This is a genomic window from Halomonas sp. BC2, from assembly GCF_002078115.1.
GTDB classification, from domain to species: Bacteria; Pseudomonadota; Gammaproteobacteria; order Pseudomonadales; family Halomonadaceae; genus Vreelandella; species Vreelandella stevensii.
Window position 1 is genome coordinate 49,769 of the sequence record NZ_LFGT01000025.1, and the last position, 44,968, is coordinate 94,736.

Annotated in this window: 39 protein-coding genes and 1 pseudogene; 31 read left to right on the plus strand and 9 right to left on the minus strand. The window is 60.6% G+C overall.

Features of this window, described 5'->3' with window-relative positions:
- The coding region (locus tag B7L71_RS14645; protein ID WP_081138841.1) for a hypothetical protein at positions 1-555 on the plus strand (555 nt) is incomplete at its 5' end.
- Complete coding sequence (gene rimI / locus B7L71_RS14650) at positions 539-985, plus strand: ribosomal protein S18-alanine N-acetyltransferase (RefSeq protein ID WP_081138842.1); 447 nt, start codon at positions 539-541, stop codon at positions 983-985. The genes B7L71_RS14645 and rimI, both read left to right, overlap by 17 nt.
- Here the strand turns inward: rimI and B7L71_RS14655 are convergent.
- Entirely contained in the window at positions 982-1,176 is a 195-nt protein-coding gene (locus B7L71_RS14655) for a cell division protein ZapB (protein WP_016916017.1), read from the minus strand. The genes rimI and B7L71_RS14655 overlap by 4 nt on opposite strands.
- A 105-nt stretch (positions 1,177-1,281) precedes the next feature.
- Positions 1,282-1,902: a 16S rRNA (guanine(966)-N(2))-methyltransferase RsmD gene (gene rsmD, locus B7L71_RS14660; RefSeq protein WP_170919515.1), complete on the minus strand. Its 621-nt coding sequence runs from the start codon at positions 1,900-1,902 to the stop codon at positions 1,282-1,284.
- 90 nt (positions 1,903-1,992) lie between these two features.
- Between rsmD and ftsY the strand changes: the two genes are divergently transcribed.
- The 19 genes and pseudogenes from ftsY (at position 1,993) to B7L71_RS14755 (ending at position 21,376) form a co-directional block, all read left to right on the plus strand.
- A complete protein-coding gene (gene ftsY, locus B7L71_RS14665) occupies positions 1,993-3,324 on the plus strand; it encodes a signal recognition particle-docking protein FtsY (RefSeq protein ID WP_081138878.1) in 1,332 nt (443 codons plus the stop codon).
- The gene (ftsE, locus tag B7L71_RS14670; protein ID WP_016916020.1) at positions 3,321-3,989 is read left to right on the plus strand and encodes a cell division ATP-binding protein FtsE; all 669 of its coding nucleotides are present in this window, start codon (positions 3,321-3,323) and stop codon (positions 3,987-3,989) included. The genes ftsY and ftsE overlap by 4 nt, the downstream gene beginning before the upstream one ends.
- Positions 3,986-5,044: a permease-like cell division protein FtsX gene (ftsX, locus tag B7L71_RS14675; RefSeq protein ID WP_081138844.1), complete on the plus strand. Its 1,059-nt coding sequence runs from the start codon at positions 3,986-3,988 to the stop codon at positions 5,042-5,044. Before ftsE ends, ftsX begins: the two co-directional genes overlap by 4 nt.
- 206 nt (positions 5,045-5,250) lie before the next feature.
- A complete protein-coding gene (gene rpoH, locus B7L71_RS14680; RefSeq protein WP_039182315.1) occupies positions 5,251-6,120 on the plus strand; it encodes an RNA polymerase sigma factor RpoH in 870 nt (289 codons plus the stop codon).
- Positions 6,121-6,325: 205 nt separating this feature from the next.
- The gene (locus tag B7L71_RS14685; protein ID WP_081138845.1) at positions 6,326-7,036 is read left to right on the plus strand and encodes a mobilization protein; all 711 of its coding nucleotides are present in this window, start codon (positions 6,326-6,328) and stop codon (positions 7,034-7,036) included.
- 233 nt (positions 7,037-7,269) lie between these two features.
- Positions 7,270-7,536: a 30S ribosomal protein S20 gene (rpsT, locus tag B7L71_RS14690; RefSeq protein WP_016916025.1), complete on the plus strand. Its 267-nt coding sequence runs from the start codon at positions 7,270-7,272 to the stop codon at positions 7,534-7,536.
- Between the two features lie 99 nt (positions 7,537-7,635).
- Positions 7,636-9,213 (plus strand): murein biosynthesis integral membrane protein MurJ, encoded by a 1,578-nt coding sequence (murJ, locus tag B7L71_RS14695; RefSeq protein WP_081138846.1) that lies wholly within the window; start codon positions 7,636-7,638, stop codon positions 9,211-9,213.
- Between the two features lie 119 nt (positions 9,214-9,332).
- Complete coding sequence (gene ribF, locus B7L71_RS14700; RefSeq protein WP_026001968.1) at positions 9,333-10,370, plus strand: bifunctional riboflavin kinase/FAD synthetase; 1,038 nt, start codon at positions 9,333-9,335, stop codon at positions 10,368-10,370.
- An 8-nt stretch (positions 10,371-10,378) separates the two neighbouring features.
- Positions 10,379-13,211, plus strand: a pseudogene (gene ileS, locus B7L71_RS14705) (isoleucine--tRNA ligase).
- The gene (gene lspA / locus B7L71_RS14710; protein ID WP_016916030.1) at positions 13,204-13,740 is read left to right on the plus strand and encodes a signal peptidase II; all 537 of its coding nucleotides are present in this window, start codon (positions 13,204-13,206) and stop codon (positions 13,738-13,740) included. Before ileS ends, lspA begins: the two are co-directional and overlap by 8 nt.
- Before the next feature lie 28 nt (positions 13,741-13,768).
- Entirely contained in the window at positions 13,769-14,212 is a 444-nt protein-coding gene (gene fkpB / locus B7L71_RS14715) for an FKBP-type peptidyl-prolyl cis-trans isomerase (protein ID WP_081138848.1), read from the plus strand.
- A gap of 36 nt (positions 14,213-14,248) precedes the next feature.
- Positions 14,249-15,229, plus strand: a complete 981-nt coding sequence (ispH, locus tag B7L71_RS14720; protein ID WP_016916032.1) for a 4-hydroxy-3-methylbut-2-enyl diphosphate reductase — start codon at positions 14,249-14,251, stop codon at positions 15,227-15,229.
- A gap of 105 nt (positions 15,230-15,334) precedes the next feature.
- Complete coding sequence (locus B7L71_RS14725; protein WP_269799722.1) at positions 15,335-15,733, plus strand: type IV pilin protein; 399 nt, start codon at positions 15,335-15,337, stop codon at positions 15,731-15,733.
- Positions 15,702-16,139, plus strand: coding sequence for a type IV pilus modification PilV family protein (locus B7L71_RS14730; protein WP_283160416.1), 438 nt, complete (start codon positions 15,702-15,704; stop codon positions 16,137-16,139). The genes B7L71_RS14725 and B7L71_RS14730 overlap by 32 nt, the downstream gene beginning before the upstream one ends.
- A 17-nt stretch (positions 16,140-16,156) precedes the next feature.
- Positions 16,157-16,624, plus strand: coding sequence for a PilW family protein (locus tag B7L71_RS14735; protein ID WP_081138852.1), 468 nt, complete (start codon positions 16,157-16,159; stop codon positions 16,622-16,624).
- Positions 16,625-16,642: 18 nt separating this feature from the next.
- A complete protein-coding gene (locus B7L71_RS14740; RefSeq protein ID WP_081138854.1) occupies positions 16,643-17,098 on the plus strand; it encodes a pilus assembly PilX family protein in 456 nt (151 codons plus the stop codon).
- 49 nt (positions 17,099-17,147) lie between these two features.
- A complete protein-coding gene (locus tag B7L71_RS14745) occupies positions 17,148-18,170 on the plus strand; it encodes a tryptophan--tRNA ligase (protein ID WP_081138856.1) in 1,023 nt (340 codons plus the stop codon).
- A 138-nt stretch (positions 18,171-18,308) separates the two neighbouring features.
- On the plus strand, positions 18,309-19,520 hold the full coding sequence (locus tag B7L71_RS14750; RefSeq protein WP_081138857.1) for a YeeE/YedE family protein: 1,212 nt from the start codon (positions 18,309-18,311) through the stop codon (positions 19,518-19,520).
- A 176-nt stretch (positions 19,521-19,696) separates the two neighbouring features.
- A complete protein-coding gene (locus B7L71_RS14755; protein WP_081138858.1) occupies positions 19,697-21,376 on the plus strand; it encodes an NAD-dependent malic enzyme in 1,680 nt (559 codons plus the stop codon).
- Positions 21,377-21,439: 63 nt separating this feature from the next.
- On the opposite strand, the gene acnA is transcribed toward B7L71_RS14755, so the two are convergent.
- Complete coding sequence (gene acnA / locus B7L71_RS14760) at positions 21,440-24,187, minus strand: aconitate hydratase AcnA (RefSeq protein ID WP_081138860.1); 2,748 nt, start codon at positions 24,185-24,187, stop codon at positions 21,440-21,442.
- A gap of 254 nt (positions 24,188-24,441) precedes the next feature.
- On the opposite strand from acnA, the gene trxB reads away from it, so the two are divergent.
- Positions 24,442-25,392, plus strand: coding sequence for a thioredoxin-disulfide reductase (gene trxB, locus B7L71_RS14765; RefSeq protein WP_039182403.1), 951 nt, complete (start codon positions 24,442-24,444; stop codon positions 25,390-25,392).
- Positions 25,393-25,403: 11 nt separating this feature from the next.
- Here trxB and B7L71_RS14770 read toward each other — a convergent pair whose 3' ends face one another.
- The gene (locus B7L71_RS14770; RefSeq protein ID WP_081138862.1) at positions 25,404-25,937 is read right to left on the minus strand and encodes a GspH/FimT family pseudopilin; all 534 of its coding nucleotides are present in this window, start codon (positions 25,935-25,937) and stop codon (positions 25,404-25,406) included.
- 80 nt (positions 25,938-26,017) lie between these two features.
- On the opposite strand from B7L71_RS14770, the gene thiO reads away from it, so the two are divergent.
- On the plus strand, positions 26,018-27,115 hold the full coding sequence (gene thiO / locus B7L71_RS14775; RefSeq protein ID WP_081138863.1) for a glycine oxidase ThiO: 1,098 nt from the start codon (positions 26,018-26,020) through the stop codon (positions 27,113-27,115).
- Positions 27,116-27,119: 4 nt separating this feature from the next.
- Here the strand turns inward: thiO and B7L71_RS14780 are convergent, their stop codons facing one another.
- Positions 27,120-27,389: a PP0621 family protein gene (locus B7L71_RS14780; RefSeq protein ID WP_081138865.1), complete on the minus strand. Its 270-nt coding sequence runs from the start codon at positions 27,387-27,389 to the stop codon at positions 27,120-27,122.
- 135 nt (positions 27,390-27,524) lie between these two features.
- On the opposite strand from B7L71_RS14780, the gene B7L71_RS14785 reads away from it, so the two are divergent.
- Complete coding sequence (locus tag B7L71_RS14785; RefSeq protein WP_081138866.1) at positions 27,525-29,159, plus strand: NAD+ synthase; 1,635 nt, start codon at positions 27,525-27,527, stop codon at positions 29,157-29,159.
- Between the two features lie 25 nt (positions 29,160-29,184).
- Here the strand turns inward: B7L71_RS14785 and B7L71_RS14790 are convergent, their stop codons facing one another.
- The 3 genes from B7L71_RS14790 to B7L71_RS14800 all read right to left on the minus strand — a co-directional run bounded on the left by B7L71_RS14790 (position 29,185) and on the right by B7L71_RS14800 (position 34,185).
- Positions 29,185-31,341, minus strand: a complete 2,157-nt coding sequence (locus tag B7L71_RS14790) for a putative bifunctional diguanylate cyclase/phosphodiesterase (RefSeq protein ID WP_081138868.1) — start codon at positions 31,339-31,341, stop codon at positions 29,185-29,187.
- A gap of 83 nt (positions 31,342-31,424) precedes the next feature.
- Positions 31,425-33,134 (minus strand): methyl-accepting chemotaxis protein, encoded by a 1,710-nt coding sequence (locus B7L71_RS14795; RefSeq protein ID WP_081138869.1) that lies wholly within the window; start codon positions 33,132-33,134, stop codon positions 31,425-31,427.
- Positions 33,135-33,369: 235 nt separating this feature from the next.
- Positions 33,370-34,185: an outer membrane protein assembly factor BamD gene (locus B7L71_RS14800; protein WP_016916046.1), complete on the minus strand. Its 816-nt coding sequence runs from the start codon at positions 34,183-34,185 to the stop codon at positions 33,370-33,372.
- Between the two features lie 197 nt (positions 34,186-34,382).
- Here B7L71_RS14800 and rluD point away from each other — a divergent pair, with 197 nt between their 5' ends.
- From rluD to ilvN, 5 genes are all read left to right on the plus strand, one after another.
- Entirely contained in the window at positions 34,383-35,342 is a 960-nt protein-coding gene (gene rluD / locus B7L71_RS14805) for a 23S rRNA pseudouridine(1911/1915/1917) synthase RluD (RefSeq protein ID WP_081138870.1), read from the plus strand.
- A complete protein-coding gene (gene pgeF / locus B7L71_RS14810) occupies positions 35,339-36,094 on the plus strand; it encodes a peptidoglycan editing factor PgeF (RefSeq protein WP_081138872.1) in 756 nt (251 codons plus the stop codon). Before rluD ends, pgeF begins: the two co-directional genes overlap by 4 nt.
- Before the next feature lie 159 nt (positions 36,095-36,253).
- Complete coding sequence (gene clpB, locus B7L71_RS14815) at positions 36,254-38,848, plus strand: ATP-dependent chaperone ClpB (RefSeq protein WP_016916049.1); 2,595 nt, start codon at positions 36,254-36,256, stop codon at positions 38,846-38,848.
- Positions 38,849-39,346: 498 nt separating this feature from the next.
- Positions 39,347-41,071, plus strand: a complete 1,725-nt coding sequence (locus B7L71_RS14820; protein ID WP_081138873.1) for an acetolactate synthase 3 large subunit — start codon at positions 39,347-39,349, stop codon at positions 41,069-41,071.
- Entirely contained in the window at positions 41,071-41,562 is a 492-nt protein-coding gene (ilvN, locus tag B7L71_RS14825; RefSeq protein WP_016916051.1) for an acetolactate synthase small subunit, read from the plus strand. Before B7L71_RS14820 ends, ilvN begins: the two co-directional genes overlap by 1 nt.
- Positions 41,563-41,639: 77 nt before the next feature.
- Here the strand turns inward: ilvN and ilvY are convergent, their stop codons facing one another.
- Positions 41,640-42,527 (minus strand): HTH-type transcriptional activator IlvY, encoded by an 888-nt coding sequence (gene ilvY, locus B7L71_RS14830; protein ID WP_016916052.1) that lies wholly within the window; start codon positions 42,525-42,527, stop codon positions 41,640-41,642.
- 193 nt (positions 42,528-42,720) lie between these two features.
- On the opposite strand from ilvY, the gene ilvC reads away from it, so the two are divergent.
- Positions 42,721-43,737 (plus strand): ketol-acid reductoisomerase, encoded by a 1,017-nt coding sequence (gene ilvC / locus B7L71_RS14835; RefSeq protein ID WP_016916053.1) that lies wholly within the window; start codon positions 42,721-42,723, stop codon positions 43,735-43,737.
- Positions 43,738-43,887: 150 nt separating this feature from the next.
- Complete coding sequence (gene pssA, locus B7L71_RS14840) at positions 43,888-44,772, plus strand: CDP-diacylglycerol--serine O-phosphatidyltransferase (protein WP_081138874.1); 885 nt, start codon at positions 43,888-43,890, stop codon at positions 44,770-44,772.
- Positions 44,773-44,968 lie beyond the last annotated feature (196 nt).

Consider the following 44,968-nt stretch of genomic DNA (forward strand, 5'->3'; position numbering starts at 1 on the left):
CAACCTGTCGAAACGCCTGCGCCGCAAGCGTCAGACGATGCCGTACCCGAGACCCCCAAGGCAGTGGCCAAACCGCTGGAGTTCAGCCTGTCCTGCGTCTGTCTCGGTGGCCGCTGGCTCAGCCTGTGCGAAGGCGACATGTCGCCTCCCGAGCAGCAGCTGTTGGCCAATATGCTGCGTGCGGCAGGCCTTTTGAAAGGCGAGCTGCCTACGGTGGTCACTTTCAAATGGCCGCCGATGGCCACCGCATTTACCCCAGAGGACCCGTTGGAAGAAGCCCAGGAAGGTCTGGCTGCCTTCGTCTCCGGCGCGGCCAGCCGTCAGGGCTGGGCGTTGGAAAACGTGCTCTGGTGGGGCGCGAGCGATGCCGTCGAGGCATCGGCCATGGCGCAGGTGATGGCCCTGGCCGATGGGCGTAGCCGCAGCTTGTCCTTGCCGGTATGGGAGGCGCCAGGGTTGTCGGCACTGATGCAGCAGGCCGGAGCCAAACGTGCCCTGTGGCCACGGTTGGTGGCATTGGGGCAGCAGTGGAGCTCGCATGATCACTCGGCTTGACGGCCAGCACGCCGAAGGAGTGTGCTCGCTCGAAGCGCAGGCGCGCAGCGGAGCAAGTCGCGCTCAGTTGCTGGCAGCGCTGCAGGACGAACAAGCCTGGGTGGCAGGGTATTGGCAAGAGAGTGTTCTGCTGGGCTATGCGCTGCTGGTCAGGCTGCCCTTCGATGCCGAGTTGCAGGCCATTGGCGTAAGCCCTGAGGCACAGGGGCAAGGAGTGGGGAGGCAGTTGCTGGACGCCTGCGTGGCCGCGGCCACGCAGTGGTCATCCGAGCGGCTATTGCTGGAAGTGCGCGCTGGCAACCAGCGGGCCATAGCGCTTTATCGTCGGGCGGGGTTCGCACAGGATGGGTGCCGTAAAGGCTACTACCCGGCCGCTGAAGGGACGACCGGGCGAGAAGATGCGCTGCTGATGTCACGGGCGTTGCCTTAAGAGGCGCTGCCCCCTTCGATACCGTCGAACTTGCTCAGGACACCCTGCAGGCGACGCTCCCACTCTTCGCGCTCCTGCTTCAGCTGGCTGTTTTCATTGCGAAGCTCTTCGTTTTCCAACTTCATCATCTCCAACGCCTCGACGGTGTCGGTGACTTTCTGCTCCAACTGATTGAAAAGCTCCAGGCTCATGCCTACCTCCGGTGACGATCGGCAGGCAGCGGCCTGCCGACATGGGAATGAATAACGATGTCGATGCGCCGAGCGTAACGCTGCGGCGAGTCGTCGGCAAGCGCTTTACGCAGGCCCGCGACGATAGAGTCGGGCAACGCTTTCACCCGCTCGGGTTTCTCTATGTAATTGCCAGTTGGCCGGGACTTCCGGGGTCAGCGTGTGCTCGGTTTCGAGATAGATCATGGCATCGTTGGCCAGCCAGCCACCTGCCTCCAGCTGGGCGCAGCAAGGTGCTGCCAGCCCCTGATGGAAGGGGGGGTCGAGAAACACCAGCGCCATGGGGTCGCCGGGCTGGGCGAGAAATGCCTGCGCTTCCTGGGTCACCACGTGCCCCTTGAGTGTGCCCAGGGTGGCCAGATTGTCGCCGATGAGTGACGCCACCGCCGGGGTGCGTTCGACGAAGGTCACGGCAGCCGCCCCCCTGGAGAGCGCTTCGATACCCAGCGCACCGGTGCCTGCGAACAGATCGAGGGCGCGCTGGCCGTAAAGCGCCTGGCCCAGCCAGTTGAACAGGGTTTCACGCACCCGGTCCGGCGTGGGGCGCAGCCCCGGCTGGTCGAGTACCGGCAGCAAACGGCGGCGGTAGTCACCCCCAATGATGCGCAATTTTCCCGGTGGCCGAGTCGGGCCACGGGATGCAGAAGCGCCGCGAGGCGTTGAGCGAGAGGAGCGTTGTCGTTTCATGACGCGGATTGTAGCGGGCAACTTATCCAAAGTCTTGGCCTGCGGTGGTAGGATAATCGCAATGTTCACCTATTCAGTCGGATGACCCTTATGTTCGGTTTTTTCAAACGCAAGAAAAAGCACGACTCCCAGCAGGAGCCGCAGGAAAGTCAGGATCCGTCGCTAGGCGCTGAACCCCCCGTCAGCGAGCGTGACACACCGGCTCCCGCGGCGGAAGAGGCCGCGCCAGAGGCGCCTCGCGAAGACGCGCCCGCCAGCGCCAAGGCGCTGGATGAGCCGCTATCTCCGCCAGCCACCGAGGAAGAGGCGCCGCTACCCCAGGACGAAGAGCCGGTGCACAGTGAGCTTGTGGAACATACGTTGCCAGAGCCAGAGCCAGAGCCAGAGCCAGAGCCAGAGCCAGAGCCAGAGCCAGAGCCAGAGCCAGAGCCAGTCAAGCCCGCGCTGCAAGAGAAGCCGGTGGCCGAGCAGGGCGAGAAGAAGGGCTGGTTTGCACGCATCAAATCGGGGCTGGGCAAGACCCGCGCCAACCTGACCGATGGCTTGGCCGATCTGTTTCTGGGCAAGAAGCATATCGATGACGAGCTGCTGGAAGATCTGGAAACCCAGCTGTTGATGGCCGATGTGGGCATCGAAGCCACCAGCGAGATCATCGAGCGCCTGGAAGCGCGGGTGTCCCGCAAGGAACTGAACAACCCGGAGGCGCTGTATCGCGGCTTGCAGGAAGAGCTGGCCGCGCTGCTGGGACCGGTCTCCACGCCGCTGGATGTCCAGAGCGCCAATGGCGGGCCCTTCGTCATTCTGGTGGTGGGGGTCAATGGGGTGGGGAAAACCACCACCATCGGCAAGCTCACCCAGCGTTTTCAGCGCGAAGGCAAGAGTGTCATGCTGGCGGCGGGGGATACCTTCCGGGCGGCCGCCGTGGAGCAGTTGAAGGTCTGGGGTGAGCGCAACAGCGTTCCGGTGATTGCTCAGCACACCGGCGCGGACAGCGCATCGGTGATTTACGATGCGGTGGCGGCGGCCAAGGCTCGTGGGGTGGACGTGCTGATTGCCGACACGGCCGGGCGGCTGCATAACAAGAGCCACCTGATGGAAGAGCTCAAGAAGGTGCACCGTGTCATGCAGAAGCTGGATGACACCGCACCCCACGAGGTGATGCTGGTGCTGGATGCGGGCACGGGCCAGAACGCCATCTCCCAGGCCAGCACGTTCAATGAAGCGGTGCCGATCAGTGGCATCACGCTGACCAAGCTGGACGGTACCGCCAAGGGCGGCATCATCTTCGCGCTGGCCAAACAGCTGGAGACGCCCATCCGGTTCATTGGCGTGGGTGAAGGTCTGGACGACCTGCGCCCCTTCGATGCCCACGATTTCGTCAACGCACTGTTTGACCGCCAGGGAGACGATGGCCGCGCATGATTGCCTTCGAGCATGTGGGTAAGCGCTATGGAGGGCGCTTTGATGCGCTGGCGCACCTGAACTTCCGCGTGGCCAGAGGCGAAATGGTCTTTTTGACCGGCCACTCGGGGGCAGGCAAAAGTTCGCTGCTGCGGCTCATCATGCGTCTTGAAACTCCTAGCCGGGGCCGGGTGGTGGTGGCGGGGCACGATATTGCCCAGCTGCACCCCAGTCAGGTGCCGTTCTACCGCCGCCAGATTGGCGTGGTGTTTCAGGACCACCAGCTGCTGTTCGACCGCAGCGTGTTCCACAACGTGTCGCTGCCGCTGGAAATCCAGGGCGTCGAGCCACGAGAGGCCGCCCGGCGGGTGCGTGCCGCCCTCGACAAGGTAGGTCTCTTGCATCGCGAGAAAGCGCTGCCCATCGAACTTTCTGGTGGTGAGCAGCAGCGGGTGGGCATTGCGCGGGCAGTGGTCAACAAGCCAGCCTTGCTGCTGGCGGATGAGCCCACCGGTAACCTCGACCCACAGCTATCGGCGGATATCATGGGGCTCTTCGAGGATTTCAATCGGATTGGCACGACCATCATGATCGCCAGCCACGACCTGGCGCTGATTGCCCGGTTGCGTCACCGCATTCTGCGTTTGCAGGATGGTCGTCTGGTGGGTGACGAGGGAGCCTTATGAAGCGTTCGACACCCCGCCACCCTGCCACGCCGCGCCAGGGTGGCGCTGCCCCGCGAGCCAGACGCGCTGCACCCACCCCGTCTTCACCGAGCGAAGCGACAGCACGCAAGGGGGCGCGTTCGCAGCAGACACGTTTCAGCAGTCGCCTGCGTGCCTGGGGCAGGCACCATCGTGCCATGGCCATCGACAGCCTGTACCGGCTGGTGCGCCAGCCGCTGGGCAACCTGCTGACCATGCTGGCCATTGCGATTGCGCTGGTGCTCCCGGCCGCGCTCTGGCTGACACTGGACAGCGCTCGCCTGCTGAATACCGAGCTGGATGAAAGTGCGACGCTGACGGTCTACCTCGACGTTGCCGTGGACGAAGCGCAGGCGGCGCGCATAGAAGAGGCGGTCGTGGCAGATGAAGGCGTGGCGCAGACGCGCATGATCAGCCCGGAAGAGGGCATGGCCGAATTCCAGCAGTCGCTGGGTATCGATGACACTTTGGCGGGGCTGGATGACAACCCGTTGCCCACCAGCATCGTGATCGCACCGCAAAGCGTCGACCCCGATGCCATGGCGGAGCTGGCCCATCGGCTCGAAACCCTCACTGGCGTAGACGAAGTTCGTGTCGATCTGGCCTGGGTGGAGCGGTTGCGCCATTTAGCCGAGCTGGGACGCCGGGTGGCGCTGGCGCTGGGCGTTCTGTTCGGCTTTGGCGTCTTGCTGGTGGTGGGCAACACCATACGCCTGGCGGTGGAAAGTCGTCGCCGAGAGATCGAGGTGGTGATGCTCATGGGGGCCACCCATGCCTTTGTCAGGCGGCCATTTCTCTACAGTGGTGCCTGGTACGGCATTGGGGGAGGCGTGATTGCGCTCGGGTTGCTGGGGTTGGGGAATCACTGGTTATCGCTGCCGGTAGCGGCCCTGGCAGCCAGCTATGGCGCCAGCTTCACTTTGCCGCAGCTGGATGTGACGGGCTCTACAATTCTGCTATCTTGCAGTACACTATTGGGCTGGTTAGGGGCATGGTTGGCAGTGACTCGCCACCTTTCCAGCATCCGCCCGCGCTAGGTGTCACGGCGCTGGCGCAGAGCATTCACGGTCATGTCATCTCAGCTTAATCGGCCAGTGATAGGCTTGAAGAGTTTACTGCCGCTGATGCACTGGCCTTGTGAACCTTGGCGGTTGATCAGGGTCTTATCAGTCAATTCCAGATGCGCTGGCCTCGAATTGCCCGCGCGTCGACCACGAAAGGTTTTAAGGGAGACCGTTTGCACATGAGCACTAGTCTTCTACCGGTGGGACAGCTGTCACCAGGCAACGACCTGGGCGGCTACATTCAGGCGGTCAACGGCATTGCCGTCTTGAGCGTCGAAGAAGAGCGCGAGTTGGCGTTTCGCCTGTATGACGAAGGCGACCTGGAAGCGGCGCGTCGTCTGGTGCTGTCGCATCTGCGCTTCGTTGTCCACATCGCGCGCAGCTATTCGGGGTACGGCCTGCCCCAGGCCGACCTGATCCAGGAAGGAAACGTTGGCCTGATGAAGGCCGTCAAGCGCTTCGACCCTAACCAGGGCGTGCGCCTCGTGTCCTTTGCGGTGCATTGGATCAAGGCAGAAATCCACGAGTTCGTGCTGCGCAACTGGCGTATCGTCAAGATTGCTACCACCAAGGCACAGCGCAAACTGTTCTTCAATCTGCGCAGCGCCAAGAAGCGTCTGGCCTGGTTGAACAACGATGAAGTCAACGCCATCGCCAAGGACCTGGACGTCAAGCCGGAAATCGTGCGTGACATGGAAGGCCGTTTGTCGGCGTTCGACGCTGGCTACGACGCAGCGCCCGGCGATGACGACGAGAGCGCTTATCAGGCACCTGCCTACTTCCTCGACGACGCTTCGGCAGACCCGGCGACGCAGCTGGAAGATAGCGACTTCGAAGAGGATTCGACGCGCCGCCTTCAGCTGGCCTTGCAGGCACTGGATGACCGCTCTCGGGATATCCTCCAGCGCCGCTGGCTGACCGATGACAAAGCCACGTTACATGACTTGGCCGATGTCTACGGGGTGAGCGCCGAGCGTATTCGCCAGCTCGAAAAGAACGCCATGAAAAAGCTTCGTCAGAAAATGGGTGATACCGCTATCGCCGCATGATGAAAGGTGGTCGGGTGACGCTGCTGCCTAATGTCACTGTCCTATGCTGAAAAGCCCGAGCCCGAAAGGGGTCGGGCTTTTTGCCTGGTGCAGGTTGGCTTTACGGCAATGCCCGCGACTATTTCTGCGCCTTGTCTATTTTTCGCTCTGCCTTTCCTGCTAGATTTCCCTTTGGGCATTGGGCCCCGACGGCGGAGAGGCAAGGATGGGCAAGGTTCATTTCATTGGTGGTGAAAAGGGCGGTGTAGGCAAGTCAATGACGGCGCGGGTATTGGCGCAGTACTACATCGATCATCAGTGGCCCTTTCTGGGCTTTGACTGTGATGCCTCCCACGGGACGTTTTCACGCTTTTATCAGGACTACGCCTCTGCCGTCGTGGTGGGTGACGATGACAGCCTGGACGGCATGCTCTCTGCCGTGGAAGAGCACCCCGAGCGTGACCTGATCATCGACCTGGCGGCTCAGTCGGCGCAGCCGATCAATCGCTGGGTCGAGGAGACCGATGTCTTTGGCCTGCTCAATGAGCTGGGCATGCAAGTGGTCTGGTGGCATGTGATGGACGATGGCGCAGACTCGGTGACACTGCTGGAGCAGGTGCTGGACCGCTATCAGGGGCAGCCGGTCAGTCTCGTCGTGGTGCAGAACCTGGGACGCGGCGACAGCTTCGAGCGCTTCCAGCAGTCCAGGGTGTATCAGCAGGCCGTGGCACAAGAAGCCGCGGTGATCGAATTGCCACGGCTGCATACCAAGCTGACCCAAAAGATCGACTTCAACAACAGCAGTTTTTGGGCGGTGGCCAATGACCGCAGCCTGATGAACATCGCCGAACGCCAGCGCATGAAGGTGTGGTTGCGCAAGTCCTACGAGCAGCTCGAGAAGCTGAAGTCGCAGCTTGAAACCATTGACAACGGCTAGCAAGCACGCTTGACGCGTGATAGACTACGCCATCCTCTCAGACAAGACCCGTGAACGGGCAGCGAAATGACTGCTCGTTACACTATTTGGCAGAATTGAAAGTGCTGCCAAATCAATCGGTTGTTGTGGAAAGATCCGTACGGAAATGTCGTGCCAAGGCAATTGCCAGCCGACAGACACATAGTTAATCCGTTGCCGTTGATGGGCAACCTTTATTCTCCAAGGAGATACCTGTGGCGAACAGCAAGCAAGCACGCAAGCGCGCCCGCCAGGCCGAGACTCGTCGCGTCCTGAAATCCAGCCAGCGCAGCATGGTCCGCACTTACATCAAGCGCGTGATCAAGGCGATCAACACTGGCGATCATGGCAAGGCCATGGAAGAGTTCAAGGTCATGCAGCCGGTCGTTGACCGTATTGCTGACAAGGACGTGCTTTCCAAGAAGAAAGCAGCGCGCCTGAAAAGCCGCTTGAACAAGCGCATCAAGGCTCTGGCGGCGTAAGCCGGCAGTCGCCCTAAAAAACCGGCTGCGGCCGGTTTTTTTGTGTCCAAACGTTGCCCGTGCTGCTTGAGTCACCCTTTTTTCAGTATGGAACCAGTGATGAGTGCGAAGACACCGCCGCAAGCCAATATGTCGCCGCCGCGCCGAGGGCTGATGCGCTCTGGACTGGTGGTGAGCGCCATGACCATGATCTCGCGGGTCATGGGGCTGGTGCGCGATGTGGTGGTTGCCACCTTTCTGGGGGCGGGCAACGGGTCCGACGCCTTCTTCGTGGCGTTCAAGATTCCCAATTTCATGCGCCGCCTGTTCGCCGAAGGGGCCTTCAATCAGGCCTTCGTGCCGGTGTTGTCGGAGTACTCGACCCAGCGCAGCAAGCAGGAAATTCGTGAGCTGCTCAATGCGGTGGCGGGCAGCCTGACCGCCATCCTGGCGCTGATCACGGCGTTTGCCATGCTCGGTGCGCCCTGGCTGGTATGGCTGTTTGCGCCAGGCTTTGGGCGTGACCCCGACAAGCTGGCCATGACCGCCGACATGCTGCGCTTGACCTTTCCCTACCTGCTGCTGATTTCCTTGACGGCCTTTTCCGGCAGTGTTCTGAACACCTGGAACCGCTTTGCCGTTCCTGCGTTTACGCCAGTGTTGCTCAATCTGTCGTTGATCGGGGCGGCGCTGTTTTTAATGCCTCTAATGGAAGAGCCTGCCATGGCGCTGGCCTGGGGGGTGCTGATTGCCGGTGCTGCCCAGCTCGCCTTTCAGGTGCCGTTTTTGCTGCGCCTGGGGCTATTGCCAACGCCATGGCCCAACTTCGCCCATGATGGGGTCAAGCGTATTCTCAAGCTGATGGCTCCGGCGCTGTTTGGCGTATCGGTGTCGCAGATCAACCTGTTGCTGGACACGGTGTTGGCGTCGCTGCTGGTGGCCGGTAGCGTCTCCTGGCTCTACTACTCGGACCGTTTGGTGGAGCTGCCGCTGGGCGTGTTTGGTGTGGCGATTGGTACCATTATCCTGCCCGCACTTTCCAAGCGCCACGCAGAGCAGTCCAGCGAGCATTTCGCTGCCATGCTGGACTGGGCCATTCGCGTGGTGCTGTTGCTGGGCGTGCCTGCTGCACTGGCGCTGGCGGTGCTGGCCGAGCCTTTCCTGATCACGCTGTTCCACTATGGAGCGATGACCGAGCTAGACATTCAGATGGCGGCCATGAGTCTGCGCGCCTATGCGTTCGGTCTGGTAGCCTTCATGCTGATCAAGGTGCTGGCCCCGGGCTTCTTTGCCCGCCAGGACACCAAAACCCCCGTGAAGGTCGGGATTGTCGCCATGGTCGCCAATATGCTGCTCAATTTGCTGCTGATCTGGCCGCTGGCGCACGCAGGGCTGGCGCTGGCCACGGCGCTGTCGGCGTTCCTGAACGCGGGGTTGCTGGGCTACCTGTTGTATCGTCAGGGCGTGCTGGTGTTTCAGCCCGGCTGGGGTCGTTACGCGGTGCAGCTGGGAGGAGGCAGCCTGCTGATGGGGGCGGCGCTCTATTTTGTGTCGCCCCACTGGCAGGTGTGGCTGGAGTTCGACATGTGGCAGCGGATTCGCTGGGTGTCCGGACTGGTCGTGCTTGGCGGTGGACTTTACTTCCTGTGGCTGACGGCGCTGGGGCTGCGCCCACGGCATTTCAGGATGAATAGCTAACGGCTGCGGCAGGGCGCTTTTGGCAGGGGCGTTGGGCAAGATGGCCCGATGGCAATCTTGACCTGCACCAGGCCAGCACGTTCGTTATAATCAAACGCTTTCAAGACGGCAGAGGTGCCATGCACGTCATTCGAGGTCTGCACAATCTGACACCCTCTCAGCGTGGCTGCGTGGCGACCATCGGTAATTTTGATGGCGTGCATCGCGGCCATCAGGCGATCCTGCAGCAGTGCCGAGAGCACGCGGCCCGCCTGGGAGTGCCCTTGACCGTGGTGGTCTTCGAGCCGCAGCCACGGGAGTTCTTTGCGGGTGACCAGGCGCCGCCTCGTCTGACGCGGCTGCGGGAAAAAGTGCGCTTGCTGCACGACCACGGTGCGGAACAGGTGCTTTGCCTGCCGTTCAACGACGCCTTGCGCAGCCTGACCGGCCGCCAGTTCATCGACCAGGTGTTGATCCAGGGGTTGAACGTCCGCCATCTGGTGGTAGGGGATGACTTCCGTTTTGGCTGTGATCGCCAGGGCGATTTCGAGCTGCTGGAAGCCGTGGGCAGTCACCATGGGTTTGGCGTCGAAAATACCCACACCTTCACGGTGGCAGGGGAGCGTGTATCGAGCACCCGGGTGCGTACCTTGCTGGCCAGCGGCAATTTCGAGGTGGCGGCGCGCCTGCTGGGCAGGGCCTATTCGCTGCATGGCCGCGTGGTGCGCGATCAGCAGTTGGGGCGCACCATCGGTGTGCCCACGGCCAATTTGCCGCTACTGCCCCAGCCGCTGACGCTGCGCGGCGTGTTTGCCGTGGTGGCCGAGCTGCCGAACGGTGCTCGCCTGCCCGCCGTGGCCAACGTCGGTTTTCGGCCCACCGTGGGGGCCAAACGGCCCACCCTCGAAGTGCATCTGCTGGACTTTTCCGGCGACCTGTATGGTCAGCGGCTGACGGTTTACCCTTGCGCACGGTTGCGCGGGGAAGTGAAGTTCGACGATTTCGACGCGCTGAAGGCGCAGATTCAACACGACCAGGCCAGGGCGCGCCGCTATTTTGCGGCGGCTGAGGCTGGCGTAGCACGTACTCTTCCGCTGGCCTCGGCCCCGCTTGGGCGTGAGACCGCTTCTTCTGATTTCACTTCGGCGGATAACGACGCCGATGCTAACGACGGCTGACCGGAACTATGGATTACAAGCACACGCTAAACCTGCCAGAAACCGACTTTCCCATGCGCGGCATGCTGCCGAAGCAGGAGCCAGGGCGCGTTTCCCAGTGGCAGGACATGAACCTGTACCAGCGCCTGCGCGAAGCCCGTGCGGGGGCACCGCTGTTCGTCCTGCACGATGGCCCTCCCTATGCCAACGGCAGCATCCATATCGGTCACGCCGTCAACAAGATTCTCAAGGACATCATCGTCAAGTCCAAGAACCTGGCGGGCTTCGATGCACCCTACGTGCCGGGTTGGGACTGCCACGGCCTGCCTATCGAGCACAAGGTCGAGACCACCCATGGCAAGCACCTTCCGGCCGATAAAGCCCGTGAGCTGTGCCGTGAGTACGCCGGTGCCCAGATCGAAACCCAGCTGGTGGATTTCGTGCGCCTGGGGATCATCGGGGACTGGGATCACCCCTACCGCTCCATGGATTACGCCAACGAGGCGGGCGAGATCCGCGCCCTGGCCGATATGGTCGAAGCGGGCTACGTCTTCAAAGGGCTTAAACCGGTGAACTGGTGCTTCGACTGTGGTTCGGCGCTGGCCGAGGCGGAAGTCGAGTACGCTGATAAAAAATCTGACGCCATCGACGTGGCCTTCCCCGTGGAAGATGCCGACAAGCTGGCAGCGGCGTTCGGTCTGAGCGAGCTGGCCAAGCCTGCGGCGGTGGTGATCTGGACCACCACGCCCTGGACCATTCCCGCCAACCAGGCGCTGAACGTTCACCCCGACTTCACCTACGCGCTGGTGGATACCGGCGAGCGGTTGCTGCTGCTGGCCGAAGAGCTGGTCGAGAGCTGCCTGGAGCGTTTTGGCTTGCAAGGTGGCGTGGTGGCGACGACTCAGGGCAAACACCTGGATCTGATCAATTTCCGCCATCCGTTCTACGACCGCCTCTCGCCGGTCTATCTGGCGGACTATGTGGAGTCCGAGGTCGGCAGCACCGGTATTGTTCACTCGGCCCCCTCCTACGGGGTAGACGACTTCAACACCTGCCGCGCTTACGGCATGAGCTTTGACGACATGCTTAACCCGGTGCAGGGTAACGGTGTCTATATCGACGACCTGCCTTTCTTTGGCGGTCAGATGATCTGGAAAGCCAACCCGAACATCATCGACAAGCTGCGTGACGTGAACGCGCTGATGGCCCATACGCCGATCACGCACAGCTATATGCACTGCTGGCGCCACAAGACGCCGGTCATCTATCGTGCCACGGCCCAGTGGTTCGTCGGCATGGATATCAAAGGCAAGGATGGCAAGACCCTGCGCGAACGGGCGCTGGCCGGTATCGAAGCCACCGAGTTCACCCCTGCCTGGGGGCAGGCGCGCCTGCACAGCATGATTGCCAACCGCCCGGATTGGTGTATCTCCCGTCAGCGTAACTGGGGCGTGCCGATTCCGTTCTTCCTGCATAAGCAAACCGGTGAGCTGCACCCGAACACCGTGTCGCTGATGGAAGAAGCCGCCAAGCGCGTGGAGCAAGAGGGCATTGAGGCGTGGTTCAAGCTGGAACCCTCCGAGCTGCTGGGCGCGGAAGCCGCCGACTACGAAAAAGTCACCGACACGCTGGACGTGTGGTTCGACTCGGGCACCACCCACCGCCACGTGCTGCGCGGCTCGCACCCCCATGGCCATGAGAGTGGCCCCCCGGGCAGACCTTTACCTGGAAGGCTCGGACCAGCACCGGGGCTGGTTCCACTCCTCGCTGCTGACCGGCGCGGCCATCGATGGGCATGCGCCTTACCGGCAGCTGCTGACCCACGGCTTCACCGTCGATGCCCAGGGGCGCAAGATGTCCAAGTCCATCGGTAACGTGGTGGCCCCGCAAAGCGTGATGGACAAGCTGGGGGCGGACATTCTGCGCTTGTGGGTCGCCTCGACGGACTACTCCGGCGAGATGGCCGTCTCCGACGAAATTCTCAAGCGTACGGCCGACGTCTATCGCCGTATTCGCAACACGGCCCGCTTCCTGTTGTCCAACCTGAGCGGTTTTGACCCTGCTCGGGATCAGGTGGCGTTCGGCGATATGCTGGCGCTGGACCAGTGGGTAGTGGACCGTGCGGCTCAGCTGCAGGGCCGTATCGAAAAAGCGTATGAAGAGTACCGCTTCCTGGATGTCTACCAGCAGGTGCACGGTTTCTGCGCACGGGAGCTGGGTGGTTTCTACCTGGATGTCATCAAGGACCGCCAGTACACCACGCAAACCGACTCGCTGGCCCGTCGCAGTGCGCAAACCGCGCTGTATCACGTGGTGGAAGCGTTGAGCCGCTGGGTGGCCCCGATTCTGTCGTTCACCGCCGAAGAGATTTTCGAGCATATCCCCGGCCAGCGTGGCGACAGCGTGCTGCTGGAGACCTACTACACAGGCCTCTCCACGTTGGACGAGGGCGCCGAGATGGGCCGGGCGTTCTGGGAGCAGGTGCTGGAAGTGAAGCACTCGGTGAACAAGTGCCTGGAAGATGCCCGTAACGCCAAAGTGATCAAGGGCAGCCTGGCGGCGGAAGTCACGCTTTACGTGAACGATGAACTGCACACGGCGCTGGCCAAGCTGGGCGACGAGCTGCGTTTTGTGATGCTCACCAGTGAAGTGCATCTGGCACCGCTGGCCGATGCGGCCGGTGCCGAAAGTACCGAGCTTGAGGGGTTGAAGGTAGCCGTCAACGCCAGTGAGCATGCCAAGTGCGAGCGCTGCTGGCACCACCGCGCCGATGTGGGCAGTTTTGCCGCCCATCCGGACCTGTGTGGCCGCTGTGTGAGCAACTTGCCCGAAGGCAGTGGAGAGGTTCGTTACTATGCCTAACACCGTGAGCGGCACGGAAGCCTCGACCCACCAGCGTCCGCCCATGCGGCGGCCGCTGCGCTGGCTATGGCTGGCGGTGGCGGTGATCGTGCTGGATTTGCTGACCAAATACGCCGCCAGCCATTTTTTGAGTTATGCACAGCCGGTTGAAGTGCTGCCGTTTTTCAACCTGACCCTGCTGCACAATACCGGCGCGGCCTTCAGCTTCCTGGCTGACCATCCTGGCTGGCAGCGCTGGTTCTTTGCCACGGTGGCCATTGGCGCCAGCATCGGGCTGACCGTGTGGCTCTCCAGGGTACGGGCAGACGAAAAGCTGCTGGCCATCGCGCTGCCGTTGATCATCGGTGGTGCGCTGGGCAACCTGTATGATCGGCTGATTCACGGCTATGTCGTGGACTTTCTCTCATTCCACGTGGCGGGCTGGTACTACCCGGCTTTCAACGTGGCCGATATTGGTATTACGCTGGGTGCCGTGGGGCTTATCTGGGAGTCGTTCATGGGCGATCGACGCCGTAAAAAAATGGCCTGAACGCCCCCGCGCCTACCTGTGAGGAACTATGGACTACCTAATTGACGATGGCATGGAAATCACCCTCCACTTCACGTTGAAGCTGGAGGACGGCACGGTGGTGGATTCCACCAAAGAGAAAGCGGCTGCCACGTTTCAATATGGCGATGGCAACTTGCCGCCGGGTTTCGAGCACCCCATCAAGGGCATGGCTGCTGGCCAGAGCGGGTCATTCCAGATTACTCCGGAGCATGCCTTCGGTCAGCATAATCCGCAGAATATCCAGACCTTGAAGCGAGCCGATTTTGGTGACGACGAGCCCGAAGTGGGTATGGTCATGTCGTTTGCCGACAAGGCGGGAACGGAACTGCCGGGCGTGGTCAAAACAGTAGAAGGTGACCGCGTGGAGGTCGATTTCAACCACCCGCTGGCAGGGCGCACGCTGACGTTCGAGGTCGAAGTGCTCAACGTCACGCCGATCACCAAACACTAATTTCCCGAGCGATGCAGGTTGCATCAAGGCGCATTTATGCAGTCATCAGAGTCATCTCAGCCCATTCAGATCAAGTTGGCTAACCCGCGCGGATTCTGCGCCGGGGTCGACCGTGCGATCGATATCGTCAATCGCGCGCTGGATGTCTTCGGCCCGCCGATTTATGTGCGCCATGAAGTTGTGCACAACCGCTTCGTGGTGGAAACGCTGCGCGAGCGCGGGGCCGTCTTCGTCGAAGAACTCCATGAAGTGCCCGACGATGTGATCGTCATCTTCTCGGCCCACGGCGTTTCCCGAGCGGTTCAGCAGGATGCCGAACAGCGTGGTCTGAAAGTCTTCGATGCCACTTGTCCGCTGGTCACCAAGGTGCACATGGAAGTGCTGCGCTATGCCAAACGCGGCCAGGAGTGCATTCTCATCGGGCATGAAGGCCACCCCGAAGTCGAAGGCACCATGGGGCGCTACGACACTTCCCATGGGGGCAAGATCTATCTGGTGGAAGACGAACAGGACGTTGCCAATCTGGTCGTCAACGACCCTGCGGCGCTGGCGTTCGTCACCCAGACCACGCTCTCCATGGACGACACGGCCAAAGTGATCGACGCGCTGCGTGAGAAGTTTCCCGAGATCCAGGGGCCGCGCAAGGACGATATCTGCTACGCCACTCAAAACCGCCAGGATGCCGTGCGCGAGCTGGCAGCGGACAGCGACCTGGTGCTGGTCGTGGGCAGCCCCAACAGCTCGAACTCCAACCGCCTGCGGGAGCTTTCCGAGCGCATGGGGACCCCCGCCTATCTGATCGACAATGCCGAGCAGATCGAGGCTGCCTGGCTCGAAGGCGTCAAGCGCATTGGTGTCACTGCTGGTGCCAGCGCCCCGGAAGTGCTGGTGAAAGGCGTCATCGACCAGTTACAGACACTAGGCGCAGAAGCCCCCGTGGAGCTGCAGGGGCGTGAGGAGAACATCACCTTCTCCATGCCCAAAGAGCTACGCGAGCGTGTGATCGTTAGTGAATAGTCAACAGTGAGACAGCGTTAACACCTGAGCTGTTCATGGAGGTGCAAAGCGTATCGGTTTGGGACATACTCGAAGTATGGTTCAGTTGATACGGGAGCACCGCGCGTGCCAGATCGCTCTATCCCCCCTGTGGGTGGCAACTTTCCCCCACAGGGGTTTACTCTCATCGAGCTACTGATCACCGTCGCGATCATCGGTATCATCGTCGGTATCGCCTACCCCAGCTATAACCGCTATGTCGAGCGTTCCCTGCGCACCGATGCGCATGCGGGCCTGCTTCAGGCCGCCTCCGAGATGGAGCGCTGCTATTCACGTCAATACTCCTACAATGGCTGTACCGTCACGGCCACCTCGCCCGATGGTAACTACGCCATTACGGTCGCCAATGGTGGTGACGAAGACGGTGGTTTCCTGCTAACGGCTTCCAGTGAGCGAGACGATGGCTGCGAACAAGACTTGCAGTACAACGCCCGTGGCGAAAGGCTGCCAGCTGCCTGCTGGTAAGCACCGGCAGCAAGGCGGCTTCTCCTTGGTCGAGGCACTCGTGGCGCTGGTGGTGCTGTCACTTGGCCTGATCAGTATTGCTGCCATGCAGCTGAAAGCCTTGCAGGCCGTGCAGCGCGGCTATCAGCAAACGCTGGTGAGCGTAGCGGCGCTGGATGCCCAGGAGCGAGTCTGGGCGGCAACGCGTCATGCCGAGGGCTGTCAGGATATCCCGCTTGCTGAGATCGAGCGTGCCTGGCACACGGCCTGGTTCGCTGCTTCAGGTGGGCCGCTTATCCGCCATGCCAGGGCGACTGATAGCACCATTACTCGGCAAGATTGCCTGTTCGAGGTGACGGTCGGGCTGGACAGCGCGTTGGACGCAAGCGCCCAGTCGCTTGTTTATCCTTTTCAACTCCCTCTTTAAAGAGTGTGGCGGCGCCTATGGAGAGGCAAAACGGCTTCACCCTGACCGAGATGATGGTGGCCATGGTGGTGGGCGTCATCATCGTGATAGGGGCAGGGCAGCTCTTCTTGAGTACTCTGCACACATTTCGGCAGACTGAAAGTCTCGGGCGCCAGCAGGAGGCGCTGATTTTCTCCGTTGCCCACATTACGGCCACGTTACAGCGCCACGGGGCATACGACGCTACGGGAGAGCCGTACTACCGGTTACAGTGCGTCCCGTCAGCCAGTGAGTGTCGCTGCACACTACAGGATATGTCGCGAGCGCAGCCGCTGGTGACCTTCCAGGCTGCAGAGGGGGGCTCCTGTGCACGCGATGAACCCGTCGGCACCGTCGTTGGACAGGCGCCTGACGTGTATCAAGTAGTGTTGCCGTTAGGACCCAGTGGTCAAGCAGTCACTTTTCATGTGACCCATCGTGAAGCGTTATTCCATCCGGATGAATAGCCTGGGGGGCTCGAGCAGATGAGCACTCAGCGAGGCGCTGCGCTGGTCATTGTCATGGTGCTGCTGGCCAGTGCTCTGGTCACGGCGATGATGGGCATGCAGTCCGCCCTGGTGGACGAGCGGCTCGCGGGCAATTTCCGTGCTTCCCTGCAGGCTCAAATGAACTCAGGGAGTGCGGCGGCACACGCATTGTGGCGATTCGACGAGCTATCGTGGGAAGGCGCGCCGCAGATAGAAGTTCCCGCCACGGTGCGCTTCGAAGACTATCTTGGTCATCCCCATGCCCAGCGCGTGTCCCAGGATTGCCCATCCCAGGGCTGCCTGTTCGTGCCGGTGGTGTTTCAAGGCGAATCATGGGTCATGGCGTTGGGGGCCGTGCTGTCTGAACGTGATGGCATCGTGGCCCAGAGTGAGCCCGTCTTCGTGCGGCTGGAGCTGCATGAGGATGGACAGGCAGTCGTGGTTTGGAAATAGGCGTACAATAGCGTATCGTTTTTCACCTTTATTCAGTTGGATCCAGATCATGAGTCAGATAGCCAAAACCCGCGTGCTGACCGGAATTACCACGACGGGGACGCCTCACCTCGGCAATTACGTCGGGGCCATCAAGCCTGCCATCGAGGCAAGCCAGGACCCTAACGTGCAGTCGTTCTACTTCCTGGCCGACTTTCACGCCCTGATCAAGTGTCAGGATCCCAAGCGTGTTCAGGCATCGCGCATGGAGATCGCCGCTACCTGGCTGGCGTTGGGTCTGGATACCGATAACGCCATCTTCTATCGCCAGTCGGATATCAGCGAAATTCCCGAGCTGATGTGGATGCTGTCGTGCGTCTGTGCCAAGGGCCTGATGAACCGAGCCCATGCCTACAAGGCCGCCGTGGCCGAGAACGAAGAGGCAGGCGACCAGGATCCGGACAAGGGCATTACCATGGGGCTGTTTAGCTACCCGGTACTGATGGCCGCCGATATCCTGATGTTCAATGCCCATAAAGTGCCGGTCGGGCGCGATCAGATCCAGCATATCGAGATGGCACGTGATATCGCTGGGCGCTTCAACCATCTGTTCAAAGGGCAGTACTTTGCTCAGCCGGAAGCCGTGGTCAACGAAAAGGCAGAGGTGCTGAAAGGCCTGGACGGTCGCAAGATGTCCAAAAGCTACAACAACACCATTCCGCTTTTTGTCAGCGAGAAAAAGCTGCAAAAGCTGGTGCGTAAGATCAAGACCAACTCTTTGGAACCTGGTGAGCCCAAAGACCCCGACACGTGTACGCTGTTCCAGATCTATGCCGCGTTTGCCAGCGATGCCGAAACCGCCACCATGCGTCAACAATATGAGGAAGGTATTGGCTGGGGAGAGGCCAAGGATCAGGTCTTCGAATACCTCAATGCCCATCTCAGCGCGCCGCGTGAACGCTATAATGCCTTGATGGAAGACCCAGCCCATATCGAAGCCATATTGCAGAAAGGCGCTGAGCGTGCCCGTGTCGAGGCATCCATTACCATGGATAAGCTGCGTTCGGTGGTTGGGCTGGGGCGTTTTGTTTAATTATTCACTTTTGGAATATTAACCTTTCAATAAAGAATTTCCGGCGTTTACGCCTCGCCGTTAGGCTTATAACTATTGTCCAACTTAGCCAAGCGCCTTGCTGTTGCAGGCGCTTTTGGCGTTGCTAACAGGTGAATTATGGCGACTACCTCAATGGTGGCTTCGAGCTCGTACCGCGTGCCCCTTCTGGCCGTGGCAGCGATTGTGCTGGGGGCGCTCGTGATTGGCGTCATCTTTGGCGCCAATATCGGGCTGCTGATGATCGTGGGTGGCCTGCTGGGTATGGTGCTCTATCATGCAGCGTTTGGCTTTACGGCGGCCTGGCGGGTGTTCATTACCGAGCGTCGTGGGCGTGGCTTGCGGGCGCAAATGATCATGCTGGCGATTGCCGTAGTGTTGTTTTTCCCGGCGCTGGGGGCGGGGTCGCTGTTTGGTACGCCGGTGAGTGGCTTCGTCTCGCCGATCGGCATTTCGGTGCTGTTCGGTGCGTTCATCTTCGGTATCGGCATGCAGCTGGGGGGCGGCTGTGCCTCGGGCACGCTGTTTACTGCTGGCGGTGGTAATGCCCGTATGCTGATTACCCTGGTGTTCTTTATCGTGGGCTCGGTCATTGGCTCCGCGCATTTCACCTGGTGGCAAAGTTTGCCCGCCTTCCAGCCGGTGTCGTTGGTCAATGTGGCTGGTGTGGGTGGCGGCATCGGCATCAGCCTGGTGCTGTTCGCTGCCATTGCCGCCTTTACGGTGATCATGGAGAAGCGCCGTCATGGCCAGCTGGAGCAGGTGCCCACGGTCGATAAGCCCGGCGTGGAGCGCTGGCTCACGGGCCCCTGGCCGCTGGTGGCGGGGGCCGTGGCCCTTGCGCTGCTCAACTTTGCCACTTTGGCATTGGCGGGTCGCCCCTGGGGCATTACCTCGGCCTTTGCGCTGTGGGGCGCCAAGGCGTATGAGCTGGTGGGCGGCGATGTGAGCCAGTGGGGTTATTGGCAAGCACCGGGTAACGCGGCCGCGCTGGAAGCCAGCGTATGGAGCGATATCACGACGGTCATGAACGTGGGTATCATGCTGGGGGCACTGGCTGCCGCCCATCTGGCCGGGCGTTTCGCACCGAATTTCCGTATTCCGCTGCGCTCGGTGTTGGCCGCTGTGATTGGTGGCCTACTGCTGGGGTATGGTGCGCGTTTGGCGTTTGGTTGCAATATCGGTGCTTACTTCAGCGGCATTGCGTCGGGTAGCCTGCATGGCTGGGTCTGGATGGCAGCAGCATTTGCGGGCAACATGATCGGCGTGAAACTGCGGCCGTTTTTCTTTGCCGGGGAAGAGGGGCGTCGTCCCACGGCCAAGAGCTGCTGATCGATAGCGTTTTGGTGTACTCGATGAACACCTCGGCCATGGCCGGGGTGTTTTTTTATGGCCATTGCTGGCGCTGCTTCTACCTTTGTCGCACGACCATGTTACATTACGCACAAACGTCGCCAACGCCCAGCGTTGCTGCATTGCAATAGCAATTGACATAAAAAGAGAGTGCCATGTCTACGAAGAGTAAGCGCCCCCTGTACATTCCTTACGCCGGTCCTTCGCTGCTTGAAATGCCGCTATTGAACAAAGGCAGTGCGTTTACTCAAGAGGAGCGATTGGCGTTCAACCTGATCGGCCTGCTCCCGCAAAAAGTCGAAACCATCGACGACCAGCTCGAACGTGTCTATCGCCAGTACCAGCAGTGCCATAGTGACCTGGAGCGCCATATTCATCTGCGCGCCATTCAGGACGATAACGAAACGCTCTATTTCCGTCTGGTGTCCGAGCATCTGGAAGAGATGCTGCCGATCATCTACACCCCTACCGTGGGGCAGGCGTGCCAGGAGTTTTCCAATATCTATCGTAACCACCGGGGCTTGTTCATCAGCTATCCGGACCGCGAACATATGGACGACATCCTGCGTAGTGCCACCAAGGACAACGTGAAGGTCATTGTGGTAACCGACGGCGAGCGTATTCTTGGCTTGGGTGACCAAGGTATCGGCGGCATGGGTATTCCTATCGGTAAGCTGGCGCTGTACACCGCTTGTGGCGGCATCAGCCCTGCCTACACGCTGCCGATCATGATCGACGTGGGCACCAATAACCAGGCGCTGCTGGATGACCCGATGTACATGGGGTGGCGTCACGAGCGAGTCAGCCAGGAAGAGTACGATGCCTTCATGGCCGAGTTCATTTGCGCCGTGAAGCGTCGCTGGCCGAATGTGCTGCTGCAGTTCGAGGATTTTGCCCAGGCCAACGCCGTGCCATTGCTGGAGCGCTACCGCAACGAACTGTGCTGCTTCAACGATGACGTGCAGGGAACGGCCTCTGTAGTGGTGGGTACGCTGATGGCTGCCTGTCAGGCGCGGGGCGAAACCATTGCGCAGCAGCGGGTGGTGTTCGTGGGCGGTGGTTCGGCGGGGTGCGGTATCGCCGAACAGGTAGTGGTCTCCATGGAGGCCGAAGGTTTGACCGAAGCAGAGGCGCGAGCGCGCATCTTCATCGTCGATCGGGATGGCTTGATGACCACCGACCAGACCTGGCAGCGTGATTTCCAGCGTCGTCTGGCCCATGATCCTGCGCTGGTAGCCAACTGGAACGGTCAGGGGCTGGAAGAGACCATCGCCCAGATCAAACCCACCATCCTGATTGGGGTCTGTGGCCAGCGGGGCATCTTTACCGAACAGGTCGTGCGTACCATGCATGCAGGCTGTGAACACCCGGTCATCATGCCGCTCTCCAACCCCACCTCCCAGGCAGAAGCCGTGCCTGAGGACGTGATTCGCTGGACCGACGGCCAGGCCTTGGTAGCCACGGGTAGCCCCTTTGCGCCGGTGGTCTACAACGGGCGGACCTACCCCATTGCCCAGTGCAACAACGCTTATATTTTCCCCGGTATTGGCCTGGGGGTGATTGCCGCCGACGCCCACCGCGTGACCGACGAGATGCTAATGAGCGCCTCGCGTGCTCTGGCCCGTGAAGCACCGCTGGTCAGGGAGGGGCAGGGTGCGCTGCTGCCACCGCTGTCGCGCATTCGTGAAATCAGTAAGTCGATTGCTTTCGAAGTGGCTGCCCAGGCGCAGCAAAACGGCGTGGCGCTGAAAACCAGCGGCTCGGAGCTGCGTGAGCGTATCGAAAAGTCCTGCTGGTCGCCGGAGTATCGCTTCTACCGTCGCCGCGCTTTCTAAGGCGCGGTGCAAAAAAAGCCCCCACCAAGGTGGGGGCGATGCAAGCATTGGAAGTTTTTACCGTTAGGCTGCGCCGATCATTTTGCGCAGCACGTAGTGAAGGATACCACCGTGGCGGTAGTAAGCCAGCTCATTGGCGGTATCAATTCTGCATTTGGCATCAATGGTACGCTCCTGGTCGCCCTGTTTGATGACCACTTTGACCGTGCCGCCTGGGCTCAAGTCGTTTAATCCCGCAATTGAAATCTCTTCGTCACCGGTGAGCCCAAGGCTCGTGCGGCTCTCGCCTTCGGGGAACTGCAGCGGTACGACGCCCATGCCAATCAGGTTGGAACGGTGGATCCGCTCGTAGGATTCGGCAATCACCGCCCGTACGCCCAGCAGTCGGGTTCCCTTGGCTGCCCAGTCGCGGGAAGAACCGGTGCCGTACTCCTTGCCTGCCACCACCACCAGCGGCGTGCCTTCTTCCTTGTACTTCATGGCGGCGTCATAGATCGACATCTGCTCACCACTGGGCACATGGCGCGTTTCACCCCCGACCACGCCGTCCAGCATTTCGTTCTTGATCCGCACGTTGGCAAAAGTGCCGCGCATCATGACTTCATGGTTGCCTCGGCGTGAGCCGTAGGAGTTGAAGTCCACGGGCTTGACGCCGTGCTCCTGCAGGTAGCGGCCAGCAGGGCTGTCGGGCTTGATGGAGCCTGCGGGGGAAATATGGTCGGTGGTGACGGAGTCACCCAGTATCGCCAGTACCCGAGCACTCTGGATATCTTCGATGGCATCGGGCTCGCGCTGCATGCCTTCGAAGAAGGGTGGGTGCTGGATGTAGGTGGAGGAGGGCCACTCGTAGACGTTGCTTTCCGGCACCTTGATCGACTGCCACGTTTCGTCGCCTTCGAAAACGGCGCCGTACTCCTTGCGGAACATCTCGGTGTTGACCTTCTGTACGGCGTTGGCGATATCTGCCTGCGAGGGCCAGATGTCTTTCAGGTACACCGGATTGCCATCGCTGTCTTCCCCGAGGGGGTCGGTGGACAGGTTGCATTGAACGTTGCCCGCCAGTGCATAGGCCACCACCAGCGGCGGTGAGGCCAGCCAGTTGGTTTTGACCAGCGGATGCACGCGGCCTTCGAAGTTGCGGTTACCCGACAGCACGGAGGCAACGGCAAGGTCCCCCTGTTGAATGGCTTTTTCGATGGCGTCGGGCAGCGGACCGGAGTTGCCGATACAGGTGGTGCAGCCATAGCCCACCAGGTTGAAGCCCAGCGCATCCAGGTCATCGTTCAGTTCGGCAGCGGCCAGGTAGTCGGTGACCACCTTGGAGCCAGGCGCCAGGGACGTCTTGACCCAGGGTTTGGTGGCCAGCCCCTTCTGACGCGCGTTACGTGCCAACAGGCCCGCCGCCATCATGACGCTGGGGTTGGAGGTATTGGTGCAAGAAGTGATGGCCGCGATGACCACGGCGCCGGGGTCCAGGTTGAAATCCTGCTCACCCATCTTGACCGCTTGGCTATCGTTATGCTGAAACGAGCGTTCGAAGCTCCGGTCGATGCCGACGGCGGTCTGGCCGCCTTCCGAGGAAAGCTTGCCCGTTTCCGTAGAAGGGTAGGACTTGCCATCTTCCTCCATGACGCTGGCGAACGCCTTGGGCATGTTCTTGAGAGAGACGCGATCCTGCGGGCGTTTGGGGCCTGCCAGGCTGGCTTCCACGCTGCTCATGTCGAGGCTGAGGGTATCGGTGAAGATGGGCTCGTCACCGGGCTCACGCCAGAGCCCCTGGGCCTTGCTGTACGCTTCGACCAGCGCGACCAGCTCGTCTTCACGGCCGGTCAGGCGCAGGTAATTGAGGGTTTCATCGTCCACCGGGAAGAAGCCGCAGGTGGCGCCATACTCGGGGGCCATGTTGGCAATGGTGGCGCGGTCCGCCAGCGGCAGGTCTTTCAGGCCATCTCCGTAGAACTCGACGAACTTGCCGACCACGCCCTTCTTGCGCAGCATCTCGGTGACCGTGAGGACCAGGTCGGTGGCCGTAATGCCTTCCTGCAGTTTGCCGGTCAGTTTGAAGCCGATAACCTCGGGAATCAGCATCGATACCGGTTGGCCCAGCATGGCCGCCTCGGCCTCGATGCCGCCTACCCCCCAGCCCAGCACACCCAGGCCGTTGATCATGGTGGTATGGGAGTCGGTGCCTACCAGCGTGTCCGGGTAGGCGAAGGTCTTGCCGTCTTCTTGTTTGGTCCAGACGGTGCGGCCTAGGTACTCCAGGTTGACCTGGTGGCAAATGCCGGTGCCGGGCGGCACGACACTGAAGTTGTCGAACGCTTTCTGGCCCCAGCGCAGGAACTCGTAACGCTCGCCGTTACGCTGCATTTCGATATCCACGTTCTCCTGAAAGGCCGTGGGGTTGCCAAACTTGTCGACCATGACCGAGTGGTCGATGACCAGATCGACCGGAGAGAGCGGGTTGATGCGGGCGGGGTCTTCGCCCAGGGACTCGACCGCTGCGCGCATGGAGGCGAGATCCACGACCCCCGGTACGCCGGTGAAGTCCTGCATCAGAACGCGGGCAGGGCGGTAACCTATTTCGCGGCTGGACCGCCCCTCGTTTTGCCAGTCGACCAAGGCTTGCATGTCGGCCTGTTCGACGCTCTCGTCGTCAGCGAAGCGCAGCTGGTTTTCGAGCAGAATCTTGAGCGTCTTGGGCAGCCGGTCGATGTTGCCCAGCGTTTCGGCTGCTTTGGGCAAGCTGTAGTAGTGATACTCCTGGCTTCCTGCCGTCAAGGTATGAAGCGTGCTGGGTATCTTGCTCATTCCATTCTCCTCTCGATCGCTTATGGGTATCGCAACGGTCACTGTGTTCCAGAATAACGCTGATCAACAGTATGGCTCATGTAGGGCACATGGGTGTGGCGGGGTCGCCTTTCAAGCCATCTTGGCCTAATAGCGTAGACCAACCCTTGTAATTACTTGTACTCGACGCCATTTCAGGCAGACTCTTCTGCGAATGTCGGCCCTGCAACGAATGTCGACGACGAACTCTGCTCAATTGTCACAAAGGTGGTGTCATGGAAACGCGTCATGAACGTTTGATCATTCTAGGCTCTGGCCCGGCGGGGTACACGGCAGCGGTTTATGCCGCTCGGGCAAACCTGAAGCCGCTGCTGATTACCGGCATGCAGGCGGGTGGCCAATTGACCACGACGACCGATGTGGACAACTGGCCTGGCGATGCCGAGGGCGTACAAGGGCCTGAGTTGATGGAACGCATGAAGCAGCATGCCGAACGTTTCAACACCGAAGTGCTGTTCGATCATATCCACGAGGTGAGCCTGGGCGAGAAGCCCTTCACCTTGAAGGGCGATAGCGGCGTCTATACCTGCGACGCCCTGATCGTGGCTACCGGCGCCAGCGCTCGCTATCTGGGGTTGCCGTCAGAGCAGCAGTTCATGGGTCAGGGGGTCTCTGCCTGTGCTACCTGCGACGGTTTCTTCTACCGCAATCAGGAAGTGATCGTGGTCGGCGGTGGCAACACGGCGGTCGAAGAAGCGCTCTACCTGTCGAACATTGCCTCCAAGGTCACGTTGGTGCATCGCCGCGATACGCTTCGCGCCGAAAAGATCCTGCAAGACAAGCTGTTCGAGAAGGCGGAGGCAGGCAAGATCGCCTTGGAGTGGTTTTACGAGGTGGAAGAAGTGCTGGGCGACAACACCGGTGTCACCGGCGTGCGGGTGAAGTCGACGCAGGACGGCAGCACCAAGGAGATCCACGCGCCTGGGCTGTTCATCGCCATCGGCCACAGCCCCAATACGGGTATCTTCGAAGGCCAGCTGGAAATGAACGGTGGCTACATCAAGGTACAGTCCGGCAGCGAGGGTAACGCCACGGCCACCAGCGTGCCAGGCGTGTTTGCCTGTGGCGACGTCATGGACCATATCTATCGCCAGGCCATCACCTCGGCGGGCAGTGGCTGCATGGCAGCACTGGATGCCGAGCGTTACCTGGACGGTATTGCCTGAAGCGGCCATGGCTAGCAGTCGATAGGCGTCTTATCAATACGCAGTCGGCCTAGCGGACTCAGCACCAGCCGCTTGCCCGTTTCGCCCGTCGCGCACACGTCGAAGCTGCCGTTATAGCCGCTGGCATGGCCGAGTGGCGTGTACGTCACTCGATGCCAGCCACGGCTATAGGTGGTGTAGGTGGCCAACTGGCCGGGAAAGGTGCGCAACACCTGCGCTGGCTCGATGGTATCCGTGGCGCGTCCTTTCACCACCATCAAGGTGTCGTGCCAGCTCGCAGTGCAGGCAGTGTGTTGTGGGTTGGCTGGGCAGACGGTGACCGCCGTGCGCTGGGTAATGGCCGTATTGCGCGCCAAGGCAAACGCAGCCTGCAGCCGCGTCGTTTCACTGTTGAGCATGCTGTGGTGCCCCAAGGCTTGAAAACCTGGGGCCAGCCAGGCAGTCATGACGGCCATCAGCACCAGGGCCACCATCAGTTCGAGGAGCGTAAAGCCTCGCTGAACCGAGCCAGGCCGTGGGTGTGCAGCGGTATCGCATGTCATCATGAGACCCTCTGTGTACGGTCATGGGGCTCATCCTAGAGGGCCTTGTGCTCTTTTTATGTAAGCCAAAACGGACAAAGCTTGTGAGCCATATCTTAATTATTGGCGGCGGTGTCATCGGCATGATGACCGCGCTCCAGCTGGCTGATGCAGGGCAGCAGGTCACGTTGGTGGAGCGCGGGCAGTGTGGCCAGGAGGCTTCCTGGGCGGGTGGGGGTATCGTCTCGCCGCTCTACCCCTGGCGTTACGGTGAGCCGGTGTCGCGGCTCTCGCGCTGGTCGGAAGGGGTCTACCCCACGCTGGCGCTACGGCTGCTGGAAGAAACGGGCATCGACCCCGAGTATCGCCAGAAAGGCCTGCTTTACCTGAACGTGGAAGATGACGAGCAGGCGCTGGCGTGGGCTCGGCAAATGGGCAAGCCGCTCGAACGGGTCGAGGCAGAGGTCGTGCAGCAGAAAGAGCCCGCCGCGCTGGCCTCTGGCGGAAGCGCTCTGTGGATGCCGACGCTGGGCAGCATTCGTAACCCCCGCCTTGGCCAGGCGCTGCGGGCCCGGCTGGCGGCGATGCCGAGCGTCACGCTGGTCGAGCAGTGCCAGGTCACCGGCTTCCTCCAGCGTCAGGGCAAGGTCGTGGGGGTGGTCACGGGGTCGGGCGAGCTGCATGCCGAGCGAGTAGTGGTATGTGGCGGAGCCTGGGCAGCCCAGCTACTGGAAGGCCTGGGTATCCAGTTGCCCGTTCGGCCCGTGAAAGGGCAGATGATCGCTTATCAGACCCCGCCAGGGCTGGTGCAGCGGGTGGTGCTCAAAGATGGTCGCTATGTGATTCCGCGCAACGATGGTCTGCTGCTGGTGGGCTCGACGCTGGAAGAGGCCGGGTTCGATAAAACCACTGATCAGGACGCCTTGGCGTCGCTGCGCCAGAGTGCTGAAAATATCATTCCTGCGCTGGCCAGGTACCCCGTGGCGTATCACTGGGCGGGGCTGCGTCCGGGCTCCCCGGACGGCATTCCGTTCATCGGGGCGCTGCCGGAATTTCCCAACGTGTTCGTCAATGCAGGGCACTACCGCAATGGGCTGGTACTGGCTCCCGCCTCGACGCATCTGCTGGTCGACCAGCTATTGGATCGTGAGCCGCTGATCGACCCCGCGCCTTACTTGCCGGTGGCGCTATGTCGGGGGTAGCGCATCAAGCATTACCGTCGTCGCGATCACGCTGTTCCTGCAGGAAGCGGTCGCGGTGGGCGCTGCAGCAAAACCACTGCTCATGGTCACGCAGTGCCTCGCTTTCCGGCACGTGAACGTCGCACCAGCGGCAGCGCACCATCTGCCCGCCTTCATGGCGAGGAGCGGGGGGCTGCTGCTGGGAAAGGCGGTGCTGGCGATACATGCCGTAGAGTTTCAGGCCTGCATAAAACAGCACCGCAAAAATAATCAGCCGAATGATCAACAGGTTCATCCTCGATAACTCCCATACCGGGAAAAAGCGGGCAGCACGCCTGTAGCCGTATGGCCTTTGCCAGCAGGCGCACCTTGCGGGACAATGCCCCAAGTGCCATCGTATTCTGAAGATTCTCAAGAGATTTTGACGCCCATGCAAGACTTAACGCTGGTAATGGCCCAACTCGACCCGCTAGTGGGAGATATTCCCGGCAATGCCGCGCGCGCCATCGAGGCCGTGCGTGAGGCGAGGATCGAGCATGGGGCGGACATTGTGGTCTTTCCCGAGCTGTTTCTTTCCGGCTACCCGCCGGAAGACCTGCTGCTGAGGCCTTCCATGGAGGCGCGCCTGCGCGAAGCCCGCGCCAAAATGGCCGAGAAGGTGGCCCGAGACGTGCTGGTCATCATTGGTTATCCCGGCGTGCGTGAAGGCAAGTGCTACAACATGGCGGGCGTGCTGTACAACGGCCAGTGGGAAGCAGAGTACGCCAAGCAGGCGCTGCCGAACTACCAGGTGTTCGATGAGCAGCGCTACTTCACCCCCGGCACCCAGCCACTGGTTTACGAGCACAAGGGTGCCAAGCTGGGGCTGTTGATCTGTGAAGACTTGTGGGAAGGCTCGCCGGTCAAGGCGGCGCAGGCGGCCGGGGCGGAAGTATTGATCAGCCTGAATGCCTCACCCTACCACCAGGACAAGCCCACCGAGCGGCTGCGCCTTCTGGAGCAGCGGGCTCAGGACGTTCAGCGCCCCATTCTCTACGTCAACACCATTGGCGGCCAGGATGAGCTGGTGTTCGATGGCGGTTCTTGCTGTGTGGATGAGCAGGGCCAGCTCAAGGTGCTGGCCCCTTACTGGCAAGCCGGGCTGATGCCCGTTCAACTGCTGCAAACCAGCGCCGAGCGTTGGGAGCCCCAGGCCGGAGAGATCGAGCCGGAAGTCATGCCGGAAGAGAGCCTTTACTGTGCGCTGGTCACCGGGCTGCGTGACTACGTCAATAAAAGCGGCTTCAAAGGCGTGGTGCTGGGGCTTTCCGGCGGCATCGACTCCGCCTTGTCGCTGGCGATTGCGGTGGATGCGCTAGGGCCGCAGCGCGTTCAGGCGGTCATGATGCCTTACCACTACACCGCCGATATCTCCAAGCAGGATGCCGCCGAGCAGGCCAAACTGCTGGGGGTGCATTATGACGTGATGCCCATCGAGCCCATGGTAGAGGCCTTCATGGCGACCCTGGCGGATAGCTTTGCGGGCACCGAGCGTGACACCACCGAGGAAAACCTGCAGTCGCGCTGCCGAGGCGTGCTGCTGATGGCCATTTCCAACAAGAAAGGCCTGATGGTGCTGACCACCGGCAACAAGAGCGAAATGGCCGTGGGCTATGCCACGCTCTATGGCGACATGGTGGGCGGCTACAACGCCATCAAGGATGTCTACAAGACCTGGGTCTACCGCCTGGCTCGTTGGCGTAACACCCAGTCGTCGGCCATTCCGGAGCGGGTCATCGAGCGTCCGCCCAGCGCAGAGCTGGCGCCCGACCAGCAGGATAGCGATTCCCTGCCGGATTACGATGTGCTGGACGCGATTCTGGTGCGCTACATCGAAGGGGACATGAGCGCCGAAGCCATCATTGCGGCGGGTTACGACGAGAACGATGTCTACAAGGTGGTGAAGCTGGTGGACCGCTGCGAGTACAAGCGTCGCCAGGCTCCGGTAGGTGTACGGGTCACGCCGCGTGGTTTCGGGCGTGACCGTCGTTACCCCATCGTCAATGGCTGGCAGCCGGGCGAGTAGCGCCTGCTGCCAGCCGCGACCAGCCCTAAGCCAGTACGGGAGGAGGTGCCAGGCAATGCTTGGCCATCTCCTCCGGTGCCACCGGCTTGCAGAAGTAGTAACCCTGATAGGCATGGCACTGGTGCGCGTTGAGATAGCGCCAGTGCTCGATGGTTTCCACACCTTCTGCAATCACATCAAGCCCCAGTGAACGCCCCATGGCAATGATGGTTTCGACGATGGCCATGTCGTCGGCGTCCTGATGAACATCGCGCACGAACGACTGGTCGATCTTGATCTGGTCCAGCGGTAAGCGCTTCAAGTACTGCAGCGAGGAGTATCCGGTACCGAAGTCATCCATGGCAAAGCTGATGCCTAGCGCCTTGAGCTGGTGCATCCGGTCGATGGTGTCCTCCACTTTGCCGATCACCGTGCTTTCGGTCAGCTCCAGCTTCAACCGATGGGCAGGGGCACCGCTGAGCTTCAGCGCGGTGGCGACTTCATCCACGAAACCGGGTTGTTGAAACTGCTTGGCACTAACGTTTACCGCTAGTACCAGATGCCGGGTGTGTTCCGTTGCTTGCCAGGCCGCCAACTGCTCACAGGCCGCGTGTAGCACCCAACTGCCAATCGGCACGATCAGCCCGGTTTCTTCCGCCAGGGGGATGAACATGCCTGGGGAGACAAACCCACGCTCAGGATGCTGCCAGCGAATCAGCGCTTCGGCACCAATGCTCCGCCCCTGGTTGTCTACCTGCATCTGGTATACCAGCACGAACGCTTTCTGCTCGATGGCCAGACGCAGGTCGCGCTCCAGCTCCGTGCGGCTTTCCAGCTGGGCTTGTACTTCAGGGTCATAAAAACGCAGGCCGTTCTGTCCGCCGCGCTTGGCCAGGTGTACCGCTGAGTTGGCGTACTGGAACAGGCTGTCGATGCTCTCTTCCAGCCCTTTGAACAATACCAGGCCCTGGCTGACGTTGAGGAACTGCTGACGGCCTTCCAGGCAGTAAGGTTGGGTCAGGGTGTGGCTCACCTGCTGGGCAAAGAACTCGGCTTTTTCGGCCGCTTTCAGCTGGTCTTCATCCAGGCCGTCCACGATGATGGCAAATTCGTCTCCGCTGAGTCGGCCAATGGTGCAGCCCTCGGGCTGCAGTGTCTCCAGCCGTTTGGCCATCTGCTTGATCAACTCATCCCCGGCGCGGTGGCCAATGCCATCGTTGATACGCTTGAACTCGTCCACGTCCACATAGATCAGGCTACCGTAGGTGCCCGTTTGGGCGTTGGTTTCGAGGGAGTGCTGAAGATGCTCGCGCATCAGGCGCCAGTTGGGTAATTCGGTGAGTGAGTCGTAGTAAGCAAGCTGATGTACCTGCTGCTCGGCATGACGCCGCTGGTGTTCGGAGTCGCGCAGAGCCAGTAGCGAGGCCGAAATGCGTTGCAGGGTTCCGCTATGCTGCTGGCTGAGCCGCTTCACTGCCTGCATGTCCGGTAACTGATCCGAGCGCTTGGAAAGGGCGAGAATGGCATCGCCCACGATGACCAAGCGTTGATTGATCCGCCATGCCGCGATCATCGCCGCGCCCAGCAGTAGCGAGAACAGCCCAATGCCGGTCCAGAGAATGGAATTGCGCTCGTGGGTCAGTGCCTGGTACGACTCGCCATGGCGATCACTGGCCCGCTGGGTCAGGGCTTCGAAAATCTGCTGAGAAAACAGGTTGAACGTCGTGAAGTACTGCTGGGCTTCACGTAGATAATAGCCAGCGTCTCCCTGATTCAAGGTGGCGGCTTCGTTCGCCATGTCCACAAAGCGGCGGTAATCGAAGAAGGCCCGCTGCAGAGTGTCCGCACTCTCCTGGCTGAGGTCGTAGATCAGGGGGGAAGCCGCCAACTGGTCGATGCTCTGACCAATTCGGGAAAGCTCCAGGTTAATGATGCCATACTCTGAGTAACGCTGCATGGCACTCAGGTTGGTGTCGGTTGCCTGACTGAGGACTTCAGTGACCCGCTGATGCAGATCGCTCAACTGGCGATCAAAGGTGGCCATTTGCATCAGGGTGTCCAGATCATTGGACTGCAGCTGATGATTTTGCAGCGACTGGTCTTGCAACACCTGGGTGGCAAGCACCAGTAGCAGTACCGCAGGCAGTACCACTATCAGCATGGGCAGCAAGAACACCATAAACAGACTTTTAGAAGGCTTCATGGCAACCTCGAAGGGAAAGCGGCGGCCGCGACACAGTGCATCGCGGCCTATCTAAACAATTAACGGCAGGTAAGGCGTTTTATTTAGAAGCTTTCCCACTCGGGCTCTTGCGCAGTGCTCTTGGTGGCAGGTAAGGCAGGCGCTTTTTCGGCGGGGCGTTTCAACCCTTGAGTTGGCACGCTCTGCTGACGCGTAGGCGGCGCGCTTGTGGTGGCAGGTAGCTTGAAGGCGCCCATGGCGTGGAGTAGCTGATGTGCGTTTTGGCGCAGGTTGTTGGCTGCTGTGGCACTTTCATGCACCAGCGAAGCGTTCTGTTGGGTCACCTGGTCCATCTCGGTCACGGCCTGGCCCACTTCCTGCACGCCAGCACTCTGCTCGACGCTGGCGTGGCTAATTTCCTGCATAATGCTGGTCACCCGCTCGATGGCGTGGACGATGTCTTCCGTTGACTTGCTGGCCTCTTCGGCCCGTTCATTACCGTTGTTGACGCGATCGAGATTACTGCTGATCAGGTCATTGATTTCCCGGGCGGCATCGGCGCTGCGTTGGGCGAGCTTACGCACCTCTTCGGCAACCACGGCAAAGCCTCGGCCATGTTCACCGGCCCGTGCGGCTTCCACCGACGCATTCAAGGCCAGGATATTGGTCTGGAAGGCAATCGAGTCGATGGTGGAGATAATGCCGGCAATTTCCTGAGAGCTCTTGTTCAGGTCGTTCATGATGGCCACGACATGGTGCACCGCTTCACCGCCCTGGGTAGCCGTCTTCGAGGCATTAGCAGCTTCCTGGCTGGCTTGTTCAGAGTTGTCGGCGTTCTGCTTCACGGTGCTGTTGAGCTGCTCCATGGCAGAAGCCGTTTCTGCCAGAGCGCTGGCTTGCTCTTCGGTGCGTGACGCCAGGTCATTATTGCCTTCCGCAATTTGCTCGCTGTTGGAAGCGACCGCCTCAGCGGATGCGCGCACCTGGGTCACGATATCCTGCAGTTGTTTAGCCATGGCGACCTGAGAAGCCATGATACTGCGGGTGTCACCTTTTTTGAGTCGGCCCTTGGTGGCGAGCTCGCCGCGACCGATGGCCTGAGCAAAGGCTTTGACTTCGTAAGGTTCGGCTCCCAGCTCGCGCAGCAGCTGACGGGATAAGAAAACCGCGATAAAGCCACCCACCAGCAGGGCAAACAGCGTCAGCCCAAGCATTTGTAGCTGAAAACCGGAAGCCGTCGCGCGGGCATCCTCGGTGGTGGTGGCGTTGATCTGCTCTTGCAGATCGATGAACTGATTGACGCGGCTCAACCATTCGCCATAGGCCGGGCCCGCTTGTTCGAGCATCAGCGATTGCGCCTGTTCGTACTGGTCTGCGTTCCTGGCATCGATCACCTGCTGAGAAAGCGCCATGGTGGCAGTGGCCTGTTCGCTGATGTTATCAAGCAGTGCCTGCTCTTGTCCGGTCGGCGCATGTTGTTGATTCAGGGTTCGCATCTTGCTGATGGCGTTATCGTAAAGGCCTCGCAGGCGAGTCAGCTCTTCTTGCAAGGATGCCAGGTTGCCGTTGCCAGCCGTAATGACGATATCGCGCAATACGATCGCGCGGTCATGGACGCTGCCCCGCATATCCACAGCAAAGCGCTGTTTGGCACCGTTGATGTCGTTGATCTCGCTCAGACCGCGGTCGATCTGGTTGACCTGGTAGATACCGGCGGCTGTGAGCAAAACCAGCAATAACAGCAGCGTGGAAAAACCGGCAGTCAGCCGCGTACTGATTTTGGTACCGGCAAAGCGTTTATACAGGGATGTCATGGGGGAGGCTCCTCAGGCGCCGTGCAGGCGCTTTATTATGTTCGGCGAGGCAATAATAGCGTCGCGTAGATGTTTTGTACAATAAGTGTATCGATAATTTTATTTTTCTGCTAATTAAGTTTTTGTTAATGAAGAGGTTTTGTGAAGAACGAAAAAACCACGCCGAAGCGTGGTTAGATAAGGTGTATAGATTGTATAGCTTTTGAAAACGGCTGGCTAGCGCCGCGCTTCAACGCTAATTGCGGCCACCGTTATATTTGGGCACGAAACGGCTGCCCTGAAGCTGCTCATGGTCAGGCGCATTTTCACGCAGCACGGCCAGGACTTCGCTGGCGCGATCTTGCATGCCCATGCCTTGGTAACCTTCTACCATGGTGGCCAGAGCATCCCGCGTGGCGTTGGATTCCGGATAGTTTTCAACGACCCAGCGACCGCGCTCAATGGCCGCGAGGAAGGCGCCACGACGCAGGTAGTAGTCGGCGACATGCAGCTCATGGCGAGCCAGCAGCTCACGCAGGTAGACGATACGTTGCTGGGCATCTGGGGCGTATTGGCTTTGCGGATAGCGTTGAATCAGCTCGCGGAAGTCGTTGTAGGCATCCCGTGAGGCGCCCAGGTCGCGCTTGGAAATATCGATCAGGCGCAGGCGTTCCAGGCTGAAGCGCCCTGCTTGCCAGGCGGACAGCCCGCGCAGGTAATAGGCGTAATCCACTTGCGGGTGGTCAGGGTGCAGGCGAATGAACCGGCTGGCCGCCGCGCGGGCCTCTTCCCAGTTGCTATTTTCGTAGTAGGCGTAGATCAGTTCGAGCTGAGCCTGTTCGGCATGAGGGCCAAACGGGTAGCGGGTGTCCAGGGCTTCCAGGCGCTCGATGGCGATAGGGTAGCGATTGCTGTCGAGGGCCGTACGGGCCAGCTCATACAGCTCGCGCTCTTGAACACCGGCAAGCTCGTCTTCGTCTTCCGGAGTGGTGTCATTGCTGGCACAGCCTGCTAACAGGGCAAGACTCAGGGCCAGGGCGCCAAAGCGATTGGCAGCGGAAAAAACGCGCATCATCATCCTCGTTGCAAACAAGCCTCAATCACCGAAAAGCGACGATGGCCATAAGTAGAAATGGTAGAATAGGTCGCAGTCAGCCCACTATAAAACACCTGAGCGCAAAACGCAGGCTTGGCGATACTTTGCTGTAAGGGGTTAGCGGTGTCGTATCATCCAGAAGTAGGCGTGTTTGTGTCATAAAGAGGTCATTCATGTCTCGAATTGTGGAAGCCACGCAGCGCGTCCCCGCCACCCTGGCGGGCGCACGCTTGGACCAGGCCGCCGCGGAGTTGTTCAGCGATTATTCCCGCGAGCGCTTGAAAGCGTGGATCAATGCGGGAGAGCTTACGGTCGATGGGGCCAAGGCCAAGCCCAAGGCCAAGCTGCACGGTCACGAAGTGTTGGCGCTCCACGCCACCATCGAAGAAGACACTCGCTTTGCGCCCCAGGACATCGCCCTGGACATCGTTTATGAAGACGACGACGTCATGGTGGTCAACAAGCCTGCGGGAATGGTGGTACATCCTGCCGCAGGCAATCCCGATGGCACGCTGCTCAATGCGCTGCTGTTCCATCACCCTTCGCTGGCAGAAGTGCCCCGAGCGGGCATCGTCCATCGGCTGGACAAGGACACCACTGGCCTGATGATGGTGGCCAAGACCCTGCCCGCGCAAACGGCGCTGGTGGAGCAGCTTCAGGCGCGGACCGTGTCACGCCAGTACGATGCGGTCGTGCTCGGCAAGCCGGTGTCGGGCAGCACGATCGACGCCCCCATTGGTCGGCATCCGAAGGATCGCAAGCGCCAGGCCGTGACCGCCTCGGGCAAGCCTGCGGTGACGCATTTTCGTGTCGTCGAGCGGTTCCGCGCGCACACCCACGTGCGCTGCCAGTTGGAAACCGGGCGTACTCACCAGATACGCGTGCATATGTCTCATGCGCGTTTTCCGCTGGTGGGCGACCCGCTGTACAGCGGTCGCGCCAAGCTACCGCCGGGGGCAGCCGGGCCATTGAAGGAGATTCTGCGTGAATTTCCCCGTCAGGCGCTGCATGCGCGCCAGTTGAGCTTCGTCCACCCCACCAGTGGAGAAACGCTGACCTTCAAGGCGGAGCTGCCTGACGATTTGCTGATGCTGCTGGATTATCTGCGTGAAGATAGCGAGACCATGCGATGAGCGATGCCATAGACCTGCGCCCCACGCTGCTGCGCCCTGATTGGGCGGCGCCTGCCAACGTGCAGGCCTTTGTGACCACCCGCGAGACAGGCCCCAGCCAGAACGACTTCGCGGCGTTCAACCCGGCAGCCCACGTGGGCGATAACGCCGACCACGTGGCGCTTTGTCGTCGGCTGCTGCACAAGGAAATCGGCGATAGCCGTCCGCTGCTGTGGCTCAATCAAACCCACGGGGCACGGGTGCAGCAGGAGTATCAGGAAAGCGTGCCAGAAGCCGATGCCTCGGTGGCCAGCAGCAGCGACTATGCCTGTGTGGTACTGACCGCCGACTGCCTGCCGGTGCTGTTCTGCAATCGGCAGGGCACCCAGGTAGCGGCGGCCCACGCCGGATGGCGCGGGCTCGCCGGTGGTGTGCTGGAAGCCACGGTGGCAGCGATGAACTGCGACCCCGAAGACATTCTGGTGTGGCTTGGCCCGGCGATCTCCAATGCCCAGTTCGAGGTGGGCCCGGAAGTGTACGGCACCTTCGTGGCCATCCAGCCCGACACCGCAGAAGCCTTCGATCATAGCCCTTATCGTCTGGGCCATTACATGGCCGACCTGTACCGCCTGGCGCGCTTTCGCCTGGAGGCGTTGGGCATCCATCAGATCAGCGGTGGTCACTTCTGTACGGCCTGCGAATCGCGCTTTTACTCTTATCGGCGGGATAACGGCAACACCGGCCGCATGGCAAGCGTGATCTGGATCAAGTGAGCAGTCGGGCAGCGGCTGGTTAATATCGCACGCCTCTTGAAATGGCCATAACTGCCGCCATGTTACTTGTCAAGCTAATCGTCTTTAGCACGTTCAACGACAGGTTATCGGGGTGCGCCGTGGGTCGAAACGCACGGCACCCCCCCCAGGAGGCACTCCATGCGATTCGATAAATTTACTGCCAAGTTGCAGGCCGCCATTGCCGAGGCTCAATCCCTCGCCGTGGGGCGTGGCCACAATCAACTCGACCCTGCCCATTTGCTGCTGGCGCTGCTTGACACGCGCGATACCGGCATCAAGGCGCTGATCGAAAAAGCCGAAGGCAGCGGTTCCCGGCTGCGCGACGGCTTGCAGCGCCAACTGGAAGACTTGCCCAAAGTCAGCCAGTTCGACGGCGAGGTCCAGCCTTCTCGGGAATTCGTCAAACTGATGAACCTGACCGACCGCGAAGCGCAAAAGCGCGGCGATCAGTTCATTGCCTCCGAGCTGGTGCTGCTGGCAGCGCTGGAAATGAACGGTGCCATCACCAAACTGCTCAAAGAGGCCGGGCTGACGCGCAAAAGTCTCGAGGCGGCCATCGACAGCCTGCGTGGGGGCTCCCGCGTTGACGACCCCAACGCCGAAGATCAGCGTGAAGCGCTGAACAAATATACCCTCGATCTGACCCAGCGAGCGCTGGAAGGCAAGCTCGACCCAGTGATCGGTCGTGACGACGAAATTCGTCGCACCATCCAGGTGTTGCAGCGCCGCACCAAGAACAACCCTGTACTGATCGGTGAGCCGGGCGTGGGCAAGACCGCGATCGTCGAAGGCCTGGCCCAGCGTATCGTCAATGGGGAAGTGCCCGAAGGCCTGAAGGAAAAGCGTGTGCTCTCGCTGGATATGGGGGCGTTGCTGGCGGGCGCGAAATTCCGCGGGGAATTCGAAGAACGGCTGAAAGCCGTGCTCAAGGAGCTCTCCCAGGAAGAAGGTCGGGTGATCCTGTTCATCGACGAGCTGCATACCATGGTGGGCGCAGGCAAGGCGGAAGGCGCCATGGACGCTGGCAACATGCTCAAGCCGGCGTTGGCCCGAGGCGAGCTGCACTGTGTCGGGGCCACCACGCTGGATGAGTACCGTCAGTACATCGAAAAAGACGCGGCCCTGGAGCGGCGCTTCCAGAAAGTGCTGGTGGACGAGCCCTCGGAAGCGGATACCGTGGCCATTCTGCGCGGCTTGAAGGAGCGTTACGAAGTTCACCACGGTGTCGATATCACCGACTCGGCCATCATCGCGGCGGCCAAACTCTCGACCCGTTATATCACCGACCGCCAGCTGCCGGACAAGGCCATCGACCTGATCGACGAGGCTGCATCGCGCATCCGTATGGAGCTGGACTCCAAACCGGAGGAGATGGACCGTCTCGACCGCCGTCTGATCCAGCTCAAGATGGAGCGGGAGGCGCTCAAGAAAGAGACCGACGACGCCACGAAAAAGCGTCTGGAAGCCCTCAATCAGCACATCCATGAGCTGGAGCGCGAGTACGCCGACCTGGATGAAATCTGGAAGGCGGAAAAGGCCAGCATCCAGGGTGCAGCGCAGTTCAAGGCCGAGCTGGAGCAAGCGCGTATCGACCTCGAACAGGCGCGCCGCCAAGGGGATCTTGGGCGCATGTCGGAGCTGCAGTACGGCAAGATTCCCGCGCTGGAGAAAAAGATCAGCGAAGCGGGTGAGGGTGAAGCCGATACCACCAGCCATCAGCTGCTGCGCTCCAACGTGACGGAAGAGGAGATTGCCGAAGTCGTGTCCCGCTGGACCGGCATCCCGGTGTCCAAAATGCTCGAAGGCGAGCGTGACAAGCTGCTGCGCATGGAAGATGCCCTGCACGAACGGGTCATCGGTCAGCACGAAGCCGTGGAAGCAGTGGCCAACGCGGTGCGGCGTTCCCGGGCGGGTCTCTCCGACCCCAACCGCCCCAACGGCTCGTTCCTGTTTCTGGGCCCCACCGGGGTGGGCAAGACCGAGCTGTGCAAGTCGCTGGCCAATTTCCTGTTCGATACCGAAGAGGCCATGGTGCGCATCGATATGTCCGAGTTCATGGAGAAGCACTCCGTGGCCCGTCTCATTGGCGCACCGCCTGGCTACGTCGGCTATGAAGAGGGCGGTTATCTGACCGAAGCGGTGCGCCGCAAGCCGTACTCGGTGCTGCTGCTGGATGAGGTGGAAAAAGCCCACCCGGATGTGTTCAACATCCTGCTCCAGGTGCTGGAAGATGGGCGCTTGACCGATGGTCAGGGGCGTACCGTTGACTTCCGCAATACGGTCATCGTCATGACCTCCAACCTGGGCTCGGACATCATCCAGCGCATGGGAGGCGACACCAGCAGTGACGACGGCAGCGACTACGAGCTGATGAAACAGGCAGTCATGGAAGTAGTGGGCAATCACTTCCGCCCTGAGTTGATCAACCGTATCGATGAAGTGGTGGTATTCCATGCCCTTGGCCAGGAGCAGATTCAAGCGATTGCCGGTATTCAACTGGAGCGCCTGAAGGCTCGCCTGGCAGAGCACGACCTGAGCCTGGAAATCAGTGACGACGCCATGGCGCAGTTGGCGGTGGTTGGCTTCGACCCCGTATTTGGCGCACGGCCGCTGAAACGTGCCATCCAGAGCCGCATCGAAAACCCGCTGGCGCAGGATCTGCTGGCTGGCAAGTACGCCCCGGGCGATACCATTCGCATCAGCGCGGGTGAAGGCAAGCTGATCTTTGGCTGATCCCGGAAGGGCTTGCTGCGCAATCAAATAGGGCGAATGCCCCGTCAGTGACGCTGGCGGGGCATTTTTTTGCAGCGACTGCGACCTTTGTTGCGTTTGCTCGGATAGGTGGTTGACACGCCAAGGGCGCTAATGGAATCTTGTGGGTTCCTGATTTGCGGGCGCGGAACCAACGGGCAATCCCTCATCACCGCGCGAAGGGTAGGCTCACGCCTCTACCCGCCGAAGGACTTCCGGGCTCGGGCTAACCGCCTGACCTGGCCAACGCCCCGACACGGCAAACCGCCGTGTAAGGGAGGCACGTGTCAAGCTCGCCACGTCCAGACAGGCCATGGTGACCAGCAACGCGTGCTCCCGATGAGAGTGCAGGCCCTAACCGGGCCATATTGCCAGGGTTTGGCATCAGGTGCCGGCATGGGCCGGCAGCGGCATACCGCCGCACTCGACCCCGCAGGATGTCCTGCGGATCGCACTCGAGACCCCCAGGGGAGAAATACAGTGGAACTGCTTTCCGGCGCAGACATGATCGCCCGCTTCTTGCAAGATGAGGGCGTAGAGTACATCTATGGTTATCCTGGCGGTGCGGCACTGCATATTTACGATGCGCTGTTCCGCCAGGACAAAGTGAAGCACATCCTCGTGCGTCACGAGCAAGCGGCCACCCACGCGGCTGACGGCTATGCCCGTGCCTCCGGCAAGCCCGGTGTGGTGCTGGTGACGTCCGGCCCCGGTGCGACCAACGCAGTCACGGGTATCGCGACTGCCTACATGGACTCCATTCCCATGGTCGTGCTGTGTGGTCAGGTCATGAGCCACCTGATTGGTGACGACGCCTTCCAGGAAACCGATATCGTCGGCGTGACCCGGCCCATCGTGAAGCACAGCTTCTCGATTCGTCACCCTTCTGAAATCCCGGAAGTGCTGAAAAAGGCCTTCTACCTGGCCTCTACCGGTCGCCCCGGCCCCGTGGTCGTCGATATTCCCAAGGACATGACCGCGCCCACCGAGCGCTACGAGTACGTGTACCCGAAGAAGGTCAAACTGCGCTCCTACAATCCGGTGACCCGTGGGCATACCGGGCAAATCAAGAAAGCCGTCGAGATGATGCTGAAGGCCAAGCGCCCGGTGTTCTACACCGGCGGTGGTGTGGTCACCGGCAAGGCCAGCGAAGGCTTGACCGATCTGGTGAAGCAGCTTGGTTACCCGATCACCACCACGCTGATGGGCATTGGCGCTTACCCGCAAAGCGACCGCCAGTGCCTGGGTTGGTTGGGCATGCACGGCTCGTATGAGTCCAACATGGCCATGCACCACGCGGACCTGATCATTGCCATCGGCGCACGTTTCGACGACCGCGTGACCAACAATACGTCGAAATTCTGCCCCACGGCCAAGATCATCCATGTGGACGTCGATCCCAGCTCGGTCTCCAAGACCGTGCGTGCCGACGTGCCCATCGTCGGTCCAGCCGCCAGCGTCATCAACGAGATGATCAGCCTGGTGCAGGGGCACGAGATTGCCCACCCCGAAGCGTTGACCGACTGGTGGCAGAAGATCGACGGCTGGCGCGCCGAGCGGGAAGGCAAGCTCTATGAGCCCTCCAGGCCCGGCGAGGCGCTGAAGCCCCAGGAAGTCATCGAGGCACTGTGCCGCGTCACTCGGGGCGAAGCGTACGTCACCACCGACGTGGGCCAGCACCAGATGTTTGCTGCGCAGTACTACAAGTTCGACAAGCCCAACCGCCTGATTACCTCCGGAGGCCTGGGCACCATGGGCTTCGGCTTTCCGGCCGCCATGGGCATCAAGCAGAACTTCCCCGAAGACGACGTGGTGTGTGTCACGGGGGAAGGCAGCTTCCAGATGATGATGCAGGAGCTTTCCACCTGTAAGCAGTACGGGGTGGGGGTCAAGATCGTCAACCTGAACAACGCGTCGCTGGGGATGGTGCGCCAGTGGCAGGACTTGAACTACAAGTCCCGCCACGCGCACTCCTACATGGAGTCGTTGCCCGACTTCCATATGCTGATCGAAGCTTACGGGTTTACCGCCATCACGGTCACTACCCTGGACGAGCTGGAGCCAGCGCTGGAGCGTGCCTTTGCCAACAAGCATGAGCTGGTATTCCTGGACGTGAAGGTCGACCCCTTTGAGCACGTTTACCCGATGCAAGTGCCGTTAGGCGCGATGCGTGACATGCTGCTGTCCAAAACGGAGCGTACCTGATGCGTCATATCATCTCGATTCTGATGGAAAACGAACCGGGTGCGCTGTCACGTGTAGTCGGGTTGTTCTCTCAGCGTAACTTCAACATCGAAACGCTGAACGTAGCACCGACGGAAGACCCGTCGCTGTCACGCTTGACGGTCACCACCATCGGTGACGACCGGGTGATCGAGCAGATCACCAAGCACCTCAACAAGCTGATCGACGTGGTGAAGCTGGTCGACCTGACCGAAGGTAACCACATCGAGCGGGAATTGATGCTGGTGAAAGTCAAGGCGCTGGGCGCTGCCCGTGATGAAGTGAAGCGTACCGTGGATATCTTCCGCGCCCAGGTCGTGGACGTGACACCGAGCCTCTACACCGTTCAGATCACCGGCGATGCCTCCAAGCTGGATGCTTTCCTGCAGGCCATGGCGCCGGTGGGCATTCTGGAAGTGGCGCGTACGGGCGTCTCCGGCATTGCCCGCGGTGACAAGGTGCTGTCGCTCTGATCGCGCGTTAGTACCCACCCAAAGCCGCCCTTCGCCGGGCGGTTTTTTTGTTTTTGGGTGGTGCCAGGCGGATGCCGCTAGCGAGGTGCCACCGTGGTCCAGAAAGCATCGATCATGGGATTCTGCAGCCGCCGGTTCAGCACGCACAGGCCAACATCGTAGTGGGGCAGCTCGGGCTTGACGTTGAGTACCTGTACACGCTCTGCCAGCGGGCTGTTGTCCAGCACGATACGCGGCACCACACCGACCCCAAACCCTAGCCCCACCATGCTGACGATGGCCTCATGCCCTGCCACCTGGGCATAGATGCGGGGCGCAATGCCCATGGCCTTGAACCAGGTATTGGCGTACTCCCGCGACAGGCCCGCCTCCGACAGAATCATGGGCACATGCCGCCACTGTTCGGCGGTCGAGCTTTCCGGATGGCTAGGCAGCCAGGCATGGGTTTCCGTCGGGGCGATGAACAACAGCGGCGAACGGGTGAGCGACTTGAACGCCAGGGCGCTGGGAGGAATGCGAGGCCTGGGCGTAATGGCCATGTCATCGGCCCCTTCCAGTACGCGGTTCATGGCGTCTGCCGGGTCACCCGTATGCAGCTTGAGCTCGATACCGGGGTGGCGTACCCGCACATCGCTCAACAGCTCATACAAAAAGCTGTAGCTGGCGGTGACCGAGCAGTAGATGCTGATTTCCCCGCTGAGCTGTGTCGCGCTGGTGGCCAGCGTGCGCTTTTGGGTTTCCCACTGCTCCAGCGTCTCCTTGGCGTAGCGCAGGAAAGCGATCCCTTGTGGGGTCAGCGTGACATGCCGGTTGTCACGTTCGAACAGCCGGGTGCCCAGTTCGCTCTCCACCTGCTGAATCGAGCGGCTCAAGGTGGAAGGGCTGATATGGCACAGCTCGCTGGCGCGCCCGAAATGCAGCGTATCCGCCAGAGTGACCATGTGCTTGAGAAGACGAAAATCCATGGGGTCGATGCCCTGAGTGTGATTTCATTTTATGAAATAGTATGTTGCAAATATAGCGTTTTACGCAATGGTGCTGCTGACGTAGAGTGACCTCAACGCCGAATCCCAGTGCTGCACTAGACGGCACGGGTGGCCATCAACGCTGACACATACACGATAACGATCTGATTCAACCGATTTCTGGAGTCTCGCCATGCACGTTTACTACGATAAAGATTGCGACCTTTCCCTCATTCAGGCCAAGAAAGTCACCATCGTCGGCTACGGTTCTCAGGGTCATGCCCACGCCAACAACCTGAAAGAGTCGGGTGTCGATGTCACCGTAGCGCTGCGCAAAGGCTCCTCGTCTGCGGCGAAAGCAGAAGCAGCAGGCTTGAAAGTCGCCAGCGTACCAGAAGCGTGCAAGACCGCTGACGTCGTCATGATTCTGGCGCCGGACGAAAACCAGAAAGCCATCTACGAGCAGGAAGTCGAGCCGAATCTGAAAGAAGGCGCGACCCTGGCGTTTGCCCACGGTTTCAACATCCACTACAACCAGATCGAGCCGCGTAAAGACCTCGACGTGATCATGATCGCGCCGAAAGCGCCGGGCCACACCGTACGCTCCGAGTTCGTCAAGGGTGGCGGTATTCCCGACCTGATCGCGATCCACCAGGATGCCTCTGGCAACGCCAAAGAGCTGGCGCTCTCTTACGCTGCAGGCGTTGGCGGTGGCCGCAGCGGTATCATCGAGACGACCTTCAAGGATGAAACCGAAACGGACCTGTTCGGCGAGCAGGCGGTCCTTTGCGGTGGTGCGGTCGAGCTGGTGAAGGCCGGTTTCGAAACCCTGACCGAAGCAGGTTACGCACCGGAAATGGCCTACTTCGAGTGTCTGCACGAACTCAAGCTGATCGTCGACCTGATGTACGAAGGCGGCATTGCCAACATGAACTACTCCATCTCCAACAATGCGGAGTATGGCGAGTACGTGACCGGCCCTGAGGTCATCAACGACGAGTCCCGTGCCGCGATGCGCAATGCACTCAAGCGCATCCAGACCGGTGAGTACGCCAAGATGTTCATCCAGGAAGGCAACACCAACTATCCTTCCATGACTGCACGCCGTCGTCTGAATGCCGAGCACGAAATCGAGCAGGTGGGTGCCAAGCTGCGCGGCATGATGCCGTGGATTGCTGCCAACCAGCTGGTCGACAAGTCCAAAAACTGATCGATCACCGTTATGAAAACGCCCCGAAGCGCCTATGCGTGCTGCGGGGCGTTTTGCATTCCGGCTGTCAGGACTGGTCGGCAAGGGTTCACCGTGTAGAATGAGAAGGGTTACTTGTGAATGTGACTTCACTCTAAATGGATGACACTTATGACTCAGGATGCTCGCGACCCAGAGCAGGAATCGCTCCCTTCGTCCGCTGCAGATACGGACAGCGCGGCTACTCCTTCGTCGAAGGAAGAGGAAATCGTGCGGAACGAGGATCTTGCCGCTGCCTTTCTTCGTGAAACCGAAGTCGTGGAGGAGGCCGTCGAAAACGGCAAGAAAATTCGCCGCAAGGGCATCTACCTGCTGCCCAACCTGTTTACCACGTCGGCACTGTTTTCTGGTTTCTTTGCCGTGGTGGCCGGGATCAATGGCGAGTTCACGTCGGCAGCGGTGGCCATTTTCATCGCCATGGTGCTGGATGGCCTGGATGGTCGCGTGGCGCGCATGACCAATACGCAAAGCGCTTTCGGGGCCGAGTACGACAGCCTGTCGGACATGATCTCGTTCGGCATGGCGCCTGCCCTGGTCGCCTTTACCTGGATACTGCAAGATATCGGCAAGACCGGCTGGGTGGTGGCCTTTCTCTATGTGGCGTGTGCTGCCCTGCGCCTGGCCCGCTTCAACGTACAGATCGGCAGCGTCGACAAAAAGTGGTTTATCGGCTTGCCCAGCCCTTCGGCTGCGGCGCTGGTCGCCGCCAGCGTGTGGACATTCCACAGCTTCGACGCCGATGCTGTTGGTTTCAAGCTGCTGATGCTGCTGGTAGTGGGCGCGGCGGGTATTCTCATGGTGAGTAACATCCGCTACTACAGCTTCAAGGATTTGGACTTCAAGAAGCCCGTGCCCTTCGTGGTGCTGCTGGCGGTGGTGCTTGGGTTCGTGATGATCTCGGTACAGCCCTCGGTCATGCTGCTGTTGCTGTTTGGTGCCTACGTCTGCTCGGGGCCAGTGCTGGCTGTCATGCGCAAGGCAAAGTCCAAACACTGAGCTGAAATTATTTTACAAAAGCCCTTGCCAACTCGGCGGCGAATCCGTAAAGTACGCATCCGCTGCCGGGGACGCCAAGCGTTACCAGCGGTGAAGAAGGTTGAAAAACCTTCGGTTTGTCAGGAAGTTAGCGTCATCTGCTGGTTGGATTGATCGCTCGCTTCACGCGCTGAAAGCAGCCCTTGACAAACACTAC

Bases quoted from the DNA above. Each gene is read 5' to 3' on its own strand.
- ilvY (WP_016916052.1), bottom strand. From the start codon at position 42,527: ATGGATTTTCGTCTTCTCAAGCACATGGTCACTCTGGCGGATACGCTG.
- B7L71_RS14750 (WP_081138857.1), top strand. From the start codon at position 18,309: ATGGCGACTACCTCAATGGTGGCTTCGAGCTCGTACCGCGTGCCCCTT.
- pssA (WP_081138874.1), top strand. From the start codon at position 43,888: ATGACTCAGGATGCTCGCGACCCAGAGCAGGAATCGCTCCCTTCGTCC.
- ilvN (WP_016916051.1), top strand. From the start codon at position 41,071: ATGCGTCATATCATCTCGATTCTGATGGAAAACGAACCGGGTGCGCTG.
- ftsY (WP_081138878.1), top strand. From the start codon at position 1,993: ATGTTCGGTTTTTTCAAACGCAAGAAAAAGCACGACTCCCAGCAGGAG.
- B7L71_RS14685 (WP_081138845.1), top strand. From the start codon at position 6,326: ATGGGCAAGGTTCATTTCATTGGTGGTGAAAAGGGCGGTGTAGGCAAG.
- B7L71_RS14745 (WP_081138856.1), top strand. From the start codon at position 17,148: ATGAGTCAGATAGCCAAAACCCGCGTGCTGACCGGAATTACCACGACG.
- ribF (WP_026001968.1), top strand. From the start codon at position 9,333: ATGCACGTCATTCGAGGTCTGCACAATCTGACACCCTCTCAGCGTGGC.
- B7L71_RS14785 (WP_081138866.1), top strand. From the start codon at position 27,525: ATGCAAGACTTAACGCTGGTAATGGCCCAACTCGACCCGCTAGTGGGA.
- B7L71_RS14795 (WP_081138869.1), bottom strand. From the start codon at position 33,134: ATGACATCCCTGTATAAACGCTTTGCCGGTACCAAAATCAGTACGCGG.
- pgeF (WP_081138872.1), top strand. From the start codon at position 35,339: ATGAGCGATGCCATAGACCTGCGCCCCACGCTGCTGCGCCCTGATTGG.
- B7L71_RS14655 (WP_016916017.1), bottom strand. From the start codon at position 1,176: ATGAGCCTGGAGCTTTTCAATCAGTTGGAGCAGAAAGTCACCGACACC.
- ispH (WP_016916032.1), top strand. From the start codon at position 14,249: ATGCAGTCATCAGAGTCATCTCAGCCCATTCAGATCAAGTTGGCTAAC.
- ftsX (WP_081138844.1), top strand. From the start codon at position 3,986: ATGAAGCGTTCGACACCCCGCCACCCTGCCACGCCGCGCCAGGGTGGC.
- trxB (WP_039182403.1), top strand. From the start codon at position 24,442: ATGGAAACGCGTCATGAACGTTTGATCATTCTAGGCTCTGGCCCGGCG.
- B7L71_RS14800 (WP_016916046.1), bottom strand. From the start codon at position 34,185: ATGCGCGTTTTTTCCGCTGCCAATCGCTTTGGCGCCCTGGCCCTGAGT.
- ilvC (WP_016916053.1), top strand. From the start codon at position 42,721: ATGCACGTTTACTACGATAAAGATTGCGACCTTTCCCTCATTCAGGCC.
- lspA (WP_016916030.1), top strand. From the start codon at position 13,204: ATGCCTAACACCGTGAGCGGCACGGAAGCCTCGACCCACCAGCGTCCG.
- B7L71_RS14755 (WP_081138858.1), top strand. From the start codon at position 19,697: ATGTCTACGAAGAGTAAGCGCCCCCTGTACATTCCTTACGCCGGTCCT.
- B7L71_RS14770 (WP_081138862.1), bottom strand. From the start codon at position 25,937: ATGATGACATGCGATACCGCTGCACACCCACGGCCTGGCTCGGTTCAG.
- rluD (WP_081138870.1), top strand. From the start codon at position 34,383: ATGTCTCGAATTGTGGAAGCCACGCAGCGCGTCCCCGCCACCCTGGCG.
- fkpB (WP_081138848.1), top strand. From the start codon at position 13,769: ATGGACTACCTAATTGACGATGGCATGGAAATCACCCTCCACTTCACG.
- clpB (WP_016916049.1), top strand. From the start codon at position 36,254: ATGCGATTCGATAAATTTACTGCCAAGTTGCAGGCCGCCATTGCCGAG.
- B7L71_RS14740 (WP_081138854.1), top strand. From the start codon at position 16,643: ATGAGCACTCAGCGAGGCGCTGCGCTGGTCATTGTCATGGTGCTGCTG.
- murJ (WP_081138846.1), top strand. From the start codon at position 7,636: ATGAGTGCGAAGACACCGCCGCAAGCCAATATGTCGCCGCCGCGCCGA.
- B7L71_RS14780 (WP_081138865.1), bottom strand. From the start codon at position 27,389: ATGAACCTGTTGATCATTCGGCTGATTATTTTTGCGGTGCTGTTTTAT.
- acnA (WP_081138860.1), bottom strand. From the start codon at position 24,187: ATGAGCAAGATACCCAGCACGCTTCATACCTTGACGGCAGGAAGCCAG.
- rsmD (WP_170919515.1), bottom strand. From the start codon at position 1,902: ATGAAACGACAACGCTCCTCTCGCTCAACGCCTCGCGGCGCTTCTGCA.
- B7L71_RS14735 (WP_081138852.1), top strand. From the start codon at position 16,157: ATGGAGAGGCAAAACGGCTTCACCCTGACCGAGATGATGGTGGCCATG.
- rpoH (WP_039182315.1), top strand. From the start codon at position 5,251: ATGAGCACTAGTCTTCTACCGGTGGGACAGCTGTCACCAGGCAACGAC.
- rimI (WP_081138842.1), top strand. From the start codon at position 539: ATGATCACTCGGCTTGACGGCCAGCACGCCGAAGGAGTGTGCTCGCTC.
- ftsE (WP_016916020.1), top strand. From the start codon at position 3,321: ATGATTGCCTTCGAGCATGTGGGTAAGCGCTATGGAGGGCGCTTTGAT.
- B7L71_RS14790 (WP_081138868.1), bottom strand. From the start codon at position 31,341: ATGAAGCCTTCTAAAAGTCTGTTTATGGTGTTCTTGCTGCCCATGCTG.